Source organism: Flavobacterium sp. RSSA_27 (genome assembly GCF_051547125.1).
GTDB lineage: Bacteria > Bacteroidota > Bacteroidia > Flavobacteriales > Flavobacteriaceae > Flavobacterium.
On sequence record NZ_JBPTTN010000001.1, the window covers coordinates 576,713 to 634,383 of the forward strand.

Sequence of the window (57,671 nt, forward strand, 5' to 3'; positions counted from 1 at the left end):
CCAATTGTAACTGACTAGAAATAAAATAAGCCCCTTTTTCACCTTTGCTGTCCGTTTCTGTATAAGGTTGTTTGAATTTTCTAAATTCCGGGAGTTGTTTTGAAGAAAGCAAATAAACGGGTTGTGTTGTACCTAAGGACCAAACCACATTCGCTTTTAAGGCTTCGCTAGGTTCAGCTTTGTCTACAATAATAGCACTTAAAGCAAAAATCCCTAACCCACTCTCAGAATGCAGTTCACTTCGTTTGTAAGCATCAACCAAATTACTTGTACTATTTTGCAGATCGCTATTCACACCATGTGGCATTACATTTTGGAGTCCGTCTAAAAAAGTAATATCATAACTATCATTGGAATGGCTTATCAAACTTGACTTTTTCACAAATCCAAAACGGTGACTTGAACTCCATTGGTATCGAAATGTAAGTTGAAAATCGTTGTGAATTTCTTCGAATAGGATACTGTTCCCATAAAAACTCTTGTACAGATTTCGCGTTAAGGAATACGTATCATTAAAACGTTCTGTAAAAGGCTCCCATATCCATTTTTGTTGACCCTTACGAATTTGGAAAATTGTTTTACTTCCTGTAATATCAGCCAATTCGGTAATTTTATCGTCGGTATAATAGGGAAAAAGGGCAAAATCAGCATTTTTTCTTCCAGCCGAAAGGCCTCCGTTACTTGATATAAACATCCAATGATCAGAATCACTAACGATGCTCATAAAAAAAGGTCTTAAGGTGTCGCTGTTTTCTATTTTATAATATTTTTCTCCTTCAATTTCTACTAGCGTCATACTATATTATGATTTATTTGTTTTTAAATAATTTCATTGATTGGCAAAAAAGAGTTACTGCTTTCTTATCGGCAAAGAATCCTTGTTGCTTTTTTTATTATTTTCAAGTGCTATCACTTCGATTTTTTGCTGAAGTTTTTCCAATGAGAATTTCTTAGCATAGGGATCAATTTGATGTATTTTTTTTAAAAGATAATAAGCCAATCTAGGTTGTAAAGTATATTCTTCATTATTTAATGTTTTTTCTTTGGCACAAATCCCAAACCATTCCTCATTCATATTGTTTTTGCCTTGTTCAAAATCAAAAACATACCCTCCGTTACTCCAAGAAGCATGGGTATCATGAATGTCTAGGTTCGTAGTTTGGCCATTTTTCCACCAGCCATCACTAAATTGAAAAGTAAAACCTCCAATACAGTTTTGTGTTTTTCCTAATCCAGCAGTGTTTTCATAGATTTCTTTCCAATTACCTTTTAGAATTGTTGCTTGGGCTTTTTGGTCTTCTTTTTTACTAATCGTACTGAAGGCATCCGAACCAAACTCGGTGAACAAAACAGGCTTTCCATATTCGTTTTTTACCCTTTCGAAAAGATCCCCAAACGAAACACCTCTGTACACATTAAGTCCTAAAATATCTACATTAGGACATTCTTTGGCGATGACATTCAAAAACAATACATCACCATTACAAATTGCAACAGGATGATTTCTATCCTTCATTTTTATGGCCAATGCAGCCTCGTTAAAAAGTTGGTATAGGGCTTGGGCTAATTTTGTTGATTTCTTATCTTCAACCGGAATATTTTCGGTTTCTGCACCTTGCCAGAACAATCCAAAGTTGTTTTCGTTACCCAATAAATAGAGTAATAATCCTTTTGTATCTTTATACTCGTTGGCCAATTGCTTTACTTCATTAAGCAGCGTCGTTCGCACATTTTCTTGGGTATAATCTGTATTGGAATTCCAATTCCCATCAATCATAACACCATATCGGCCAAAAGGATGGTTGAGCATGGTGTAAATTCCAAAATTAGTATGAATATATGCTATCCATTTTTTAGGAATTCCGGTATAGACTCGAATTGCATTAATTCCCATGTTCTTTAGGAGTCCCATTTCATAATGAAGAACTTTACGAATGAAGGCTTCGGGTTGTTCCCATAAATTGTATTCGTAATTTTTTCCGATAGGAAAATAATCCCAATTCATTCCCTTAACCATAAAATTTTTACCATTCACTTGAAGTGACAACCCCAACTTACTTTGGTTCACAACTACCACATCGTTTTGAGCATAAAACGATAAGGAACACATCCAAAAAATAACGACTATAACTATTTTGTTCATATACTTCTAAATACTTCTATTGAATGCTTTTTTCAATAACTAGTGGTATTGAAAAAACCATAAAAAATGTGTTACTCTGAAAAAATAAGGTGTGTTTTAAACAAGATAATTCCTGAAATAATTGATAGAAAAAGTATTGAAAATGGAATACTAACTAAAAAAGAAAGGGATTAAAAAAATCAAGTAACGAGTAGGTTAATGTGTCCTACTCGTTATTGATTTGTACTATAATTGACTATTGATACACTTTAATATAATCCACTTCCATAGTAGATTGCGTGAAAGCAGGATCAACTGGTCCGCCTAAAGTTCCTCCCATTGCTACATTCAGGATTAAGAAAAATTCTTTGTTATAAACCGATGCAGGGGTATTATCTAAGGAATGATACAATTTATCATCCACATACATTTTTATTGAAGTTGCTGTCCAAATGGTTTTGTACACATGAAACTCTGTAGTTGGGTTAGAAATGGTAGTTTTCCCTACGATTGCACCACCACCAGAATTACCTGGGAAATGGAAAGCTCCAATAATTTCGTTAGGGTTTTTTCCAACATACTCTAAGAAATCAATTTCACCACAGTTAGGCCATCCTACTGTTTTGAAATCTTGACCTAATGACCAAACAGCTCCCCAAGTTCCAACTCCCGCTGGCATTTTGGCTCGAAACTCGACTTTACCGTATTTGAATTTAAATTTATCTTCGGTTTTAATTCTCGCCGATGAATATCCAGAACCTTCTTTGATAGCGGTTATCTTCAACATTCCACCTTCCACTTTAATATTTTTAGCCTCATTGGTATAGGATTGAAGTTCTCCGTTACCCCAACCACCAGAGCCAGTACCTAAATCATAACTCCAGTTTGTAGTACTCGGTGCACCAGCGGTATCGAAGGTATCTTCCCAAACTAATTTAGTGAAATCATCTGGTGCAGCTTGACTAGGTTTTGTTGTGGTAAAGGTTTGGTACCATGCCAATTCAGCATTATTCGCTTGAACAAAACGAACCGTCATTCTATTTTCAGTAATTGTGAGTATTTCGTACTGGGTAGCACCTGCATAATATCCCATGAATCCACCATCAGAAAAATTCATAACAGTACCGGTTACTTTTGAAGCAACATTTGGATTTTTGGAAACCACCGATGTAGAGGGTGCCAATGATACCAGCTTAGTTCCAGCAGTATTGAATGGCAGACATTGGTCATCTCCTCCATTGGTACCACCTCCAAGACTTTTGTATGAGTTTTGAAAAAAGGTATTCCCTTTATTATCTTGTTTGAACTCAATTTTACCATTTACTAAGGCAAAAGTATATTCACCATCATAAAAACAAGTTGCTGCTTTTTCAAATGCCGCCGCTTGATACCATTTTGGGAAATAATTTTCTTCATTATTACTGCTGTTTGGACCTACACCTAAATGAGCCACTTCATTTGCAGCGATGTACCATTTTTTCCCTGCAGCGGTTCCTCCTGTAAGGAAGTTGGTCGATTCTGGATCGCTGAAGTTGCTAAACACTTTAACTTCAAAAATTGTAGAGGAAGTTACACCGCCTTTACCATTGGCGATAACGGTAACATTATAAGTGTTTACACCTACTACTGCAAAACCATGCTCAGTCATACCTGATGGGGATAATTCAGAGGTTCCATCTCCATACACAAATTTATAAGTAATGGCATTATCTGCTTTTGCAGTAAATTTTACTATACCAGAACCATCACCATTGGGTGTCTGTGGTGTTTTGCCTACGATATCGAAAGATACCACCAAATTAGAAGGAGCCTCTAAGGAGCCAAACTCCACATTATCGTCTTGACAGTTTACCATAACTAGTAAGCTGAAGAGCGCTATTATATTAAAAAATATTTTTTTCATTTTCCTTAATTTAATTGATTTGTTTGATATCATCAAAATAATACTTTGTTCCTGTTCCATCGACTCCAAAATCAGGGAAAAGCACTATTATTCCATAACTATTGGTTGCATTAAATGAGCCTGCTGTAGTCAAATCAAAAGTCAACACTTCCCATTGGTTTGCCACAGTAGTATTCACTTTAACTTCAGCATTCGTACTTGGATCTCCTTTCTTTTCAATTTTAAATAATATAGAAGCGCCTACTTTAGGAGACCAAACTGTAACTTGTACTTTTTTACCTTTAGAAAAATCCAAATTAGTATCTAATTCTAAGCTTGCCCCTGCCCAAACTTGAGCTCCTGCCGTTTTATCAATAGAAAGTACTTTATTGGAAGTATTAGCACCCGATTTATCAGGGTTAGCAATCACTGCTGTTGGTATTGCACCAAAACTTGAAGAGCCAAAACCAATCCAATTGTAGGTTAAACTAGCTTCCATATCTACAGGTAATTGTAGAACTTGTGCTGGCGTTTTATAAAAATAAATATTATCAATAAATACGGAACCTTTGGCCCAAGGTATACCCACAAATTTCAATTGATGAATATCCGAAACTTTCAATCCTTGATCTGTAAATGCCTTGATAGGAATATCAATACTGGTCCATTCATTGGCTACTAAGCTTTTCACTACCGGTTTTTCACCACCAGTCAAGCTAATCAAGGAAGTTTCTATTTTGTCTAAATCGGCAGTCCAAACATCCATGTGAAAAAATTCCATACCCGAAACATCAATGGCGTTTGCAAATTGGTTCCCTTGATAACTCAATTTAATGTAATTCAACATTTTGTCTCCATTCAAATCAAACTCGGCCCAACTAGATCCTTGTCCTGCTTGTCCCCAGTCTGGAAAGAAATTAGATCCTGCTACATTGGTATATTTCGATCCGTATAGAGAAATTACATCACCGGCTTGTCTGTTTGGAGGCGTTGGAGCTGAAGCAAACGGTTTGTTTACAACTGTTACTTCAAAATCGGTAACAAACTCAGTAGTTTTAATGGCAGCACTTTTTGAAACTACTCTAATTTTATAAATTCCTGCCTCTTTATAGGTGTAGGAAACCGATTCTCCGTTATTAACCGAAATGGGATCTGGTTTTCCTGGTTCACCAAAAAACACATCATAAAATAGTGCAAAATCAGCTGTAGCTTTTACGGTAACTTTTTTAGAAACTTGTAAATCGTTTTCGATGGTTACTACTAAATTTTCGGGAGCTCTAAAAGCCACAACTACTTTTTGGGTCACTTCGGTACGTTTACCATTAATAGTAGTACCAACAATTTTAGCATCATAAACCCCTTCTTTGTATTTATGATCTACCGATCCTCCCGGAATAACATAAGCTGGTTCTGAGGTCCCGTCTCCAAAAAAGATTTCGTAACGAGTTACTCCCTCACCACGAGGCAAAAAGGTAACTAACCCTGTATTATCTTGTGTTACAGTGGTCAATGCCGAGATGTCTTTTGGGGCGCTTACCCCCGAAACATCAATCAAACTATTTTCGTTAGTACAACTTACCACTAAGGCAAGAACTAACAAGCTTACTATATATACTATTTTTTTCATAATATTTATTATTTAGTATCCAGGGTTTTGTTCCCAGTTTCCATTTGAGAATTGAATTTCTTCAATTGGAATAGGGAATAATTCATTTTTACTTGCTGTAAATCCAGGGATTTTACCTGCTGCTTTACCAGTTCTCACTAGGTCAAAGAAACGATGTCCTTCGCCTACAAGTTCATACCTTCTCTCAGCTAAAATAAAATCGGTTAAAGCACTACCAGAAGCAGAGATATCATGATTGGTATCTCCAAAAGCACGGCGACGCACTTGATTCAAATACAATCTAGCTTTAGCATCATCTATACCGCCACGGTTGTACGCCTCGGCAGCCATTAACAATACATCGGCATAACGAATGGCTCTGTAGTTGTTTGGATTGGTCAAGTTCAAATCCCCTGCTGCATTGCTACTTCTCTTTCTAGGCAAATACTTTCGGTTAAAGTAACCCGTATGTTCATTCCCTTTTCCAAAAGTTGCGTTGGTACTTGTTGCCCATGCTTCGATATCAAGTATGGCTACATTTTTTCTAAGATCCCCTACTTCAAAGGAATTATAGGTTTCTTTTGTAGGCACATTAAAACTGAATCCTGAGGTAAATAAACTACCCGAGTAATTTCTAATGCCATTAAATCCAACGGCTACATTCCCTTCACTACATTGTAAACATCCAAAACCAGCACCTTCAACATCTGTATATTGTACTTCAAAAACAGATTCTGCATTGTTTTCCCCCTCTTGTTCGAAAATAGAATTGTAATCTGTAACCAAAGAATAACTACCGGAAGTAACGACACTTTCTAGTGTACTTGCTGCTTGGCTAAATTTGTTTTGATACAAATAAGCTTTTCCTAGCAAGGCTAATGCAGCTCCTTTGGTAGCGCGACCTTTTTGTGAAGGAACTGCTGCCAAATTAGCCGAAGCAAAGATTAAATCGGCTTCAATAGAAGCATAGACTTCTTGAGTTGTGGCTCTTTTGATTGTTTTTTCATCTCCAATTTTGAAACGAGCATCTCCTTTCATCGGGATCCCACCAAACCATTTTACCAATTCAAATTGATAGTAAGCGCGCAAGAAACGAGCTTCTGCTATGATTTGATTTTTACCTGAAAAATCCGTTTTGTCTTTGAATTCCAAAATGTAATTGGCTCTTTGAACACCAGCGAACATCCAGTTCCATATGTCACGTAAATTACTATTTACCGGAGTGTGAATCATATCGTCTACTTGTTGGAAGCCAATCACATCTGTTGGACTTTCCCCTCCTGCTAAAGTATTATCTGAGGCAATTTCGCCTAACAAAACATTCACATAACTGGACTGCAATAAATCATAGGCCGCAATCAAAGCTTTATCGTATTCTGCTTTTGAATTAAAATAATTTTCAGAATCGATTGAATATACTGGGTCGCGATCCACAAATTCATCTGTACAAGAAGTAACCGCAAATGAAGTAACAAAAAGGGTTACAATCGCTATATATAAATACTTTTTCATTGTAATTGCAATTAAAAATTAATGTTTAGTCCTAACAAATAAGTTCTTGGTATAGGATAAAACCCATAATCAATTCCTCCTCCAATTGGGGCACCATTAGAAGCACCTGGGTCGTAACCTTTATATTTAGTAAAGGTGTACAAGTTGTTTACGCCAGTGTACAATCTGAATTTTGAGATTCCAATTTTTTCAGAAACACTTGGGTTTAATGTATACCCTAATTGAATATTTTGAATTCTGAAGTAAGAGGCATCTTCAACAAAATAATCCGAAAACACATTGTTAGAAGTAGCTCCTGTAGTTACTCTAGGGGTCGTATTTGTGGAACCTTCTCCTGTCCAACGGTCTAGGACATAATTCAAACGATTGGCATCGGATAAAGTTCTTTCATAATTACGCACCATATCATTTCCTAAAGAAGCAAAAGTATATACTGCAAAATCTAAATTTTTATAATTCAATTGAACATTGAATCCCATAGTAGCAGTAGGTACTGGATCTCCAATATTGGTTCTGTCTTTAGTATCAATAACTCCATCACCATTTGTATCTACAAAACGAATATCACCTGGAGCAGCATTAGCACCTAATCCCAATTGTGAAGGATGGGCATCTACTTCAGCTTGATTTTGAAAAATACCATCGGTTTTGTATCCGTAGAAATAACCAATTGGTTTCCCAACTTCCATTCTAGATGGCGCTGGTTGACCTACACCAAAGGCTCCACCTTCGATAAAACCTGTACCATTATTTACTTCTAACACTTCATTTTTCAAGAAAGTCACATTATAACCAATGCTTAAGGACAAATCGTTTGCAAAAGTATTTTTGTAATCAACTGCAAATTCAACTCCAGAATTACGTACTGTTCCAGCATTTATAGTTGGTGAAGCTGCTCCTGGAGCACTCGTTCCTATAATTCCAGATACTGGAATATTTGGAATTAAAAGATCTTTACGTGTATCTATAAAATAATCGGTGATGATCGATATTTTATTATCAAATAATTTAAAGTCCAAACCAACATCAAACTTACGAGCTTCTTCCCATTTCAATCCTGGATTTGGTGTTTGTCCAACGGCAGTTCCATTAGCTAAAGTGCCATCAAAAACATAGGTTGCTTCACCATTCAAAAACCCTAAATACCCGTTATTAGGAATTTGGTCATTCCCCAAAGTACCATAACTAGCTCTTAATTTCATGAAATTTAGAGTTTTTGACTCTCCAAAAAATCCTTCATCAGAAATTATCCAACCTGCTGTAAAAGAAGGAAAATAACCTACTCTGTTGGTTGGTCCAAACTTAGTAGACGCATCACGTCGTAACATTGCGGACAACAAATAACGTCCTTTGAAATCGTATTGAATTCTACCAAAATAAGACAATCTTCTTTCGTCATACACATAAGAACTATTGGTTTTAGCATCTAAAAAACCCGTAGTCAAAGAAATATCAGCAAAATCCCAAGAATTATTAGGAACGTCAAATCCTGTAGCAAATAATCCACTTCCCCATTGTTTGAAAATGGTGTTACCAACAGTAGCAACCAAATTATGGTCCTCCCCAATTTTTTTGCTATACGTACCAAATAAATCAAAAGAATAATCGTTGTCATTAATCGCACCTTGAGTTACAGAACTTCTAGGCACATCAAAAACTTTTCCTCCATAAAATACTTCTTTAGCAAAAGTTTTAGATTTAGCATTAGCCGTATTAAAACCAATTGTACTGCTGATGACAAATCCGTCAAAAAGAGTATAGTCTAATCCGAAATTACCATTCAACTTTTTGAAGTTATAGTCGTTATAGGTATTATCTATCTGAGCTAAGGGGTTGATGATCTCATTACCTAAACCAGCTGTACTTGGAACTAAGGTAAAATCACCATTAGCATCATAGGGTTTTAGAGTAGATGGTGTATTTAATGCATTGAACAAAACCGACCCTAATCCGTTTTCATTTAATGTTTTTCTATTGAAATAGGTATAAATAACATTGGTTTTCAATTTTATTTTATCCGATAAATCTGCTCCAAGAGAAAGTCTTGCAGTATTTCGTAAAAAGCCTGATTTATCTCCACCAATAATCCCTTCTTGATCTAAATGAGAACCACTCACAGAATATGTGATTTTTTCTGACCCACCTGCTATTGTAAAATCATGATTGATGATTGGCACACCCGTTTTGATGGTTTCTTTTTGCCAATTGGTACCTTTACCTAAACCTGAAACGTTAGGATAAGGAATAGTTTGTCCTCCATTGGCATAACTTTCATTCAACAACAAAGCATACTCAGTAGCATTTAATGTAGGTAAGATTCTAGCAGCTTCCTGAAAACCTACATAACTATTATAATTGATTTTGGTTTTGGCGTTCTTTTTACCCGTTTTGGTGGTGATCAAAATAACTCCATTAGCACCAATGGTACCATAGATGGCTGCTTGAGCATCTTTCAAAACAGTAATGGTTTCAATATCGTTTGGGTTCAATAATCCTAATTCTCCTACATATCCATCGATGATAGTGGTGGGTCTATTTTCACCGTTGGTAGCAATTCCACGAATACGAATATCTAAAGCTGCTCCTGGCGCTCCTGATGTAGAAGTAACATTCACTCCAGAAATGGTACCTTGTAAAGCTTGCTCTACTTTTATGGGTTTAATTACATCCAATGCTTTGGCACTAAGTACAGAAACAGCACCAGTTACCTCACGCTTTTTTTGGCTACCATACCCAATTACTACTACTTCTTTTAGTGCATTCGATTCCTCATCCATTTTCACTAATAGATTCGAAGCATTGGTGACTGTCAATTGGACATCTTTATAGCCAACATAGCTAAAAATCAAAATCGATTTTGGAGCAACCTTACTTAGTTTAAAATTTCCATCAAAGTCACTTGTTGTACTTTGACTTGTGTTACTAACTCTCACATTTACACCTGGGAGCGTGGCACCAGTTTTGGTATCGATAACCCTTCCACTGATTTCATTCGTTTGTGCATACCCTAATGAGGCGAGCAAAATGAATGCAATTAATACTAGTTTTGATTTCATAATATAATTGTTTTATTAATTATTGTTAAAATTAGTATTACTACAACGAAATAGTAGAAAACACACCTCAACAAAAAATATACAAAACAAAAAAATCACCAAAAAGATAAATATATACTAAAAAAACAAGGGTTTTGTTGTGAAAATGATTTATCAAAAAAAATAGTAAAAGCCATAAAAAAACCACAACAGTATAGCATGTTGTGGTAATGTATAGGTAAAAAACCGTGTTTTGTAAAAAACTATACGGTTAATATATATTCAGCTAAGCCTTGTTCGTGAGGTAAATCCATTTTTTTTCGCAAACGATATCGTTTTATTTCTACACTTCTGACTGAAATATTCAATAATGGAGCAATTTCTTTTGAAGATAGATTCATTCGTAAATAAGCACACAATCTTAGATCATTAGAAGTCAATACATTATGCATTTGCTTGATTCTCTTTAAAAAATCTTTATCAACACTATCAAAAGCTTCACTAAACACTTTCCACGAATCTTCTTCAGTTATATTCTTATTTATCGTTGAAATAACTGATTTGATATTAGAAGTATTACCTTGATCCGTTTTTTTCAAATCTTCTTTAATGAAGGCTAACAATTCATTCTTACTATTCAAACTCATTGTAGAGACCGCTAATTCTCGGTTTATGGAATCTACATCTTGAGAAAGTTGTTCGTTGCGCAATCGCATCAATTCTTGTTCATTTTCAAGTTCTTTAATCTCTAACAAGCGATTATTCTCTTCAATCAGTTTGGCCTCTTGTTTTTCATAATAATTTCGGTAAGCCTTATTGATATAAAAAGCCATAACAAAAAACAACACTACATAAAGGAATAGTGCCAAATTTGTAAAATACCAAGGTTTTAAAATTGTAAAAGAATAAACCGCAGTGTTTTCTATAAGTGTGTTTGAAAATTTAGCCCTCACCTTAAACACATAATCTCCTGGAGGAAGGTTTTTATAATTCATAAAGGATTTAGAACTCCATGGACTCCATTGCTCTTGAAATCCTTTTAATACATATTGATATTCTGTATTGATATACTTATTATACTCAGGAACAGTAAAATTGAATGCTATGTTGTTTTGTAAGTATTTGAATTTACCTTTTTCCTTAATAGAATGCTTAAATACACCTTCATTTAAGCTATTTACTGCGATATCGGTTATAGCAACTTTGTAATTTTTGAAGCTCAAATCATTCATATTTAAGGTATAATAGCCATCGGCATTACCAATAAGATAAGTAGTATTTGAAAGCTGTGTACAATTTTCATAACCCAACATTGAATTGGTTAAAGAAGCTGGAATTGGAATCACATTATCTTTGAGTTGATTACTTAACTTACTTAATGTAAAATAATGAATATAATTTTTGGTAAACAGCCATAATTTATTAGACTCAGAAACTATCATCCTTCCTGAAGTATATTCTCCTTTATTAAAAATAGCGCTGAGGGCCGTATCCTTGACAAATTGTTTTGTTTTGGGTTGCAATGTAAAAACACCCTCTTTATAGGCATAATAGATATTACCATGAAATTTAATCAAGCTTGCATTCTTTCCTTTTTGGGGTGAAGCATAAGTCACAAAGGAAGTTGCCTTTGTTAAATCTTGGTTTAACTTCAAACGGAAAATTCCTTTATATTCATGACTAATATACACCTCAAGACCAGTAGTAATTTCAAAACTTTTAGCGGAATAATCAAAACCCGCTACTTTGTTTTTGAATACCCATTGATTGTTTACTTTTTGCAAAACCGAAATCCCGTAGTAATTCCCTTGCAACAAAAGATCTTTTCTATTGGGCACAGGACTAAACTTCCAAGTGCCAGAACTATTAAAAATTGGAATGGCAGTCCCATTTTGAATCAGAAAACTACCCGAATCGTGCCCACAAAACAACTCCCCATTATATTCAAAAAGGGACCATACTTGACCTTTGGTTCCACTTATGAATTTGAAATCCTCATTTGAATAATATTCTTTATAAAAAAGACCTTGATTAGTACCAATAAAAAGTTGTCCATTAAATAACTTGGTCGTGTAAATCGTTCCTAAAATTCCTGAACTATCCGTAAAACTCTTAATAGGGGATTGTAAATTGATACAATTAATACCAAAGTCTAAACCAATCCATAAATTTTTATCTACATCTTCAAACAAAGACAAAGCGGTATTGTTACTCAATCCGTTCTTTTTAGAAATATGATGCTTCAACTTACCATTGCTATCAATAACATACACCCCATCTGAAACGGTACCAATGGCCATGCTACCATCTGATAATTGTTGATTGGTATAGCTGCTTTTTGCCTTTAATTTATCATCAACATCGGTAACAAACCGTGAGATCTTTTGCTGAAACAATTTGTAAAAGCCGTTCCATTGAGTTTGAATAAGAAGCCCTTGATCAATAGCAAAAACATTGATGATTTTATTATTTTTAAGAATGGGATCATCAGATACTAAACTTTCTTTACCACTTACAATTTCATATAATCCGTTGGAAACTGTCTGATAAAAAATTCCATTTGTGTTTTTAAAAGATTTCAAAATTCCGCTTTTAGGGGCAATCACTTTAAACGATTTCTTCTTAGAATCATATATGAAAATCTTATGCAAAGATTGAAAAATAATCCAATGATCATAATGTAGTATATTCCAAAACTGTTCGTCATCCTGAATTTTGTTTTTTATGTCTTTACTCAATGAAGTATATTGAAGTCTTCCGTTTTTTTGACGCAACCAATACCCAAATTCCATATAACATCCCGTATAGACACGATTTCCGATACTTTTAACAGAACGAATAATGGTTTCGTTGGGAGAAGGATAGAGATCCCATTTCGAGCCATCGAAAGTTAGTAATCCTTCGTTATTAGCAAAATACAAATAGTGATTTTGATCTTGAGAAATCATCCAGTTTTGATTACCAGCACCATACATCTTTGGAGAATACTTAATTATCGGTGGTAATTCTTGTGCAAAAAAGGACGTTACCCAAAAAAGAGCCAGTAGTAGAAAAGATTTTTTAATTCGCATAAAACAAATATTTGTGTAAAACTATAACTTAATAGTGCTACTTCTAAATTTTTCATTAGAAACAAGTCTGTCAAACTATAAATGTAAACTAAAAATAGAAAGATTTTGAAGAATACTATAGGATATTCAGGGCAAACGCAGGAGTTAAAAAATAAAAATTAGCCACAACCCTAGCGTTAGTCGAATTGGCGAAGCAATTACACCAACTAACACAAATTAGAATAACATAATTAGCACAAATCTGCCAAAGTAAGATACGATTCGTGTCATTCAAATTTTAATATCACAAATAGTAGTGCGTAGTAGTGCAATTCTATCAAACACTTTTTTTAATTTTTGAAAATCAGCGAATCAGCGGTAAACAAAGTTTGCCAAGCTGCCATCAAAGTTTTTCTACATTCTTTAAATTCGTGGCGAAAAATAAGTGATGCGTTTGCTCTGATAGGATTTTGTGATGGATTCTCCCAATAGTAAAAGGGCAAAATTGCTTACTTTTGTGTAAATTTATTTCCATGACATCGATTGACCTTTCCAAACTAGACCCTAAACAACATATAATTATTAAAGGAGCTCAAGTTCACAATTTAAAAAACGTGGACGTGGTAATTCCTAGAAATAAATTAGTAGTAATTACTGGGCTTTCGGGATCTGGAAAATCTAGCTTGGCTTTTGATACCCTATACGCCGAGGGACAACGACGTTATGTAGAAAGTTTATCATCGTATGCCCGACAATTCTTGGGGCGATTGGACAAACCAAAAGTAGATTATATCAAAGGTATTGCTCCTGCAATTGCCATCGAACAAAAAGTAAACACAACCAATGCTCGCTCAACTGTTGGAACTTCAACAGAAATCTATGACTATATCAAGTTGTTGTATGCCCGAATTGGACGAACCTACTCTCCTATTTCGGGTCAAGAAGTAAAGAAAAATACCGTAACCGATGTGGTCAATTGTGTGAAAACCTTTTCCTCAGATAGCAAGTGGTTATTACTAGCCCCACTTCATGTTGAAGAAGGACGAAAACTACAAGATAAATTAAAAATACTACAACAACAAGGTTTTGCGAGAGTTCTTGTGGATCATGAAATGCTTCGATTAGACGATTTCATTGCATCTATTGTAGACAAAAAAGACAAAGAATTAGAAAAATTGACCATCGAACTCATCATTGATCGCATTGTAGTTAAATCTGAAGAGGAATTTTACAATCGTTTGGCCGATGCCGTTCAAACCGCATTCTATGAAGGAAAAGGAGAATGTTTTCTACAAGAGCTCCACGAAAAAAATAGAGTTAGCTTCTCGAATAACTTTGAGCTAGATGGCATCTCTTTCTTAGAACCCAACGTTCATTTGTTTAGCTTCAATAATCCGTATGGGGCTTGTCCCGCCTGCGAAGGCTACGGCAATATCATTGGTATTGACCCCGAACTTGTAGTACCCAACACCACACTTTCTGTTTTTGAAAATGCCATCTATCCTTGGCGTGGCGAAAGCATGGGTTGGTATAAAGAGGAACTGGTAAAAACGGCTTACAAATTTGATTTTCCAATTCACAAACCTTATTTCCAACTAACCGATGAGCAAAAAGAACTATTATGGACTGGAAATCACTATTTTCAAGGGCTGAATGATTTTTTCAAAGAATTAGAAGAAAAAAATTATAAGATACAAAATCGGGTGATGCTTTCCCGTTACAGAGGCAAAACAAAATGCCCAAATTGCAAAGGAAAACGCCTTCGCCCAGAAGCATCTTATGTTAAAATAAACCACAAGACAGTCTCTGATTTGGTTGATTTACCCATTAAAAATCTAGTCAATTTCTTCAAAGAAATGCAATTGGATGACTATGAAAAACAAATTGCAAAGCGTTTATTGATTGAAATCAACAACAGATTGTCTTTTTTGACCGAAGTAGGGTTGGATTATTTGACCTTAAACAGAAATTCGGCCACTTTATCAGGTGGAGAATCCCAACGCATCAACTTGGCTACCTCACTCGGAAGTAGTTTGGTTGGATCAATGTATATATTGGATGAACCCAGTATTGGATTGCATCCAAAGGATACCAAACGCTTAATTAATGTCTTGCTTTCGTTACGAAATTTGGGCAATACTGTAATTGTAGTAGAGCATGATGAAGATATCATGAAAGCCGCCGATAGGATTATAGATATAGGCCCTGAAGCAGGAACTTTGGGCGGTAACTTGGTGGCACAAGGAACATTTGAGGAAATCCTAAAAGCCGATTCCTTGACCGCGAATTATTTGAGTGGCACTAAAACTATTGCTACTCCTAAAAAAAGACGCTCTTATAAAAATTACATCGAAATCATTGGAGCTAGAGAAAATAATCTACAAAACATCGATGTGGTTATTCCTTTAGACATACTTACTGTTATAACTGGTGTTTCTGGAAGCGGAAAAAGCACTTTAGTAAAAAAAATACTGTTTCCTGCCATGCAAAAAAAGCTGGAAAACATTGGGGAAAAAGCGGGACAGTTTACGGAAATGAAAGGCTCTTTTTCGCATATCAAACATATCGAATATGTGGATCAAAACCCTATAGGGAGAAGCTCTCGTTCAAATCCAGTAACCTATATCAAAGCCTATGATGATATTCGAGACCTATTCGCAAAAGAGAAACTATCCAAAGTAAGAGGGTACCAAGCCAAACATTTCTCATTCAATGTGGATGGTGGTCGATGTGAAACTTGTAAAGGTGAAGGTTCTATCAATGTTGAGATGGTTTTTATGGCTGATGTGCAATTACCTTGTGAAACTTGCAATGGGAAACGATTCAAAAAAGAGATTCTAGAAGTCACCTTTGAGGAAAAAAGCATTCACGATATACTCACGATGACTATTGATGATGCCATTGCTTTTTTTACAAAACACAAACAAAATAAAATCATTCAAAAATTACAGCCTTTACAAGACGTTGGTTTAGGATATGTACAATTAGGCCAATCATCCTCTACACTTTCTGGTGGAGAAGCCCAGCGTATCAAATTGGCTTCGTTTTTAGTAAAAGGAGCGACCAAAGAAAAAGCCTTATTTGTATTTGACGAACCAACAACAGGTCTTCATTTTCATGATATTAAAAAATTATTGGCTTCTTTTGATGCCTTGATCGAAAAAGGCCATTCTATTCTTGTCATAGAACACAATCTAGATTTGATAAAATGTGCCGATTGGATAATTGATTTAGGACCAGAAGGTGGCGAAAATGGCGGTAAATTATTAGCAGTAGGCACTCCCGAATCAATCATTAAAAACAAAGATTCGGTTACTGCAAAGTACCTTAAAGAAAAACTGGACTAAATTCCAAGAAAATAGAGAATAAAAAAGCCACGAATACGGTAAGCAATTACCAAAATTCGTGGCTTTCATTTTATGAAAAAACAGGAGAACTACTACCCCATATAACAATTTTCTTGAAAAACATTTCCATCTTCATCAAGACCTACAACAATTTTTTTTGCTTTAGAAACATAACTCTGATAGAGCCACACAATAGACCAAACTCCTAAGGTAATGCAAGCTAATTTAAAATTTAATTTATGGTTGATTCGCTTTCTTTTTTTGGATAAAACAGCAAATGGTAAAGTATCGTTTTTCTCTTCTATAACAAATCCTTCCTCTAATTTAGAGTTGATGGAATCGGTGAATTTGGCTATTTCTTGAGTACTCATCGGTTGGTTATTTTTTTTAGCTTATAAATAAAAACAGTAGTGTACCGCAAATTTACCCTAATCAAAAAGCGTACACAATACCCACTTTTAGTGATTTTTCATTGACAAAAACACAACTAATTAATATACAACACTTTAAAACAGCATGAAATATCAAAAAATCGATAACTAACGTATAAACACGATAAAAACGTTGAGAAAAGCTTTTCTTGAACATTAAATTATAAGTTATTATTTACATAAATTTATTCCAATACTCTTTTCTAACCATTATAAAATATATAAATTCTTATAGTTTAGGAATCGTGGATTGATTTCCATCTCGAAGGGCTTTGTAATGTGGAGACATAATTTCTATACCTGCTTCCCTAAAAGTATCTTGAATATTTTGATGCAAATTTGAATAAATCAGCGGTTGCTTTGTTGCTTCTTTGGTAAACGCATTGATTTGATACGACACATAAAAATCATCCAAACTGGTTTGCAAAACAAAGGGTAAAGGCTCTTTTTCGATTAAATCTGTTCGATTGGCCGCTTCAATTAAGGCTTTATGCACTTCTCTCCAAGGTACATCATAACCAATGGTAACAGTAGAATGAATCACTAATCCACCAGTATTGGACCTGGTATTGGCAGAAAAATTTATTGATGAACTCGACAAAACTGTAGCGTTGGGAATCGTAATATCTTCCATTTTAGAAGTTCTAATTCGGGTAACCAGAGCCGTTTTTTCAATGACAGAACCACTAACCTCCCCAATTTTGATAAAATCACCAATTTTAAAAGGACGCATATAAGTGATTACTAATCCAGCCACCATATTAGCGATAGCGTTGGAAGAACCAATGGAGAACAAAACACCAACAAATACGGTAACTCCCTTGAAAATGGGCGAATCAGAGCCTGGGAGATACGGAAAAATGATGACTAACATAAAAGCGTACAGCAATACTTTTATAATATTGAATGTTGGTTTTGCCCAATCGCTATAAAACCCATCAATGTTGATGTTCTCCTTTTGAATTTCATCTACAAAATATTTGATAATTTTTAGAGCATAGCGAAACAAGACTACAATAACAATGATCGAAAACAGATTAGGTAGGAAATCAATAAAACTAACCAAAGCAAACTTAGCAGGTTTCATTATCCAATGTATCAGCGTCGTAGTGAAACCCACAGTTGATGGAAAAACACTAAAAAGCAAGGGCAATGAGAGGTAAATAACCAAAATAAAAACTATGGTCCGAATGATACCGATGAGGCGCAAGCTAAAATAGAGTTGATTGGCTGGTGATAAAACATGAAAATTATTGATCAATATGCCTTTGAAAAATTTTTCATCGTTTCGGATTAGAAAATATTTAAGCTTTCGAAAAAGAATGTTTATACCATACAAAAGCAAACAAATACATCCTATAAAAAGAAGTTCAAGCGCGATACGTTTCATCCACTTGACAGGGGCGTTATTCTCTTTCTCATTTAGGATTGCGTTTGCTATAACAGCTACGTTCTGTTGTGCTAAAATTTGGCTGTCTTTTCCCACTGACTTTGCATCAAGTGTAGTTATAGACATAATAATAAAAGCTTCTTTATAAACGATATCGAGGGTTATATCGGCTGGAACAATTTTTAAGGAATCGGCTTCGAACAATGGGTCACTGTAAATTTGCTTGATTCTCTCGGCAATGGCTTTGGCTCTTTTTTCAGGAGAAAAACTTCCTATTTTATTGTGAATAAAAAACAAGGTGTCCTGAAAAGGCACTACAGGGTAACTATCCTTAAAAGTAACCACATTGACCGAATCTTTTACTTTTGGAGTGGTTGCAACTGGCTTTGATTGTTGTTTTTGCGCCCATAAAACGGATGTTACGAACAAGAAAATGATAAGAATCTTAAAAGCTTTCAAATGATTCATAAAAAATGACTGTTTGTATTAAAACTAAGCTATTGATTTCTTTGTAATGAAAGCAAGAAAGCACATTGCCTCCTTATAGCCCTCCCAAATCATTCGGAATTAGCGGCATCCTTTGCTTTTTTTTTAGCAAATATATAGTGGAGGCGGGATGATGTGACCAAAAACTCTTTTGTTCACTGCTACTAAACATTATTTATCTGAAAATCAGCTTAACAAATATAAACACAAAACAGTACACTTTTAACAGAATTCCCTCTATTTAAAACAAGTATGTGTTATTTTTTTATTTTTAATTTAATAAAAAGCGTATCGATCGCTTGGTTGATTTCGGGAGAAATAACCATTTTATAGTTGGCATAAACATACACCACGGTTAGCAAAATCGACTTTAATAGAATACCTATTAAAGGATGAAATGGAAATTGCCAAAAATAAAAAAGAAGAAAAATAACGAAGGTAACTCCAATAGATACAATGGTTTGCTTACTAAAAGGATAGAGATGCATTCTCTTTACTACAAAAAGAAGTTTAGCAACACTATAGGCTGTTATGGATAATAGAGTAGCAAAAGCCGACCCTATTATGCCATATAAAGGAATAAAAATCCAATTGAGTAAAAAGGTTAACACCGCCAACATTACGCCCAAAAACAAGACCATTCGATAATATTTGGAATTGAAAATAATAGCATTGTTATTCCCTAAAATCAAATCGAAATATTTTGAAAGCCCAATCATAAAAACGACCATAATTCCGCCAGCATATTCTTTTGGCAGTAATTCATACAATTGATTGATGTTGACAAAGATGCACAACATTACAAAACCACCTACCATTTGTAAATTGATAGAGGTTTTTTTGTACAAAATATTCAATTCCTCGTATTTGTTTTCGTGCATTAATTTGGCTGTAATTGGATACACAATTTGGTGCATAGCGCGACTTGGCACAGAAATCACCAAAGCAATATAGGTAGCAACAGAATAAAAGGCAATATTACCAATATCCATATATTGATTAAGCATAATTTTATCTCCATCTAACAACAGATTGGCAACACTGCCTGATAGAATAATATAAAATGAATATTCAACAATACCTTTTACATTCTCTGGTATAGCGAATTGAAAAACAGGTTTTTTGATTCGGAAGGCATAAAGCATCGTAACCAAAAGTGCTATAAAATAGATGCCTGCTGTAAGATAGATAAATTGAACCGCAGTAATCCATTTAAAATACATAGCAAAAAGAGCTACTAACGAAAATAGTCGCAAACCCACCTCTTTTATGAAATTACCAAAGACGGAATGCATATGTACTCTTGCCCAAGCATAAAATATTTCGAAATAAGCCATACACAATCCCACAAAAGGAATCAACCAAATGTAATTTTGAACGATAGGATTTTTTTTGGTAACAAAAAATAAAATTTCATCATAAAAAAACAAACCAATCAACAGCAACGGAATACTCAATAATAACGGGAACAAAACGGTAAATGACAAAAACTGATTTCTCTCGTCTTCGGTTTTGCATTGCGAATAAAACTTCACCAAGGTATTTTGCATTCCAATAGCGAATAAGGGCATCAATACATTGGCGCAAGACAAAATGTAATTGGACAATCCATAGAACGTTTTACCCAAAATAGGTGGAAATAAAAATAAGGTACTTATTCCGCCTATTCCAAAACCAATGTAAGTGATTATAGTATTCTTTAGTGATTGATTTAAAACAATGCCCATTATTAGAAGGTAGAAATTAGAAGTTAGAAAGTAGAAGTTAGAAAGTAGAAGTTAGAAATTGGAAGTTAAAAGAGTAGCTAACTCTTTGGTTAGATTCTTTCTGGAATATTTTTGCAAACCTACTGGATTTGACTGTAATTTACCATCCAAAAATTGTTGATAGTAGGCTAAAATCGTAGCTTTCAATTGCTGTTTTTTATCGTATTCGAAAAACACTCCTGTATTTGTACTTGTGATAATCTCGGCAAAATCAGAGTCTTTCGGTCCAATAGCGATGATTGGTCTTCCAGAAACCATATATTCAAAAAGTTTCCCCGGAATAATGCTTTTGGTATCTTCAGAATCAATTTCGATTAACAATAATACTTGCGATTTACGTTGATGTGCTACAGCTTCATCGTGTGACACATAGCCTAAATTATTCAAATAGTCATTGAGTCCAAATTGACTAATCGTATCAAGCACTTCCTGACTCACTGCCCCCATCAATTTAATTTCAAGCTGATTCTTAAAATCAGGTATTTCGGCAAGTAACTCTACTAAACTTTCCCAAAGAATCAAGGGGTTACGTTCTGATAAAAACGAACCAATATGTGCCAAAGTGAATTTGGTATCTAATATTTGTGGCGCAACATTTTCCGTATCATAGCCATTCGTAATAACTTCAATGGGTTTTGAAGTTATGGCTTGAAACTCCGTTTTAGTCGTTTTGCTAGTTACAATTATCGTATCAGCTGCATTAAGAACTTGATGCTCTAATTTCTTATGCTTTTTGACAGCATAACTAGACAAACGCAAGGCTTTGTGATAGCCAATAGTCGTCCAAGGGTCACGAAAATCAGCAAACCATTTGACGTTTACTTTTTTTTGCAACTCCAGTCCAATTAAATGCAAACTGTGCGGTGGACCAGAAGTAACGATAGTATCGATATTATTTTCAGCAATGTATTTTTCTAAATAGGAGACCGAAGGTTTCACCCAATAAACACGGGCATCGGGAATGAATAAATTCCCGCGTATCCACAATAAAAACGCTTCCAAAAAGGATTGCTTTTTTTGATTAGGAATGATTCCAGAGCTTATTTTTTTTGTTTTGTTTTTAGAAAAAAAAGAAGCCAATTGATAGGGTTCAAAAATGCTTTTTCTTAAAACAATAGCTTGTTGCGAGACTTCTTTTTCTAAATGAGCATCGACTATAGGATAGGTTGGATTTTCAGGGATATAAACAATTGGCTGTATATCAAAATCAGGTAAATATTTTACAAACTTAAGCCAACGTTGCACTCCTGGCCCACCAGCTGGCGGCCAATAATAAGTGATGATTAAGAGTTTTTTGATATCTTTCTTCAAGTTATTTGTTATTCAATTTATTTAATTCCTCAATATCTAATTGATCTTTTAATCGATTGGTCGCTTTTTTAGCCAGTATCAAACTATCATAATCAATGAAATACACAGGAACTTCGTTTAAGTAAACAATTGTTGCATTTTGAAGTAGTTCATCAAAATTTGCATTTTCCAATCCCTTAATTGATGTCATTACATCCAAACGCAAATCATACGAAATTGTAAAATCTGTATATCCTGCTACAAATTGCATCGTCTCAATTTGGGGAAAGTCTCCAATTCCAATTTGTTTAAAAGCGGCTCTTAGGTTGATTCTGTTTTCAGTAGTATCTTCTAATAGTATATCAATATCACCAGTGTTTCTTGTATAGCCATAAATATTTACAGCAAGACCTCCAATAGTTAGATAACGAACATTTTTTTCGTTGAATATTGTCCAAATATTTACAATTTCTGGAAGCATTATTTTTTCTGTATCACTCGTGGTGCGTGTTTTAAAACATATGAAAGTTCAACTAATGACATAAATCGTTCCAATCGCTCCAAATATATTTTTTGCAATTCAACCTTTTTTGCATCAATTTTAGCTTTAGATTTCATCTCTTTCTTTACTCTATTTTCTTGATTTTTTTTCGCTCTACATATATTCCACCAACCAATAGCAATACCATTCCAATAGAACTAACCAAGGCAATAGTACTTCCCGTTTGCACCACTTGAGGCTCGAATTTGAATTCCACTTTGTGTTTTCCCGCTGGAATTTCAATAGCTCTCAAAACATAATCTACTCTGTAAATTGGGGTTTCTTTACCTTCAACGTAAGCTTTCCAACCTTTAGCATAGTACATTTCAGAAAACACCGCTAAACCAGTAGTAGTATTAGTTGAAGTATACGTTAGATGATTCGGTTTGTAGGCATCCAAAGTAATTACCGCTGAAGCATCTTTTACAAAGCTTTTATTTTGAATGGCAAACTCTTTTGTATTGACAATTGCCACGTTTTTAGAATCGAATTTATCCAAAGCTTTCATCTCCTCATCGGCAGAAGAAACTGCTTTTACTTGACTTACAAACCAAGCATTGCCATTGGCATTCGGATTAATGGTTGGGAATTCTTTACCTTCTTTATCGGTTTGAATGATGTATTTTACATTTAAAAAATCTAAAACCTCAATATTATTTTTAGCAATTTGGTAATCGAATAATTGCTGAATTCTCCTTGGCTTAGCCGCGTGATAACCTCCCAAAGATTTATGAAAGTATGACGCTCTTGCGCTTGATAGATTTCCGCTTACCTCAAAAACCCTATAATTAGAAGGGTCTCTCAAAATTTGAATATCGGCAGGAGTTTCCTGAAATGGAGCCGCCACTTCTCTACCATTCATAAAATCTTTTCCTGAAACATATTTTTTATCCACGAAGAAAAGATCAAAAACCATCAAAATTCCAACCAAGATTATGGCTGTATTTTGTGCGAAACGCTTTTGGGTATACAACCACAAAATTGCAGCGATAACGATTATAAAAAAGGAAGAGCGCAACAAATCGGCTGTGTATAAACTCATTCGATCTGCTTTTAATGCGTCTACAAATCCAGGACCATAATTTTGCAAATACAATCCGTCGTTACTACCAGCATAGCTCCAAGCCCCTTTGCTTACAAAAAGGATGATCATAACTCCTAAACCAAATAGTAAGGTATGTAAAATTCCTTTCGTTTGTTCTTGTTTTTCTAAGGTAAAAAAAGACTGCAAGCCCATAATAGCCATTACCGGAAAACATAATTCCAAAATTACTTGGATAGAAGAAACCGCTCTAAACTTATCGTACATCGGAATGTAATCGATGAAGAAATCCGTCACTAAAGAAAAGTTTTTTCCCCAAGACAAGACTAACGCAAACATAGCGCCTCCAAAGAATACATATTTGATTTTTCTTTTATCAATGAATAATGCTAAAACCGCCAAAAAGAAAACCACAACTCCAATATACGCTGGTGCAGCCACAATGGGCTGATCGCCCCAATACGTTGGTAATCCATTAGCAAAATCTGCAGCTTGATCTTCAGGAACACCTTGACCCACCATAAATTCAAACATTGCGCTATCCTTACCGAGTGCTTCGCTATTTGAGCCTCCAAACAGTCTTGGAGCAATCAAATTGAAACTCTCCATGATGCCATAGCTATATTCCGTAATATAATCACGAGACAAAGCTATGTCTTCCGTTTTCTTCGAACCATCTGGATTGAACGTCAATTCACTTTTTCCGCGAGTACTAAAAGCGGCATATTCAGAAGTAGCTAATAAATTGGTAGCATTGGCTCCAATGGCTAAAATTCCAGCAATAGCTAATATTCCAAAGCTTTTGCCTAAGTCCTTATATTGTTTTTCTTTGATGGCTTGATACGAATAATACCCAACCAAAATCAACAAAAACAACAACAAATAATAGGTCATTTGAAAGTGATTCGCATTAATTTCTAAGGCAGTGGCAAATAAAGTAACCAAGCCGCCTAGAATATAGTTGCGTTGAAAAACAAGTATAAAACCCGCAATAACCATAGGCATATAGCCGATGGCATGGGCTTTGGCATTGTGCCCCACTCCCAAAATAATAATCAAATAGGTAGAAAAACCAAAGGCAATCGCTCCAAAAAATGCTTTAAGTGGATCGATTTTCAACACCAATAAAAGGCCGTAAAATCCTAGAAAGTATAAGAATAAATAATCGGCTGGTCTCGGTAAAAATCGGATAGCATCATCTAAGTCACCGATGTAATCATGAGGATATTTTGCACCTAACTGATAGGTAGGCATTCCACCAAAGGCAGCATTTGTCCAATAAGGTTCTTGATGTTCGATGGCTCTAAAGTCGTTTTGTTCTTTGGCCATACCAGTAAACTGAGCAATATCAGACTGGAAGATTTGTTTTCCTTGTAAAACAGGATAAAAATAAATTAAAGAAATAACTACAAAACCTAGAATAGCTAAGGCGTGCGGGTAAAATTTATTTATAACTTTCAATGGATTCAAATTTGAATTAGATTAAAATATGGGCTTCAGCGCACAAATTTAATCTATTTCTTCGTAATCCACATATTCTCCAACCTTTTTGGTCTCTTTTGGATTTTTAGAACGAGCAGTATCTACAATAATTTCATCTTGATTATTGTATCTTCTATTGTTTTGGGCATATTGCTGTTGGGCATATTGTTGCTGTTGTTGAAAATTTTCACTGGCTTTCTCTACCGCTTTTTTAACTAAAATCGGCAAAAAAAGTTTGGCCAAAAATTTAAATACATAGTAAAACATAATCATGTAAAACAATGTCTTTAGGATTCCGCTAAATGAAGCTAGTTGCATAGATAATTTTTCACCAAAATTAAGGAATCAAAAGTTGAAAATTAATATCTGAATCTTAAATTAATAATAAAATATAGTACATTTGGTTGCGTTACTATTTTAAATCAAAAGAATATAACTATGCTTCCATTCAAAAAATCTGTTTTAATTACTCTATTTTTAATGCCTTTTGTTCACTATGGGCAATATACTGATCAAATCAATTCCAATCGACCTGGAGAAACCATGTCGGCATATAGCGTTGGAAAAAACGTGATACAAGTAGAAACAGGCATATTTGGCATTACAGCCAATCATAGTTTATTAAATTACGATGTCAATGGTTTTGGATTGGATGCCACCTTAAGATGGGGTGCTTTTATGGACAGACTCGAAGTAATTGCAGATATACAATACCAAAATGATCAATTCGATACAAATATCAGCTCAACCAACAGGGCTAATTTTAGGCAAACCAACCTAGGTGCAAAGTTTTTGATTTACGATCCCTTCAAAAATTACGAAAAAAAAATAAATTTATACAGCTGGAAAGCCAACCAACGTTTTAATTGGAGACAGTTTGTGCCAGCAGTTTCTTTATTTGCAGGAGCTAATTTTGTTTTCGAAGGAAATCCCTATGCCTTTTCCTTAGCATCCAGTATTTCTCCAAAAATTATGTTGATTACACAAAATCATTTTGGAGACGGAAGATGGGTTTTTGTTACTAATATCATAGCCGATTACATAGGTACTGATTATCCAAGTTATGGCTACATAGTAACTTTAACCCGCGGATTCAGTAAAAGATGGTCTGGTTTTATTGAAAACCAAGGTTACAATAGTGATTTTTACAGTGACATGATTGCTCGTGGTGGAGCTGCCTATTTACTCAACGACAACCTACAAATCGATGCGTCAATCAGTACCAATTTCAAAGATACTCCATCAATTTTATATGGAGGACTTGGAGTTTCCTGGCGTTATGATGGTTTTTTCAAAAAATCTGGAGCGAAATAGTCAAACTAACTACGCTACTTAAATTCATTGCAACCGATTTACTTTAGCACATGCAATTAATTTTACCTATTTCTTTGATTTTATAGCTTCTGCATAACCAAGAGCTCATCTTTAGGCAAAAAAATTTCATGGTAAATTCAAAATGCAAAAGCATTCCTACTTACACTATTGAAGGTACTCAAGTTTTATGAAAAATTCAATTTCTTCAGGGAGTTGTAAACAGATTTTAGATCAAAAAAAATCAATTATAGAATGAAAATGAAGAACCATTAAAAGCCGTTTTTGGACTTTTTTATAACAAAAGATAGTTATCTTCGTGCCCATATTTTTACACCACTCACACCATGATTACAGTTTACGAAGCAAAAAGTAAAAAAGAAATAACAGCGTTTATTAAATTTCCATTTACATTATATAAAAACAATAAATACTGGGTTCCACCATTAATTGCTGATGAATTAGCCAGTTTCGATAAAACTAAAAATCCAGTGTTTAAAAACGCGGAAGCTTACTTTTATGTTGCCAAAATCGACAACATTATTGTAGGCAGAATTGCTGCTATAATCAATTGGCAAGAAGTAAATCACCAACATAAAAAGAAAGTACGATTTGGATGGTTTGATGCAATAGACAATTCAGATGTCACCGAAGCTTTATTAGAAAAAGTATACGAATTAGGGCGCAAAAACAATCTCGACCATGTTGAAGGACCAATGGGCTTTTCTAATTTAGACAAAGTAGGATTGTTAACCAAAGGCTACGACCAAATGGGCACCATGATTACTTGGTACAATCATCCTTATTATGTGACTCATTTTGAGAAATTAGGTTTTACCATTGAAAAACAATTCATAGAAAGTGTTTTTCCTTTTTCGAATGTAAAACCTGAACATTTCATGAAAGCAACAGAATTAATAAAAAAAAGATATCATTTGCGATCGCTAACCTTTAAAAAAACAAAAGAGGTTATGCCATATGTAGATAAAATGTTTGACTTATTCAATGAATCCTACGCCAAACTTTCTTCTTTTGTAGCCATTTCTGAAATTCAAAAAGAATATTTCAAGAAAAAATATATCAATTTTATTAATCCAGAGTACATCAAATTTGTAGTAGATAAAGACCACCAATTGATTGCATTCAGTATCGTTATGCCTAGCTTTTCTGAAGCTTTACAAAAAGCAAATGGCAAGCTATTTCCCTTTGGTTTTTGGCATTTGCTACAAGCCAGAAAACACAGCAAAGATGTTGTCTTTTATTTGATTGGCATCGCTCCTGAATACCAAAATAAAGGAGTAACAGCCCTTATTTTCGAAGAATACTACAAGACTTTTTCCGAAAAAGGTATTCAAACCTGTATTAGAACTCCCGAATTATTAGAAAACAACGCCATTCATTTACTTTGGAAAAATTTTGACCCAGTGATTCATTGTGAACGCAAAACGTATCTAAAAGAATTGTAATTATAGTGAATAGTGACTAGTTTTTAGTCCTTAGTAAAGCAAACAAAAAAATCCATTCGCCAAAAACGAATGGATTTTCTATATAAGTGACAACCTAAAAAAATTAAGCTTCCATATCTACTGTAGTGCGTGCTGCAATTTCTTTATACGTACCGTTAACCAATTTCTCACGAATGGCTTCGAAAGCTGCCAAGGTTTCTGCAATATCTTCTAAAGTATGCGAAGCCGTTGGAATCATACGCAATAAAATAATACCTTTCGGAATTACTGGATAGACTACAATCGACAAGAAAATACCGTAGTTTTCTCTCAAGTCGTTTACCATCACCATCGCTTCTGGAATACTTCCTTCTAAGTAAACAGGGGTAATACAAGTGTTGGTATCACCAATATTGAAACCTTTTTCTTTTAATCCGTTTTGTAACGCATTTACGTTTTCCCACAATTTATCTTTAATTGCAGAAGATTCACGTAACAACTGTAAACGTTTTAAAGAACCAATCGTTTGAATCATTGGCAATGCTTTGGCAAACATTTGAGAACGCAAGTTGTATTTCAAATAATCGATAATGTCTTTATCTGCTGCTACGAAAGCACCGATATTCGCCATAGATTTAGCAAACGTAGAAAAATAAACATCAATTCCGTCTTGACACCCTTGCTCCTCACCTGCTCCAGCACCTGTTTTACCAAGCGTTCCAAAACCGTGTGCATCATCAACCAATAAACGGAAATTGTATTTCTCTTTCAAGGCTACAATTTCTTTCAATTTACCTTGTTGTCCACGCATTCCAAAAACACCTTCAGTAATGAACAAAATTCCTCCACCTGTTTCTGTCGCCATTTTAGTAGCACGTTGCAGGTTTTTCTCCATACTCTCTAAATCATTGTGCTTGTAGGTAAAACGTTTACCCATATGCAAACGCACTCCATCAATAATACAAGCGTGTGAATCTACGTCATACACAATGATGTCGTTTTTAGTCACCAAAGCATCGATGATAGACACCATTCCTTGGTAACCAAAATTCAATAAATAAGCCGATTCTTTCATCACGAAAGCAGCCAATTCTTGCTCTAATTGCTCGTGATATTTCGTGTGTCCGCTCATCATACGCGCACCCATTGGGTAAGCTGCACCAAACTGAATGGCCGCATCCGTATCTGCCTGACGCACTTCTGGATGATTGGCCAAACCTAAATAGTCGTTCAAACTCCAGTTCAATATATTTTTTCCTTGAAATTGCATTCTTGGTCCCAATTCTCCTTCTAGTTTTGGAAAAACAAAATACCCTTCTGCCTGAGAAGCCCATTTTCCTAAAGGACCTTTATTGTTTTGGATTCTTTCGAATAAATCTTTTACCATACTATAATGACTTAATACTATACGTTAATTTAGCGGCAAAAATAAATATTTAAAATTGATATTTACTGCCAAAATCCTTTTATTTTACTTAAAAAAAAGCCTTTTAAGAGGATTATTTATAGAAGCTAAATCCTGCTCTTCATTACAAGCTCTCTTGGCTCAACCGAATTTTACTAAAGTACTATCAGGAGCTAAAAGCTCCCCTTTCCTTTAGAGAGGGGCTGTGGGTGAGGTCTTAGCTCTGCTAGCACAAGTAAAATATTCGGTTGAGCCACAAGAGGCTTTTCATTTCGATCAGGGGTAGGCAAAGTACTAACCATAAAGTTTGTATCTTTGAACACCAAAGCTTCAAAAATGTCAAACAACACCAAAGAGTTAAAACTAGCCGTCCTTATTGACGCCGATAACGTACCGTACAGCAACATCAAAGGTATGATGGAAGAAATCACCAAATACGGCACTCCCACCACCAAACGCATCTATGCCGATTGGACAAAACCCAATGCTAATGGATGGAAATCGGTTTTACTAGAACACGCCATTACACCTATCCAACAATACAGTTATACTACGGGAAAAAATTCCTCCGACTCCGCTTTGATTATTGATGCGATGGATTTGTTGTACTCAGGCAAAGTGGATGGTTTTTGTATCGTTTCTAGCGATAGCGATTTCACTCGACTCGCCATTCGGTTACGAGAATCTGGTATGAAAGTCATTGGTATTGGCGAAAAGAAAACCCCAAACGCCTTTATTGTGGCCTGTGATCGTTTCGTGTTTATAGAAGTTTTAGAAGGCGCTACCAAAAAGAAAAAACCAAAAGCCACCATAGCTACTTCAACTGATGCCAAAAAAGTAGTAGAAAAAGAAACGGCTATCAAAATAGACAACCCAACTATTGATCTTATTGAAGATGCCATTGATGCCATAAGCGATGATGATGGCTGGGCATTTTTGGGCGATGTGGGAAATCTAATCGTTAAAAACAAACCCGAATTCGACCCTAGAAGTTACGGCTTTAGCAAACTTACCCCAATGCTCAAATCCCTAACCGACATTCTTGAAATAGATGAAAGAGATTCGGATAAAAAAGGTATCAAGCACGTCTATGTAAGACTTCGATATTAAAAGCAAAAAACTGCATCTCTATTGAAATGCAGTTTTTTTATTCAAAACAAATTGTTCAAGGTTAGCTTTTCAAACTACTTAAATAATTTTCAGGAAGAAATTCAACTTTACCCGTTTTTAAATCATACACAGCGCCAACGATAATCGTATCACTATTTTTAGTTGATTTTGATAAAACTGGTTCTAAGTTTTTTAGATGTTCTACCTGCATAGCAACGTTAATCTTTACTGCATTTTCAATCTCTTCACCTTCCTGATGTTTGGCCAATTTTGCCGCAGGTTTTATAGCATTGATTAAGGTTACAATATGTCCTGGAACTTCTGGCAATTTACATGCAGCCGCAACGGCACCACATTGGGTGTGTCCCAAAACCACAATTAATTTAGCCCCCAAAACCGCATTAGCAAACTCAATACTACCATATGAAGCATACGAAGACACTTGTCCAGCCGTTCTAACAATAAACAAATCCCCTAATCCCTGATCAAAAATAATTTCGCTAGGTACCCTTGAATCGGAACACCCCACAATAACCGCAAAAGGCTTTTGTCCAGAGGCTAATTCTTTAATTCTATTGACATCCTGATGAGGCTTTATACTCTTTCCTGCAACAAACCTGCCATTTCCCTCCTTCAAGGCAATCAATGCACTTTCGGGTGTAACTTGTGCACGAATAGAAGAAAAAGAAAGCATCAAAAAAAATCCTAAATAAACACTAAATTGTCTCATCTCTTTTGGTTTTAAAATTTGATGTAAAACTAGAAGATATAAAAACATAAACATAGTTAATGTTTTTGATTTTAATCATTAAAATATTTAATGTATAAATTTCAATAAAGAAGAAATTCATTAATTACCTCTAGAAAATAATATCTTTGAAACTAAAAAATAAAGAGATGAAAATAGTATTCGCCACCAATAACAAAAACAAGATAAAAGAAATCCAAAGTATGCTTCCCAACAACATTACCATAGTAAGTCTTGAAAGCATTGGCTGTTTTGAAGAAATTCCAGAAACGGCGTCTACTATTGAAGGAAATGCTATTATGAAGGCGAATTACATAACCGAAAAGTATGGTTATGATTGCTTTGCAGACGACACTGGATTGGAAATTGATGCATTAAACAACGAGCCTGGCGTTTTTTCTGCTCGTTATGCCGGAGAACAACGATCAGCTGAGGACAATATGAACAAAGTATTACATCTTTTAAATGATAAGAATAACAGAAACGCTCAATTCAAAACGGTGATTTGTTTGAATCTTAAAGGCGAACAATACTTATTCACTGGCATAGCAAAAGGAACTATTACTTCAGAAAAAAAAGGCGAGGGTGGTTTTGGATACGACCCTATTTTTCAGCCTGAAAATTACAAAGAGACTTTTGCAGAACTTTCACTTGAAACCAAAAACAAAATCAGTCACCGTGGTATCGCCACACAATCATTACTTGCATTTCTGAATACAACTCATTAACAATCAAAAATGTATCATTTTTTACAACATTATTTGTGATTTCTCGCTCAAATTTCACATCAAAAAGACTATTAAAAGATAAAAATCAAAAATAAAAAAGCTAACAATCTGACAATCAATTCACAATAATTCACTAAAACTTAAAATAGCATTAGTTAATCTGAGAAATTAACAGTAATTTTGCACCCTATTTTAAAAATACATAATGAACAAATTTGAACAATTAGGATTGAACGAATCGTTACTGAAGGCGATTTTAGATCTAGGATTTGAAAATCCGTCAGAGGTACAGGAAAAGGCGATTCCCCTATTATTGGAAAAAGACACAGATATGGTTGCGTTGGCTCAAACAGGGACAGGGAAAACGGCAGCTTTCGGTTTTCCGCTAATCCAAAAAATTGATGCCGACAACAGAAATACACAAGCATTAGTTTTATCGCCAACACGCGAACTTTGCCTACAGATTACTAACGAACTAAAAAACTACGCAAAATACGAAAAAGGTATTAATGTAGTTGCGATTTACGGCGGTGCTAGTATTACAGAGCAAGCTAGAGAAATCAAAAGAGGAGCTCAAATTATTGTAGCTACTCCAGGAAGAATGCAAGACATGATCAATAGAGGTCTTGTAAACATCAAAAACATTGATTACTGTGTACTTGATGAAGCAGATGAGATGTTGAACATGGGATTCTATGAAGACATTTGCTCTATCTTATCAGACACTCCAGACGAAAAAAGCACTTGGTTGTTCTCTGCAACTATGCCAGCAGAGGTAGCAAGAATTGCTAAACAATTCATGAGCAGTCCAGTAGAAATTACAGTTGGAACTAAAAACTCAGGATCTGCAACAGTTTCACACGAATTCTATTTGGTAAATGCTAGAGATCGTTACGAAGCCTTAAAACGTTTAGCTGATGCTAATCCAGATATTTTCTCAGTTGTATTTTGTCGTACCAAAAGAGATACGCAACAAGTAGCTGAAAAATTAATTGAAGACGGATACAATGCGGCTGCCTTACACGGAGATTTATCGCAAGCACAACGTGATGGCGTAATGAAATCTTTTAGAGGAAGACAAATCCAAATGCTAGTTGCTACCGACGTTGCAGCACGTGGAATTGACGTAGACAACGTAACTCACGTTGTAAACTACCAACTTCCTGACGAAATCGAAACCTACAACCACCGTTCTGGCCGTACTGGTCGTGCTGGCAAATTAGGAACTTCGATTGTAATCGTTACTAAAAGTGAATTGCGTAAAATTTCTTCTATCGAAAGAATCATCAAGCAAAAATTTGAAGAAAAAACAATCCCTTCTGGAATTGAAATCTGCGAAATTCAATTATTGCACTTAGCCAACAAAATCAAAGAAACGGAAGTAGATCACGAAATTGACAACTACCTTCCAGCAATCAATGATGTATTAGAAGGTTTAAGCAAAGAAGAATTAATCAAGAAAATGGTATCGGTAGAATTTAACCGTTTTATCAACTATTATAAAAAGAACAGAGATTTATCTAGCCAATCATCAGGTTCAGACCGACGTGAACGCGACGATAGAGACGGTGCATCTAGAGGAAACAATAGCGGTGCTACTCGTTACTTCGTAAACATCGGTTCTAGAGATAACTTTGACTGGATGACTTTGAAAGATTTCTTAAAAGAAACTTTAGACTTAGGTCGTGACGACGTATTCAAAGTAGATGTAAAAGAAGGATTCTCTTTCTTTAATACTGATGCTGAACATACAGATAAAGTAATGGACATCTTAAACAATGTTCAATTAGAAGGACGTCGTATCAATGTAGAGATTTCTAAAAATGATGGTGGCGGAAGACGCGATCACAACGGAAGAAGCTCTGGAGGTTTTGGCGGTAGAAGCTCTGCTCCAAGAAGAGAAGGTAACTTTGCTCCAAGAAGAGAAGGGGGATTCAGAAGTGAAAGAAACTCAGCTCCAAGAGAGGGAGGATTCAGAAGCGAAAGAGGAAGTGCTCCAAGAAGAGAAGGAGGTTCATCAGAAAGAGCCCCAAGGCGTTCTGAAAGTTTTGGCGACAGCCCAAGACCAAGAAGACCAAGAAGAGACTAACATTCCTTTGTTAATTTTCTTATAATAATAGTAAGAAACTACAAAATATTTAATTGCGATTTACTACTTTTAAAGCTTTAAATTCGTTTATGAGATATTTTGTAGTTTTCTTTTTTATTCTACTTCCTTTTACTGCATTTTCGCAAGAAAATAATACTGCAACCTTAAAAGTTTCAGGAACCATCGTTAATGACAATAATGATCAACCTCTAGCTTATGCTAATATCATCAATGTCAACAAAGTAAAAGGTACTACCACAGACACAAAAGGTAATTTTGAAATTGAAGTATCCCAAAGCGACACCTTACACGTCTCATTATTAGGCTTTCAATCCATCAAAGTCCGAGTTACAAACGACTGGTTAAAAAATAAAACGACTGTAATTAAACTGACTGAAAAAGCAATTGCCCTTGAAGAGGTTATTATTCGACCTTTTTTGCTGACAGGCTATTTGGAAGTTGATTCTAAATTAATCCCCATAAAAGAAAATTTCAGGTACAGTATTTCAGGATTAACCGCAGGATATGAAGGAGGACAATATTCGCCAGATGCCTTTGGTAAAGTACTCGGATCCATTTTTAATCCAGCAGACATGCTTTATAATTTTTTTGGTAAAAAACCAAAAGAATTAAAACGCCTTAAAGAACTAAAGAAAGACGATACCGTCCGCAAAGCTTTAGAATCCAAGTATGATCGCGAAATGATTGCTACTTTATTAGGCATTGATAAAAACGAAATTCCAGAAATTCTTAAACGATGTAGCTATTCGGATTCATTCATTCAAACTGCCAATGATCTTCAGATTATGGATGCCATTAGTGGCTGTTATGAGGAATATAAGATTCTAAAAAAGAAGTAATAAAACTTTAATATCATAAAAAAAGAAAGCCTAACTTTCTTTTTTAGTTGTCCTCCACAATGTCATAATTACTCTTTCTCTTTTCTTAATTTCTTAATTCGTTTGGTTGCTTTTTTTACTGCATCTTTTACTGCAGCCTCACTAAATGGTTTGATGACAAAATCGGCTGGTTTATATTCTTCAGCTTTGAAAAAATAACCTGGAAAAGCAGTTGCAAAAATGATTTGAAAATCAATGGTTTCTAATTGATCCAAAATATCAAATATTTGTCTTTCCCCCATATTTATATCCAAAAAAACTATATTGGGTTTTTTAGAAACAATTTCAGACAATGCTGTTTCCATGGTTTTGGCAACGCCAATTATCTCCAATTTTAAACAGTGAGTGGTAATTATTTTTTTTAAAATCTCTATGTTGATCGCTTCATCATCAACAAGAACAACGGTATATGTACTCATAAAATCGTCTGGAATAAATGGTGGTATTTTTCATTCTAATTTGATTTTAAATATACTTAAAAACTGTAACAAAAAAACAAGCATAAAATACACTTATTAAGAACTTGTTGTTAATATACAAAACATCATCTCCCTCATCTGAAAAAACATTAAAGCCAGATTCCGCATTAGAAATCTACTACAACTAAATTACTTCACCATTTTTATATTTTTTAGCGGAGTTCAGTGAATGAATTTCTTCTTCAAAACCAAGAACTTTTTTCACGAGTTTATATTTTTTGAGAGGAGTTCAAGATACGCTACGCTTGATTCTCCTATTTTTAAATTCAAAATACAAAAGTAGTAACTCATTGGTATATATCTAACATAGGTATTCGCTGAATGTTGTTTCCTTCTTCAAAAATAGTCCGTGAGCTCTTGCTTTTATTGAATAATTCAGTTTCGCTACGAAGTCTAATGCGGATTCTGGGTTAAAATATAGGTATGACATATATTTGACTAACAAAAAAATAGAACAATTTGAAGTTGAACAGTACTAATCTATACTCTACCAAAACTATTATGATTCGTTATTTATTAAAACTCAGATTTACGGCACTAAATTAACCTACCTTTACTTGATTCACTAAAGAAAGTAATTATGGCAAAAAGTCTAAATGCTAAAAAAACAGCAAAAAAAGAACCGCTAAAAACGGCTAAGGAAAAGAAAGAAGAAAAACGAGATAAAAAAAATAGTCCCAAAAGGGACTAAAATTAGTGTTCAGTTATCAGTTTATAGTGTTCAGCAATTCACTGAACACTATACAACTGAGTAATTATTATGTAACTATTTCACAGGAATACTTGCTAAAATCTCTAAGAAGAATTTCCAGAATTTTTGAGAAGAACTAATACTTGCTCTTTCGTCTGGAGAATGAGCTCCGTGAATCGTTGGTCCAAAAGAAATCATATCCATATCTGGATAATTGGTGCCTAAAATTCCACACTCTAATCCTGCGTGGCAAGCCACTACATTAGGTTTAGCATTATTTTGTTTTTCATAAATACCAACCAACACATCCAAAATTTCAGATTTTGGATTAGGCGTCCATCCTGGATATGCTCCAGAAAACTCCACTTCGCACCCCATCAATTCAAAGGCAGAACGCAACGCATTGGCCAAATCCATTTTGGAAGACTCTACCGAAGAACGGGTTAAACATTGTACGCTTAGCTGTCCTTCGCCTACAATTACTTTGGCAATATTGTTAGAGGTCTCTACTAAATTATCAAAATCAGCACTCATACGATACACGCCGTTGTGAGCCGTATACATCGAACGCACAAAATAAAATTGCGCTATAGAAGGCATTACTTTTTTAGGAGTAGTTTTTAATTTTTCAAAAACAATTTCAAGGTTTGGCTCAGTCGTTTTGAACTCCGCTTTAATCTCGTTTACGATTTGTTGCATATCAAATACAAAAGCTTCATCGTAAACTGTAGCAATAATCACTTTGGCCACACTCTCTCTTGGAATGGCATTACGCAAACTTCCTCCAGTTATCGACGCAATTTGTAATCCGAAGTTATCAAAGCCATCAAACAACAAACGGTTCATTATTTTGTTGGCATTCCCCAACCCTTTATGAATATCCATACCCGAATGTCCGCCTTGTAAACCTTTTACCGTAATACTGTAGCCAACAGAACCTTCTGGCGTATCCTCTTCGTCGTACTCGGCTGTTGCGGTTACATCGATACCACCTGCGCATCCAATGTCGATTTCGTCATCTTCCTCGGTATCTAAATTCAATAATATTTGACCTTGCAAAATACCGCCTTGTAGGTTCAAAGCACCTGTCATTCCTGTTTCTTCATCAATAGTAAACAAGGCTTCAATGGCAGGATGTGGAATATCAGTACTTTCTAAAACAGCCATAATTGCCGCTACGCCCAAGCCGTTGTCAGCTCCCAATGTCGTTCCCTTAGCACGTACCCAGTCGCCATCGACATACATATCGATTCCTTGAGTTTCGAAATCAAAAACAGTATCGTTGTTTTTTTGGTGTACCATATCCAAATGGCCTTGCAACACGATGGGTTTGCGGTTTTCCATTCCTGGAGTAGCCGGTTTGCGAATGATTACGTTTCGAATGTCGTCTTCAAAGGTTTCTAACCCCAAACGATTCCCGAAATCTTTCATAAATTGAATCACTTGCTCTTCTTTTTTGGAAGGACGTGGAACGGCATTCAAATCAGCAAATTGATTCCAAAGTGCTTTAGGCTCTAAATTTCTTATTTCTTGACTCATTATTTTGTAGTGTTACTTATTCGATTCCCTCTATCCTATCTTTAAAAACATTGACTAATTTGTGGGTAGCATTCATTTCTAAAACACTATCCCAAACTTTGCAAATGTTCTCGTGAAAATCTTTCATCTTCATATTCCCAAATCGGATATGAATTACTTTTGGAGGAGGATTGTTTAACATCATTTTATTGGAAAAATCAACATCTTTGGTAATTATAGTAAGGTTGTTTTCCTTTGCATATACCCAAATTTGTTCATCAAACCACTCATCGTTTATATTCTTTTGATGAATAAAAGTATCCGAATTCCAAATGGAAAGGTGGTACGGCAGATTGACGTCTATTAAAAATTTTGGCATTTAGGCAACCTCTTTAATAGTGAAATTTCTATTCATCAATTCGGATGCAAATTTAAGGCAGGCATCAATATCTTCGTTCTCGAGGCTTGGATATTGCAACAAAATTTCTTCTCTAGAATCTCCGGAGCTCAAAAACCCAAGAATAGTATTAACGGTAATTCTCTTGTTTCTGATGGTAGGTTTTCCGTTGCAAATTCTATCGTCAATTGTAATTCTATCAGCAATAGTTTCCATAGTGAAGTATTTTAAGGTTCAAATTTACAAAAAAAGAAAGTGCACGACGGATTTAATCCTTATTTTTATGCCAAAAGTCAAGCCTTGAAAAGAAAATACCTTTTACCGCTATTCCTCGTATTTCAAATTGTAGCATTGAAAATCATTCGATTTTTTCCAGCATTCATCGAACGATGGTACAGCAATGGTCTTTACCTCTTTATCTCGAATAGTTTGAGAATCAGTTTAGGGAAAGTTCCTTTTTCGTTAGGCGATGTGTTGTATGCTTTGCTAATTATTTGGGCGATTCGTTGGTTTTGGTTACTCAAAAAAAATAAAACAATCCAAAGTGTAGCACCCAAACAAAAATGGGAAGCAATATCGCTTTCTATTTTAAGTTTTTTATCTGTAGTTTATTTTCTTTTTCATTTGCTTTGGGGACTCAATTACTATCGAGAACCGCTGTACGAAAAAATGAAAATTGAAAAAGAATATTCTGATGCCGATTTAGCTTTTTTTACTCAAAAGCTAATTGCCAAAACCAACGCCATTCAGTTGGGACTAATGAAAGACAAAAATCGTAAAGTAGTTGTTCCCTATTCCAAATCTCAATTGTTTGAAATGAATAGAAATGGCTACCAAAACTTGGCTCTTGAATATTCGATGTTTCGATATAGCCATTTGAGTATTAAGAAATCTCTTTTTAGTATTCCGCTGACGTATATGGGATTTGGCGGCTATTTGAATCCGTTTACCAACGAAGCACAAGTGAATAGTTTAGGACCTTTGTATAGTTTTCCGATGACTGCCAATCACGAAATGGCGCATCAAATAGGTTTTGCTAGTGAAAGTGAGTGCAATTTCATTGGTTTTTTGGCTTCTATAAAAAATAAAGATGCTTACATACAATATTCTGGATACAGTTTGGCTTTGCGCTATTGTTTGCGAAATTGGCAAGCACGAGATGAAAGAAAAGTGGCGCTCTTTTTAAAATCAATTCATCCTGGAGTACTAGCCAACTTCAAGGAAAGTGAAACCTTTTGGAAACAATACGACACTTTTATTGACAAAGGATTTCATGTTTTTTACGACAACTTCCTAAAAATGAACCAACAAAAAGACGGTATGGAAGGCTATAGTAAATATGTGGATTTGATGGTGAATTATTTTAAGCAGCATACGTTGTAACTCGTATTGCTTATGAAAACAAAACGCGTTAAATAGCCCCGATAGAAGTGAAAATCCTCTAGTGCCAGGGTTTGGCACTAGAGATTGTAACGGATAGCGGGACGACTCGTTTTTGTACTCCTAAAAGTTGTGCTCCTTAAAAAAAACAATTTTATTTGTAACAAAAATCAGTTTTGAACCACTAATGACTATATGTCCGATACTTTAGAACAATCCTTTGTCTCGCAATTGCAAGCAAACCAGAATATCATCCACAAGATTTGTAGGCTGTATACTTCTGGTGAGGACGCGCATAAGGATTTGTTTCAAGAAATCACCATTCAGTTATGGAAAGCTTTTCCCAAGTTTAGAGGCGACAGTAAGTTCTCTACGTGGGCCTATCGAGTCGCGCTAAATACGGCTATAACCTTGTATCGCAAAGACAAACGCTCGGTGGCCACAACTGAATTTGAAGGCAGACAACATTATACTCCTGAGGTCGAATATGATTATGAAGAGGAAGAACAATTAAAATTAATGTACCAAGCAGTTTACCAATTGAACGATATCGAAAAAGCTTTAATCTTTATGTATCTAGAAGACAAAGATTACACTGAAATATCCGAAACATTGGGAATTAGCGAAGTCAATGCGAGAGTTAAAATGAACAGAATTAAGGGGAAATTAAAAAAAATACTAAATCCACTAGCCTAATGAAAGAACTGGATTTGTTAAAAAAAGATTGGCAAAAGAATGAAGCTTCTTTTGAACAAGTGACTGAAAATGATATTTACAAGATGATTCATAAAAGATCCTCTTCTATAGTGAAGTGGATACTGATATTGAGTGTTTTGGAATTAATTTTGTGGTCTGTTTTATCTATTGGTGTCAATATAGATGATTATTTCAAAAAAATGAAACACGAAGAATTTTCAATATATTTTGACACCTATAATTATGCTAGTTACCTTATAATATTTACATTCATTTATCTTTTTTACAAAAATTATAAGATAATTTCGACGACGGCCTCAACCAAACAACTGATGCGTGACATTATTAAAACGAGAAAGACTGTCAACTACTATGTTTATTACAACCTTGGACAATTGGTACTATCGCTCTTTATTGGTTTTTATATTGCCTTCAAATACAATCCAGAAACAGTTGTACTTACGGACAAAATAGGTAGCAATTTTACAGTAATGTTTATTACTTTCTCGATCCTAATTGTTTTTATCGTATTGATATTGGGGATTTTTTGGTTATTCTATCGTTTGATTTATGGTAGATTGCTTAAACGTTTATTGGACAATTACAAAGAATTAAAGAAAATAGATTTATAAAAAAAGCGGTCAAAATTTGACCGCTTTTTTATATTAATATTCCCATTTTCGCATTTTGTCAAGTTCTTTTTGAGCTTCCAATTCTTCGGCAGGAATAACTTTTAAAAAGGAAGGATGTTGCTCGATGGCGTATTCTACTTTTTCTACGATCTCTTCAATGGTTTCGTTTTCATAGTCAATCGCTAAAGGTTCTTTGATGATGAACGATTGCAAGATTCCTTTCTTTTTTAATCGCAAACCTTTTCTGTCAAAAGAGCGTCTAAAACCATCAATTACAATCGGAACCACAATAGGTTTGTGTTCTTTGATGATATGCGCAGTTCCTTTACGAACGGGTTTAAATGATTTTGTAGTCCCTTGAGGAAAGGTAATCACCCAGCCATCTCTCAAAGCAATTTTGATATTCTCGGTATCATTCGGATTTACTTCTTTTTTTTCGGTAACGTCTTTTCCTTTGGAACGCCAAGTTCTTTCTACCGTTATCGCACCAACATAAGCCATAATTCTGGGGAGTAATCCCGCTTGCATGGTTTCTTTGGCAGCGACATAATAAATATTCATTTTGGGTTGCCACAAATAACCCACATTTTTAATACTATCGTCTCTTCCACTCAAACTCGCATTAAACACGTGAAACATGGCTACTACATCGGCAAAATAGGTTTGATGATTGGAAATAAACAACACATTAGAATCCGGTAAATTTCGAATAATTTCTGAACCTTCTATTTGCAATTCATTGAAACCACGATATCGCTTGTGGGTAATAAGACCAAAAATTCGGATTAACCATTTCTTTATAAAAAGGATATGACCAAAAGGATTCCTTTTAAATAATCCCATAATAATTCTTTTTTGAAATTGGAATGCAAAGATACGACATATTTTCTTAACGTTTAGAAAACGCTAAACTTGCAATAATTTTACAATAAATCAAGAAAAAAAGCGCTTATTTATGATTTTTTAAGTACAAAACACAATACCTCTTTTAACTCGCTCAACATCATAGCTGTAGCGCCCCAAACGATATGCTGGTTTATTTTGAAGGCAGGAATAGCAATATTCGTAGCATAAGAAGTCGTCAGTTTAGTCTCGTATAAAAGTGCATCGCTCAAAAAATCAGACAATGGTAATTCGATAATACTGGCTACCTCTTTCGGGTCCAAAACAAAATGAAGCTTCTCATTTGCAACCCCTAAAAAAGGATGTACCAAAAAATTACTAGGCGGAATATACAAAGGTGAAAAAGGTCTGATTACTTTTATTTGCTCACGCGAAATTCCAATTTCTTCTTCGGATTCTCTCAAAGCTGTAGTTTCGTATTCCACATCTTCATTTTCAAACTTACCTCCGGGAAAAGCAATTTGAGCGGAATGTACACCTTTATAAGAATTTCTTTCAATCAATACCAAATGCGTTTGCTCTTGTTTTGGATACAACAACATCAAAACCGCAGCTTTTCGTGGATTTTTATCGGCATAACTAAATGCTTTCAACGATTCGATTCGTTCTTTTGGTGCCATTTTTACATGTGAAGCAAAAGCAGGAAGCGGAGCCTCAAGTAGTTGAGGGATATAGTGTTGAAAATCTTGAAAATTCATAGGTAAAACTTATTTTTGCAAGCATTCCAATAAATATACTATAGTTTTGTTTGGAATACAAACCAATCTTACTAAATTCAATTCAAATGTACAGTAAAGCAGAAAATCAACGGTTAAAACACGATTTTTGGGTGGCCTTCGCCGAGAAATACCCAAGAAAATGGGTATTGTATGATACAAAAATTAAAGATTTCTCTTTTAAATTTTTTGCAGATAATAAAAAAGCCCAAGTACTCATTGCTATCGAGCACCGAAATGATGACTTACGTTCTCAATATTTCGAAAAAATCGAAGCTTTGAAAGCTATTTTGGAGGATGAATTCATTAAAGATTTGGTCTTTGAAAAAAACTATACTTTAGAAAATGGCAAAACCATCAGTCGCATTTGGGTTGAAAAAAATGGGTACAGTATGAGTAATCGCAACCACTGGGAGTACATTTTTGACTTTTTCTTCGAAAAAATGAATGCTTTAGAACTTTTCTATCTCGAATATGATGAGTTTATAAAAGATATTGAAAAAGACTAAAGACATAAGATTAAAGACTAAAGACTAAAGACTAAAGACTAAAGATATAAGTACTATGAAATATGGACTATGAACTAAGGACTAATCACTAAGAACTAATCACTAAGAACTAAATATTATACAAATAAATCCTATTTTCATAGTTGATATACAACTGCTTGCGATTGCCTTGTTGTTTTCGAGTAATAATCATCAACGTACAAGCATCACTATTTTCGTCTTTGCATTCAAAAGAATAAATAATATCGGTTTTATTTTCTTTAATTTCTATATACTCAAGAATAGCATAAACCTGAAGGACAGGAGTATACACCACGATTCGATGTTTAGAAGTATCCAAAATAATTGGGATATTGATCAAATCCAATTCGGACCAGTCTCCCCATTTTCCTTTCTCGTTTTTCTCTAATACGCTGTAACCCGAAGTTTGAAACTTATAAGTTTGAGCAGTGGAGAACTGAAAACAAAAAAAAAGGACAAAAGACAAGCATAAAATAGTAGGTTTTGACATGGGATGGGGTTTTGGATTGGGGTTAAAATTGTAGTTGTCCGATTTCAATTTGGGCTTGTTTGAACTCGGCTATCATAGTATCTATTATTTCTTGTACAGGTTGAATTTTGGTAATTAATCCAGCTATCTGACCAATTTCTAATTCGCCTTCGACCAAATCCCCTTCAAACATCCCACGTTTGGCGCGGGCTCTACCAAGCAAAGCCACTAATTCTTCTTTGGTAGGACATTTTGCATACAATTCCTGAACGTCATTGTAAAACTTATTTTTCACCAAGCGAACAGGTGCCAATTCTTTTAATGTTAATTGCGTATCCCCTTCTTTTACATTCACGATTACTTCTTTAAAATTATCGTGAGCTGATGATTCTTCCGAAGCAGCAAAACGACTTCCCACCTGAACACCATCAGCGCCCAAAGCCATTGCCGCAAGCATTCCTCTTCCTGTGGCAATTCCACCAGCAGCAATCAACGGAATGTTTATCTTTTGCTTCACCATCGGAATCAAAGTCAATGTAGTAGTTTCTTCTCGCCCATTATGTCCTCCAGCTTCAAAACCTTCGGCTACAACAGCATCTACTCCTGCTTCTTGGGCTTTCAAAGCAAAGACCGAACTACTCACAACATGTACAACTATAATTCCTTTTTCTTTCAAAAAAGCGGTCCAAGTTTTTGGATTTCCTGCTGAAGTAAAAACAATTGTAACGCCTTCTTCCACTATGATATTCATAATTTCTTCCACATTAGGATACAACATGGGTACATTTACTCCAAAAGGCTTATTAGTCGCCTTCTTGCATTTTTGTATGTGTTCTCTGAGCACCTCAGGATACATAGAACCTGCACCAATGATACCTAATCCTCCAGCATTGCTAACGGCACTTGCCAATTTATAACCACTGTTCCAAATCATTCCTCCTTGAATAATTGGATATTGAATGCCAAAAAGCTTTATAATTGAATTCATTGCATTGTAAATTAATGTTTGATAATTTTTCCTTGAGCATAAAAGCTTTTCCCCTGAATAGTGTACAAGTATACGCCATTCCATAAGGTTTCTACAGAAAAAGATGGTGTTGATTTTGTAAAAGGAACCTCCATTATTTTTTGTCCCAGTATAGAATAAATAGTAAGCTGCACTTCTTCAATTCCTGAAGGTAACGTCATAGTAATTGTACCCTTGGCAGGATTAGGATACAACGAAAATGAGGTACTCTGATTGTCTATTGTGGTTAGAAGTCCTTTATTTACAGCCGCACTAAAATCCGGAATTCCATAGCCTAGTTGTGGCGTTGGCGTCAAATATTTATCGGCAGATTGAACAATCAAATCTCTAATTTCTTTATTGGTTTTATCTGGTAAAGCTTGCCACAAACACGCCACCATTCCTGCTAGAATCGGGCTAGAAAAAGAGGTTCCGTTGGCCGTTCCAATGTTACCCAATTCATCCGAAACTACAGATGCTTGACCTTGCGCCATCACATCAGGTTTTACTCTACCGTCAGACGAGGGACCAATCGAGCTAAAGGAAGCTTTTGTCTTGCTAGCTGTTACCGCACCAATTGTAAGCACAGAAACGGCATCTGCTGGAGCAGCAATATTGGGATTGGTTGTGTTCCCTGAATTTCCTGCAGAAGCCACCACAAGCATTCCTCTACTAAAAGCAATTTCGGCTCCTCGGCTAATAAATGTTGTGGTGCCATTCATATCGGCATAGGTATAGTTGTATTTTTGATTATCAAAATCAAAATACCCCAATGAACTATTAATGATATCCACACCCAAGCTATCCGCTTTTTCGGCTGCTTCTACCCACAACGTTTCCTCCACAGGATTTTCGGACGCATCATTTTCGGTAACAAAAAGATAATATGACGCATCAGGAGCTGTTCCCACCAAAGCTTGGTCTTGATTCCCGCCCATAGTCGATAGCACCAAAGTACCATGATTATATCCAGTATAGTAATTTGAACTTCTGTTTACATAATTATAACCGCCCAAAATCTGATTATTATCTCTTAATTTTTTAAATGGCAATTGGGTATCCACCCCAGGAAATCCAGCATCTAAAACCGCTATAATTTTACCACTCCCTGTATAATTTTGTTGATGTAATAAATGACCATTCAACATCTGAATTTGATTAGCTGAAGTGCCATAATTATAGGTAATTGCGGTGTTGTATTTTTTTTGAACCTGTTGTAATTTTGAAATAGCAATTGTTTTTCCTGTCGCATTTAAGGACTTATCTGCGAAGCTGATTTTAGTAACAAAAGTTAAATTTTTAAGGGAAGTAATGTCCGCTTGAGTGCCGCGAACATGCAACGCATTTAGCCATTTTGAATGCCCCATGACGGTGATTCCAACAGACTCTTTTACCGCTTTTATATACGAAGCTGGAATCGGAACATCCTTACTATCAAAGGCAATTTTTTGTCGTGTTCTTCTATCAATTGCGCGCTGCGAGAGCATCAATTGAGGATTGTCCAAATAGTTTTGAACATTGATTTTATCACCAAAATACACCCAAGCATCTTGTTGTGAAAAGCCCCAAAAAGAGTGGAATAAGAAAAATAAAAAAACTATTTTTTTCATGCCGAAATGTACTCAAAAAAATCATTATAAATTAAAATTTTAAGTGTTTTTAGGAGCACAAAATTTGGGATTTCATCACGTTTGGTCCCGCTGTCCTTCCTATCTTTTTATCCAGAAAAAGGATAAATAGGATTTTCCTACCCATCGGGGTAATAACAAATCTTTTTTTGATTTTTTTTTGAATAGTATTTATATAACTAAGGACTAAGGACTAATCACTAATCACTAAAACTAGGCTATAACCCCAGAACCCAACAACTCATCATCATGGTACCAAGCCACAAACTGACCTTCAGTAATTGCGGATTGTGGTTCGTCAAAAATCACATACATACCATTAGCCTCTTGATACAGAGTGGCTTTCTGCAAAGGTTGTCGATACCTAATTCTTGCCATTACTTCTTTGGTTTCACCTACAGATAAAGCTAAATCGGTACGAATCCAATGCGTTTCAGAAGCATCAATAAACAATCCTCTTCTAAACAACCCCCGATGATTACTAGATAAACCCGTATAAATTGTATTGGTCACCACATCGGTTGCAATAACAAACAAAGGGTCTGTTGTACCCCCAACGTTAAGCCCTTTTCGTTGCCCAACCGTAAAATAATGAGCACCCTGGTGTTTTCCAACGACCTTGCCCATTTCTGGAGTATACCTAATTTTATGAGACAATGAAGCTAAAGTTTCAGCTTCATCTGTTGAAGAATAAATCGGATGATTTTTATCTATTTGAATAATTTGACCTTCTTTTGGTTGTAATTTTTGCTGTAAAAACTCTGGTAAACGTACTTTACCAATAAAACATAAACCTTGAGAGTCCTTTTTCTCTGCGGTTACCAATTCCATTTCAGCCGCTATTTCACGAACTTGAGGTTTCGTTAATGCACCAATTGGAAACAAGGATTTAGCCAACTGTTCTTGTGACAATTGACATAAAAAATAAGATTGGTCTTTGTTATGATCAGCTCCTGCGATAAGGTGATGCAAGGGTTTTCCGTCTATTTCGGTAGTTCGTTTTTGACAATAATGTCCAGTAGCTACATAATCAGCTCCTAAACTCAAAGCTATTTCTAAAAAAACAGCAAATTTAATCTCGCGATTACACAATACATCAGGGTTTGGAGTTCGTCCTTTTTCATACTCGCTGAACATGTAATCCACAATTTTTTCTTGGTATTGTTCACTTAGGTCAACCGTTTGGAAAGGGATTCCTAATTTTTCGGCCACCAATAAAGCATCGTTGCTATCTTCTAACCAAGGACATTCATTGGATATCGTTACTGAGTCGTCGTGCCAATTTTTCATAAATAGCCCAATAACTTCATATCCTTCTTGTTGCAACAAATAAGCAGCAACACTTGAATCTACGCCTCCAGAAAGACCAACAACCACTCTCTTTTTCATCAAAACCCTTTTTTAAAATAGGGTGCAAAGTTACAAAAGATTTAGCACAGTAATTCTCTAAGCAAAAGTTAATTCTTTTTACGCTTGGTAAGTCCTTCAGGATAACTCATATTTTGTTTTTTTACTAATTTATCTTTTTCATAAAACTCCCAAACTCCTTCTTTTTTACCCAACACAAAATTTCCTTTGGAAGCAATAAAACCATTGGTATCTCTAAAAATGGCCGGTCCGTTGTATTGGCCTTTTTGATAAAATGTCTCCTCTAAAATAATACCCTTATCTGAGTAAATCTTACTACTTCCCTCTTTTAGTCCATCAACATAATGGGTCTCCTCAGCTACTTTTCCATCTGTAAAATAAACCGTTCTCAATCCCGACAGTTTCCCGTTTTTATAAAATTCTTTGGTCATTATCGTTGTCGAGTTGAAATGGTAATACAACCATTCTCCATCAAAAACTTTATTAACCACCTTGCCTTCACTTACCTTAAACTTTTTTTGATTGTAAAAAATAGTATATGCCGAATTATCTTTTTCATTGAACTCTCGAGTAGCAATCACATCGGCAGCTTTCGTATCATCAAAATACTTAAAAACACCTACTTCTTTTCCGTGTACAAAAGTTCCCTCATAGCGCAATCGTTTAGATTCTTCATAATAACCTCTCCATAGACCATTTTTCTTTCCAGCACTATCAACTTGATTAATATTCGCGGTTTGAGCTAACATAGCTGAAACTTGTATAAAGAAAACCAAAATCAATCCCTTCTTAATCATACTAGTATAAATTTATTATAATATCAAAAAATTAGATATTCCAAACATCAAAAATACAAATTCATTTTTTTCAACATGGACTCAAAGGTACAACTACTTTCCTGCTTAAAAATTGTTCATGTAACACGATAAAAATAAAACCATTCATATTATAAGATTTGTTTAATACCAACACTATTAAATTAAACAAACAAAACCATACTTATCAACATATCAAAGATTTACACTAATTAAACAACTATTAATCTATCTATAAAATAAATTTTGTTTAACCTTTATTAAATAACTTTGAACAAGAAATAAAATTAATTCTAACTCCATAAAAAAAAAAGATTATGAAAATTGCATCAAAATTAAAAATGGCTTTGGCTTGTATTGCATTTTTATCATTCGCTGTATCCTGCGACAATGATGATGACAACCCTAAAACAGTAGACAATACAATTACAGGTATTGCTGTAAAAAATTCAAACTTAAAAATTTTAGTTCAAGCCTTAACAAGAGCTGAATTAGCAGCTACACTTCAAGGTACAGGTCCTTTTACTGTATTCGCTCCAACAGATGCTGCATTTACAAAATTCTTAAGTGATAATAAATTTGCGTCAGTTAATGACGTCCCAAAAGATGTATTAACTCAAATTCTATTAAATCATGTGGTAAGCGGTACAGCAAAATCAACCGATTTAAAAACTGGTTACATTAAAACACTAGCCAAAGGTAGTGCATCTGCCACAAATACTTTAAGTATGTATGTGGACTTAACTTCTGGAGTAAAATTAAATGGTGGTGCAAAAGTTACAACAGCTGACATAATGGCTTCTAACGGAGTTATTCATGTTGTGGATGCCGTAATAGGTTTGCCAACAATTGTTACACATGCAACAGCTAATCCAAATTTCTCTACCTTGGCATCATTATTAACTGCACAAAATTTAATTACAACATTAAGTAGTAGCGCAACACCAGCACCTTTCACAGTTTTTGCACCTTTAAATACTGCATTTGACTCAGCAACTTTAAGTCTTTACGGTGGTTTAACAACTGCTCAAAAAACTGCAGTATTAACGTATCATGTTATTGGTGGAGCAAATGTACTATCCACAGGAATTCCTGCATCCTCACCTACTTTAGAAACAGGAATTTTAAGGTTTTCTGGTACAACAATTACGGATGAGCAATCTAGAGTAACGAATATTGTTCTAACTGATGTACAATGTTCAAACGGAATTATACACGCAGTAAACAAAGTTTTACTACCAAGTTTGTAAAAGTGACTATTTCTAAAAACAAAAAACTTCCGCTTTTGGCGGAAGTTTTTTGTTATAAATACAATTTGAAAATACTTATTTTTTCTTTTGTTGAGCAGCTTTTTGAGCTTCAGCTTGTTCCATTGCTTCTTGTAATTTTCTTTGGAACTTACTTTGTTTTTTAGGCTCTTTCAATTTATTTTCTTGAATTTGAGCGTGAATTTTATCTCCATCGATAAAGTATTTTTTGATTACCAACATAATTAAAATAGTAACCAAGTTAGAAATAAAGTTATACAAACTCAAACCAGCTCCATAACTATTGAAGAAAAATAACATCATCAATGGCGAAACATAAATCATAATCTTCATCATTTTGGCCATATCTGGCATACCTTCTTGTTGTGGTGCAGCCATTTGTTGATCCCCTGAAGTCATTTTCATATAAAAGAAAATGGCAATTGCTGCCAAAATTGGAAACAAACTGATATGATCTCCATACAATGGAATATGAAATGGTAATTTTACAATTTCGTCAAAAGAAGACAAATCATCTGCCCACAAAAACTTTTGTTGTCTTAACTCAAAAGCTGAAGGGAAAAACTGAAACGAAGCCATCAAGAAAGGCATTTGTATCAATGCAGGAATACAACCCGCCATAGGATTTACTCCAGCTTTGTTGTACAACTTCATGGTTTCTTGTTGCTTTTTCATTGGGTCTTTTTTGAATTTCTCTCCCAATTCAGCAATTTCTGGACGCAATACTTTCATTTTTGCTTGTGACAAGAAAGACTTGAAAGTAATAGGTGACATTGCCAATTTGATTAAAATCGTAAAAAGAATAATCGCAATACCATAAGCAATATAAGAACCTAAGAAACCAAATAAAGGCACGAAGATAAAACGATTGATCCAACCGATGATTCCCCAACCTAAAGTAATGATTTTTTCTAGATTTTGATCGTAACTAGCTAAAGTCTTGTAATCAGATGGTCCTAAATACCAGTTTAATTTATAATCTAATTCACCATTGGTAAAAGCCAAAGGTAAATTTGCTTTAAATGATTTTGTAAAAGTAGTATCAACTTTCTCATCATTCATAAGATTGGTAGAAACCAGTTGTGCTTTCTCAAAAGGAGTTTTAGAAACCAATATCGAAGTAAAGAAATGTTGCTTAAAAGCAATAAATGTAGGCTTTTCAAGAGTTTCTTCTTCTTTAGCTCCTAAGCCAGCGTAATCAACTTTACCTTCTTTATGTTCAAAATAAATCTCAGTGTATTTATTTTCGTAAGATATGCTTTTTTCATTTCTGAAAGCTTTCAAATCCCATTCTAAATCCAAAGGCTTAGCTGTATTCAATACTTGGTTCAAACCTTGAGAACGCACATCAAAACCAATCATATAATCGTTTGGCTTCACTACGTATTTATATTCTAAAAATGAATTTGGACCTGATTTCAACTTCATAGACAACACTTGATCTGCTCCTATTTTGGTTAAAGTAGGTTCAAAAAACAAGTCTTTGGTATTTAAAGTTCGGTTGTCATTGGTTTGTAAAACAATATTCAAATTAGCATTATTGTTTTTTATCAATTCTACCAACTGACCAGAACCTTTTTTGAATTTTTCAAAGTTTTTCAACGTTGCTTCAGCGATATAACCACCTTTATTAGCAATTTTTAATTGTATCACTTCATTTTCAATCGTAGTAAAATCATTTTTTGCAGAAGGTAATGTCGCAGAATAAGCAAAATTTCCTAATGTTTTTTGCAAAGCTACTAATTGAGTAGAATCGCCAGTGGCCACCGCAACAGTTGCTTTTTCAACTGCTTTATTTGCCAATTCTTTTGCTTTTTGAGCTTTCAAAACCAATTCTTTTTGGGCTTTTTCAGCCGCAACAACTTTAGGATCGGGTTGGTTTTGGTACATAATCCAAACCAAAATTCCAAAAATCAATATAAAACCGATAATTGAATTAATGTCAATCTTTTTTTCTTCCATTATTATCTCTATTCAAAATTCAAAACTGAAGCAGTTTACTCCAGTTTAGTGTTAGTATTCAATACAAATGCTTAGTTTCTAACTATTGTATTATTTCTTTTTGGCTTTTACAGCTGCTGCTACGAAACTCACAAAAATTGGGTGAGGATTCGCAACGGTACTCTTATATTCTGGATGGTACTGAACACCTATAAAGAAAGGATGATTTTCAATCTCAACGATTTCAACCAAACCAGTATCAGGATTCACACCAGAAGCTATTAAACCAGCTTTTTGTAATTCCTCTACGTAAGTACTATTGTACTCGTAACGATGACGGTGACGCTCCGAAATTTGAGTTTTACCATATATTTTGTGTGCCAATGAGTCTGGTTTTATGTCACACTTCCAAGCCCCTAAACGCATTGTACCTCCTTTATCAGTTACCGTTTTTTGATCTTCCATCAAATTCACTACTGGGTGAGTCGTATTCTCATTCATTTCGGTAGAATTGGCGTCTTTGTAACCCAAAATAGTTCTTGAATATTCTATAATTGACATTTGCATTCCTAAACAAATACCAAAAAATGGAATGTTGTTTTCGCGAACATAACGAACCGCTTCTATTTTTCCTTCGATTCCTCTTTCACCAAAACCTGGCGCCACTAAAACCCCATCCAAACCAGCTAATTTCTCAGCTATATTTGAAGGGTCCAAATGCTCTGAATGAATCGAAATTACATTTACTTTTGTTTCATTTGCCGCTCCTGCGTGAATGAACGCTTCCAAAATAGATTTGTAGCAATCTTGCATTTCGACATATTTCCCAACCAAACCAATATTTACAGTATGCTTAGGATTTTTTAAACGTTTCAAGAACGTGTTCCAATTTTTTAAATCTGGAGCAGCTTTTTTAGGTAAGTCTAATTTCTTCAAGGCTACTACATCTAGACCTTCTTCCAACATTAAATTAGGCACTTCATAAATCGTAGAAGCATCAATAGATTGAATAACAGCTTCTCTTTTTACATTACAAAACAAAGCCAATTTATTGCGAATTTCGTCCGAAATTTCATGCTCCGTTCTACACACTAAAATATCAGCTTTAATTCCGCTCTCCATTAATGTTTTAACAGAGTGTTGAGTAGGTTTAGTTTTCAATTCCCCAGCTGCTGCTAAGTAAGGAACTAACGTCAAATGAATAACAATAGCATTGTTTTCTCCTAAATCCCAAACCAACTGACGAACAGACTCAATGTATGGTAAAGATTCGATATCCCCTACAGTTCCACCAATTTCAGTAATCACAATATCATAATCGCCTGACTTACCAAGCAATTGCATTCTATCTTTAATTTCGTTTGTAATATGAGGAACTACTTGAACCGTTTTTCCTAAAAACTCTCCTCTTCTTTCTTTTTCGATAACCGAAAGATAAATTCTACCAGTAGTAACATTATTTGCCTGTGAAGTAGGAACGTTTAAGAAACGTTCGTAGTGACCTAAATCTAAATCTGTTTCGGCTCCATCATCGGTTACGTAACATTCTCCATGCTCGTAAGGATTCAGTGTTCCTGGGTCCACATTAATATACGGATCGAATTTTTGAATAGTCGTTCTGTAGCCTCTTGCTTGTAATAATTTTGCTAAGGATGCAGCTATAATTCCTTTTCCTAATGAAGAAGTCACACCGCCAGTAACAAAAATATATTTCGTTTGATTCATGCTGTTGTTGTTTGTAATGTAGTTGTGTAAAAAACGTGGCAAAAGTACAAATTAAATTGGAATACTTATCGTCTCAGAGCATTCGCTTTTAAAAAATAAATCGACACGGATTTCACAAATTTACACTGATTGACCTTTTTGAATAATTTACTTTTTTAAATGTCATCAAAGGGAAGAAAATTAATTTTAAAAGCAACTAAACCCTGTGATTGGCTTTTGTTTTAAAACTTCAACCCTTTAGAACTTTCGTAAAAAAAATCATTATGGTTTCGGGTATTTCTTTTTTATATTCCGAAGTATATCTTCTAATCCGTTGGCTTTTAATTCATAAATTAATTGCAGTTGTTCGCCCAAAACACCTTTAGGAAACCCTTTATTTCTATACCAAACGATATAATATTCTGGGATATCAATAAGATACCAACCTTCATATTTCCCAAAAGGCATTTTAGTGTGTGCCAATTGAATCAAGTGTTTTTGATTTTCATCCAAAATAAAAACTAATTGGCTTGTTTTATCGTCATATCCGAATCGTAATACAAGATATAAACGCCTTTATTTGTATAGCCGCCATCTTCTTTTTTGTAGTATTCAAAACGGTTTTCTACTTGTTCTGTAGCAGCACTTTCTATGGTTTCTTGAAACGTTTTGTCCTGAGCCATTCGCATTAGTGTATCAAACGTAAGGTCAAAACCTCTTGTAGCAAATGAGCTTGGATACACTTTGTTTTCCTTGCGGTATTTTTGTTCAAAAATGCGAGCTTCATCTGTTTCATTTTCACGAATAGCCGATGGATACATCAACTTTAATTTTACCAAATTAGCAAATGAAATTTCATCTGTATCCAAAGTAGGATTAGGCTCTAAAGTTACCAATTGCACTTTGTGTGTTTTCATTACAGACAACAAAGTAGCTATAGTTGATTTAATCATCATAGTGCTACCTGTTTCTAAAATGACATAATTTATTTTTTCTTTATCCAACAAACCTTTCAAGGCTTCACTATTCAAACCACCTGCAGGGGTTAGCGGTGCAATTTTTACCTCTTTTTGGAATTGGTTAAAATAGTTTCTTGCAGATTCTTTTTTCTTATCCACAACCGCAATTATATTACCCTCCTTGCTTTTCATAAAATCAAAAGCCGTATTTTTAATTACATCTACTGAAACAATAGATTGATATAAATTTGGAAATGCTTTGCCTGTCTCTTTTGACAATGGCGAAATCACCGCTACATCAGTACCGCTAAGCAATTCAGCTGTTTTTTCAACATTATTTTGATAAAATGGTCCAATGACTACTTGTGCACTTTCTATATTGTTATTTTTGATTAATGACGGAACCTGAGAACTCATTTTGGTCTCTTGAGAATCAAAAACCTGAACATCCACATCAATTCCTAATTGCTTGGCTGAATCTATAGCAATCAAAGCACCTGAGTAGAAATCCAAAGTCATATTCAAAAACTTGTCTTTCTTTAAACGTTCAACGGTTGAGTTAACGGTATCACTTTCAATTTTTGCGATATTGAAAGGCAACAACATAACCAGCTTTTTTTGGTCAGCGGCATTTTGTTTACTCAATTGAGTAATGCCTTTTTTAGCTTCTGGTTGCGGCATTAGTTTTACTGCTGCTGGTAACTTAATCAGCATTCCTTCATGAACGCCATTTTTTAATTCAGGATTTAAAGCAATCAACTCTTCTTGAGACAAACCTGAAGTTTTGGTCAAACTATACAAAGTTTCTTTTGGTTTCACTGTATAATTTTGAAAATCCGAAACAATAGCCTTTGAAACAACTGTTGGCGAAAGCTCTTTTTTATCAGTAGCTACCTGAATTTCTTTTCCTTCTTTAGGACGATTTCCTTTAATTATTAAATTAAAACCAACTGGAAGATTGGCTACCACTTCTGGATTTTTTTTCTCCAATTCTTCAATGGTGATATTGTATTTCTTAGCAATCGAGAACTTGGTTTCTTGAGGTTGTACCAAATGAAAAACGGGAGTTACCGTTTTTGGAGCAGCAGTTGCTGTAGTAGTTTTGGTCACAACTCCATTTGGAATAACGAGTGTTTGCCCAATTTGCAAACCGTCTTTTTCTAAAAAAGGGTTTGCTTTGAATAATGCCGCTTCGGTAACATTATACTTTTTTTGGATTCCGAATAAAGTCTCTTTTGGCGCTACCTCGTGCGTTACTTTTTTTGAAACAACCGTTGAACTAGTTACTGTTTTAAACTGAACTTTAGCTCCTGCTTTAGGGATTAACAAAACCGTATTTTGGCTAATTCCTGCTTGAGCATCTGGATTTAATTGATAGATATCGTAGGGACTTACTTTGTACTTTTGAGCGATTTGCGCTATGGTTTCACCTTTAGCAACTTTATGAGTGGTTGCTTTGTCTTGAGCAAACAAACTTCCTATAAAAAACAACCCACAAAACCAAATCTTACTATAATATTGCATCCGAATAAATTATAAATTAGTACCGTTCAAAGATAGCAAAACGGCATCAAATTTTATTCCAAAATCTGATACCGTTTTCGTAGTAATTATTGTAATTTCTCTTGAAAAAGAAACTTGACAACTTATTTTATTCCCACTCGATTGTGGCTGGCGGTTTCGAACTAATATCGTAAACCACACGATTTACACCTTTTACTTTATTGATGATATCGTTAGACACTTTCATCAAAAATTCATAAGGCAAATGTACCCAATCCGCAGTCATACCATCGGTAGATTCAACCGCTCTAAGCGCTACCACTTTTTCGTAAGTACGCTCATCACCCATCACACCAACACTATTTACAGGCAACAAAATAGCACCTGCTTGCCAAACTTTGTCATACAATCCCCAAGATTTTAAACCATCGATAAAAACTTTATCAACATCTTGCAAAATTTGTACTTTCTCTGGAGTAATATCTCCAAGAATACGAATAGACAAACCTGGTCCTGGGAAAGGATGTCTTCCCAATAACTCTGGGTCGATTCCTAAAGTAGCTCCTACTCGACGTACTTCGTCTTTGAAAAGCATACGCAGAGGCTCTACAATTTTCAGTTTCATATAATCTGGTAAACCACCCACATTATGATGCGATTTGATAGTTGCAGAAGGACCTTTTACAGAAACTGACTCAATTACATCAGGATAAATTGTTCCTTGCGCTAACCAAGTAACATCTTCTATTTTGTGTGACTCATCATCAAAAACTTCAATAAAAGCATTTCCGATGGCTTTTCTTTTTAATTCTGGGTCTGTAATTCCAGCTAGTGCATCATAAAAACGTTGCGAAGCATCCACTCCTTTTACATTTAGTCCCATACCTTCGTATTGGTCTAGAACGCTTTGGAACTCGTTTTTACGAAGCAAGCCGTTATTTACAAAAATACAATATAGGTTTTTACCAATTGCTTTATTCAATAATACCGCAGCTACTGTTGAATCGACTCCACCAGAAAGACCAAGAACTACTTTGTCATTTCCGATTTTCTCTTTCATTTCGGCTACAATTTCTTCTACGAAAGCGTTTGGTGTAAAGTTTTGAGGCACTTCGGCAATTTTTACCAAGAAATTCTCCAACATTTTGGAACCATCTGTCGAGTGAAAAACCTCTGGGTGGTATTGAATAGCATAAGTAGTTTCGCCTTCAATTTTGTAAGCTGCAAATTCTACATCGTGAGTACTCGCTAATTTAACACCGTTGGTTGGTAATGCTTTGATACTATCACTATGGCTCATCCAAACTTGGCTATTCTCAGAAACACCTTCGAAGAAGATTTCATTTTCTTTGATGAAAGACAAATTGGCTCTACCATATTCTCTAGTATTAGAAGCTGCTACTTCTCCACCGCTAAAATGCGCTAAATATTGTGCTCCGTAACATACGGCCAGCATAGGCAATTTTCCTCTAATTTGAGATAAATCTGGATGTGGTGCATCTTCTGAACGAACAGAAAATGGGCTTCCGCCAAGAATTACTGCTTTGTAAGATGATAAATCACTAGGAAAGTGATTGTAAGGGAAGATTTCGCAGAATATGTTTAATTCTCGAACTCTTCGCGCAATAAGCTGAGTGTATTGCGATCCGAAATCTAAAATAAGTACGTTGTGTTGCATGCGCAAAAATACTTTTAAATTTCGGATTTGAAAAATGGATTTTTGAAAAATTTTTATTTTGTAGCAAAGACAGAAATCTTACTCTTTCACTAAGAGTATAGTTCCCTTAAAACCAGTGGCTAAGTTGTCCCAATAATTTTTGGAAAGTACTTTTTTCTGGTCATCTATGATGATGATTTCGGCGGTGTTACCTCCACTAGTTCCCGTATTGAGCGCCTCGAAATCCAGTTTATTAAAGCCTTCACCCAATAAAATTTTGATATCGGTAAATTCTCCACCTAGAAAAATCTGCTCTTTTAGTATCGTTGCATTTTGATACAATCGAAGTAAATCGCCATCTACATAAATAAAATCTCGAACTCGTACAATTACGTATTTGGATTTGGTATTGATTTGTCCAAAATCGAAATTACGACGAAGCAAAGGCATATTATTTTCGTTCAACGTTTTATCGACGTCTTTTTGCATCTTTTTTAAGTATTCCTCGCCCACGTTGATAAACTTCTCTTTCGGAAACATATCTACATCATTCGATTTTGTTATGGTTGTGGATGCTTTATTGGGATTTTCTGGCGAATTAAAGACGTTGGGTTGTTCTATTTTGGGCAGCTCGGCGGGAGGAATTACTTTTTTCTTTGGCGCTGCAGGAAACTTAGCGGGCGGAATTGGTTTG

Annotated in this window: 45 protein-coding genes (2 of these 45 running past the window's edge); 12 read left to right on the plus strand and 33 right to left on the minus strand. The window is 34.9% G+C overall.

Annotated features, from left to right (window positions below):
* The 7 genes from ACSVH5_RS02580 to ACSVH5_RS02610 all read right to left on the minus strand — a co-directional run.
* Positions 1-796, minus strand: partial view of a hypothetical protein gene (locus ACSVH5_RS02580; protein WP_438059902.1) — the beginning only. 2,606 nt of this gene lie to the left of the window's left edge; only the first 796 of its 3,402 coding nucleotides appear in the window; its start codon is at positions 794-796; the stop codon falls past the left edge of the window.
* Positions 797-850: 54 nt separating this feature from the next.
* On the minus strand, positions 851-2,143 hold the full coding sequence (locus ACSVH5_RS02585) for a hypothetical protein (protein ID WP_438059903.1): 1,293 nt from the start codon (positions 2,141-2,143) through the stop codon (positions 851-853).
* 235 nt (positions 2,144-2,378) lie between these two features.
* Positions 2,379-4,025 carry a glycoside hydrolase family 16 protein gene (locus ACSVH5_RS02590; protein ID WP_438059904.1) on the minus strand — a complete coding sequence of 549 codons (1,647 nt, stop codon included), beginning with the start codon at positions 4,023-4,025 and terminating at the stop codon, positions 2,379-2,381.
* 10 nt (positions 4,026-4,035) lie between these two features.
* Positions 4,036-5,631, minus strand: coding sequence for a hypothetical protein (locus ACSVH5_RS02595; protein ID WP_438059905.1), 1,596 nt, complete (start codon positions 5,629-5,631; stop codon positions 4,036-4,038).
* 12 nt (positions 5,632-5,643) lie between these two features.
* Entirely contained in the window at positions 5,644-7,122 is a 1,479-nt protein-coding gene (locus ACSVH5_RS02600) for a RagB/SusD family nutrient uptake outer membrane protein (RefSeq protein ID WP_438059906.1), read from the minus strand.
* Between the two features lie 11 nt (positions 7,123-7,133).
* Positions 7,134-10,178, minus strand: coding sequence for a SusC/RagA family TonB-linked outer membrane protein (locus ACSVH5_RS02605; RefSeq protein WP_438059907.1), 3,045 nt, complete (start codon positions 10,176-10,178; stop codon positions 7,134-7,136).
* A gap of 242 nt (positions 10,179-10,420) precedes the next feature.
* The gene (locus tag ACSVH5_RS02610; RefSeq protein WP_438059908.1) at positions 10,421-13,228 is read right to left on the minus strand and encodes a triple tyrosine motif-containing protein; all 2,808 of its coding nucleotides are present in this window, start codon (positions 13,226-13,228) and stop codon (positions 10,421-10,423) included.
* A gap of 512 nt (positions 13,229-13,740) precedes the next feature.
* Between ACSVH5_RS02610 and uvrA the strand changes: the two genes are divergently transcribed.
* Positions 13,741-16,554: an excinuclease ABC subunit UvrA gene (uvrA, locus tag ACSVH5_RS02615; protein ID WP_438059909.1), complete on the plus strand. Its 2,814-nt coding sequence runs from the start codon at positions 13,741-13,743 to the stop codon at positions 16,552-16,554.
* A gap of 92 nt (positions 16,555-16,646) precedes the next feature.
* Here the strand turns inward: uvrA and ACSVH5_RS02620 are convergent, their stop codons facing one another.
* From ACSVH5_RS02620 to ACSVH5_RS02650, 7 genes are all read right to left on the minus strand, one after another.
* Entirely contained in the window at positions 16,647-16,925 is a 279-nt protein-coding gene (locus tag ACSVH5_RS02620) for a hypothetical protein (protein ID WP_438059910.1), read from the minus strand.
* Positions 16,926-17,214: 289 nt separating this feature from the next.
* The gene (locus ACSVH5_RS02625) at positions 17,215-18,843 is read right to left on the minus strand and encodes a mechanosensitive ion channel family protein (protein WP_438059911.1); all 1,629 of its coding nucleotides are present in this window, start codon (positions 18,841-18,843) and stop codon (positions 17,215-17,217) included.
* 275 nt (positions 18,844-19,118) lie between these two features.
* Positions 19,119-20,588, minus strand: coding sequence for an oligosaccharide flippase family protein (locus tag ACSVH5_RS02630; RefSeq protein WP_438059912.1), 1,470 nt, complete (start codon positions 20,586-20,588; stop codon positions 19,119-19,121).
* Between the two features lie 51 nt (positions 20,589-20,639).
* Positions 20,640-21,938, minus strand: coding sequence for a glycosyltransferase family 4 protein (locus tag ACSVH5_RS02635; protein ID WP_438059913.1), 1,299 nt, complete (start codon positions 21,936-21,938; stop codon positions 20,640-20,642).
* A 1-nt stretch (position 21,939) separates the two neighbouring features.
* Positions 21,940-22,398: a hypothetical protein gene (locus tag ACSVH5_RS02640; protein ID WP_064715115.1), complete on the minus strand. Its 459-nt coding sequence runs from the start codon at positions 22,396-22,398 to the stop codon at positions 21,940-21,942.
* Positions 22,399-22,543: 145 nt separating this feature from the next.
* Complete coding sequence (locus ACSVH5_RS02645) at positions 22,544-24,961, minus strand: YfhO family protein (protein WP_438059914.1); 2,418 nt, start codon at positions 24,959-24,961, stop codon at positions 22,544-22,546.
* A gap of 48 nt (positions 24,962-25,009) precedes the next feature.
* Positions 25,010-25,300, minus strand: a complete 291-nt coding sequence (locus tag ACSVH5_RS02650) for a DUF4834 family protein (RefSeq protein ID WP_438059915.1) — start codon at positions 25,298-25,300, stop codon at positions 25,010-25,012.
* Positions 25,301-25,420: 120 nt separating this feature from the next.
* On the opposite strand from ACSVH5_RS02650, the gene ACSVH5_RS02655 reads away from it, so the two are divergent.
* Entirely contained in the window at positions 25,421-26,296 is an 876-nt protein-coding gene (locus tag ACSVH5_RS02655) for a transporter (protein WP_438059916.1), read from the plus strand.
* 344 nt (positions 26,297-26,640) lie between these two features.
* The gene (locus ACSVH5_RS02660) at positions 26,641-27,759 is read left to right on the plus strand and encodes a GTP cyclohydrolase (RefSeq protein WP_438059917.1); all 1,119 of its coding nucleotides are present in this window, start codon (positions 26,641-26,643) and stop codon (positions 27,757-27,759) included.
* A 103-nt stretch (positions 27,760-27,862) separates the two neighbouring features.
* On the opposite strand, the gene ACSVH5_RS02665 is transcribed toward ACSVH5_RS02660, so the two are convergent.
* Positions 27,863-29,125, minus strand: coding sequence for an aminotransferase class I/II-fold pyridoxal phosphate-dependent enzyme (locus ACSVH5_RS02665; RefSeq protein WP_438059918.1), 1,263 nt, complete (start codon positions 29,123-29,125; stop codon positions 27,863-27,865).
* 354 nt (positions 29,126-29,479) lie between these two features.
* Here ACSVH5_RS02665 and ACSVH5_RS02670 point away from each other — a divergent pair, with 354 nt between their 5' ends.
* Positions 29,480-30,253 carry an NYN domain-containing protein gene (locus ACSVH5_RS02670; protein ID WP_438059919.1) on the plus strand — a complete coding sequence of 258 codons (774 nt, stop codon included), beginning with the start codon at positions 29,480-29,482 and terminating at the stop codon, positions 30,251-30,253.
* A 61-nt stretch (positions 30,254-30,314) separates the two neighbouring features.
* On the opposite strand, the gene ACSVH5_RS02675 is transcribed toward ACSVH5_RS02670, so the two are convergent.
* Positions 30,315-30,983: a carbonic anhydrase gene (locus tag ACSVH5_RS02675; protein ID WP_438059920.1), complete on the minus strand. Its 669-nt coding sequence runs from the start codon at positions 30,981-30,983 to the stop codon at positions 30,315-30,317.
* A gap of 167 nt (positions 30,984-31,150) precedes the next feature.
* Between ACSVH5_RS02675 and ACSVH5_RS02680 the strand changes: the two genes are divergently transcribed.
* The 3 genes from ACSVH5_RS02680 (at position 31,151) to ACSVH5_RS02690 (ending at position 34,678) form a co-directional block, all read left to right on the plus strand.
* Positions 31,151-31,729 carry a non-canonical purine NTP diphosphatase gene (locus ACSVH5_RS02680; RefSeq protein WP_438059921.1) on the plus strand — a complete coding sequence of 193 codons (579 nt, stop codon included), beginning with the start codon at positions 31,151-31,153 and terminating at the stop codon, positions 31,727-31,729.
* Positions 31,730-31,934: 205 nt separating this feature from the next.
* A complete protein-coding gene (locus ACSVH5_RS02685; protein ID WP_438059922.1) occupies positions 31,935-33,818 on the plus strand; it encodes a DEAD/DEAH box helicase in 1,884 nt (627 codons plus the stop codon).
* A gap of 89 nt (positions 33,819-33,907) precedes the next feature.
* Positions 33,908-34,678 carry a carboxypeptidase-like regulatory domain-containing protein gene (locus tag ACSVH5_RS02690; RefSeq protein WP_438059923.1) on the plus strand — a complete coding sequence of 257 codons (771 nt, stop codon included), beginning with the start codon at positions 33,908-33,910 and terminating at the stop codon, positions 34,676-34,678.
* Between the two features lie 68 nt (positions 34,679-34,746).
* Here ACSVH5_RS02690 and ACSVH5_RS02695 read toward each other — a convergent pair whose 3' ends face one another.
* From ACSVH5_RS02695 to ACSVH5_RS02710, 4 genes are all read right to left on the minus strand, one after another.
* Complete coding sequence (locus tag ACSVH5_RS02695) at positions 34,747-35,136, minus strand: LytR/AlgR family response regulator transcription factor (protein WP_438059924.1); 390 nt, start codon at positions 35,134-35,136, stop codon at positions 34,747-34,749.
* Positions 35,137-35,962: 826 nt separating this feature from the next.
* Positions 35,963-37,426, minus strand: a complete 1,464-nt coding sequence (locus ACSVH5_RS02700) for an aminoacyl-histidine dipeptidase (RefSeq protein ID WP_438059925.1) — start codon at positions 37,424-37,426, stop codon at positions 35,963-35,965.
* A gap of 16 nt (positions 37,427-37,442) precedes the next feature.
* Positions 37,443-37,784 (minus strand): DUF5615 family PIN-like protein, encoded by a 342-nt coding sequence (locus ACSVH5_RS02705; RefSeq protein WP_438059926.1) that lies wholly within the window; start codon positions 37,782-37,784, stop codon positions 37,443-37,445.
* Positions 37,785-38,018, minus strand: coding sequence for a DUF433 domain-containing protein (locus ACSVH5_RS02710; protein WP_024980219.1), 234 nt, complete (start codon positions 38,016-38,018; stop codon positions 37,785-37,787).
* A 39-nt stretch (positions 38,019-38,057) separates the two neighbouring features.
* Here ACSVH5_RS02710 and ACSVH5_RS02715 point away from each other — a divergent pair, with 39 nt between their 5' ends.
* The 3 genes from ACSVH5_RS02715 (at position 38,058) to ACSVH5_RS02725 (ending at position 40,510) form a co-directional block, all read left to right on the plus strand.
* Positions 38,058-39,185: a DUF3810 domain-containing protein gene (locus ACSVH5_RS02715; protein WP_438059927.1), complete on the plus strand. Its 1,128-nt coding sequence runs from the start codon at positions 38,058-38,060 to the stop codon at positions 39,183-39,185.
* Between the two features lie 192 nt (positions 39,186-39,377).
* Positions 39,378-39,878 carry an RNA polymerase sigma factor gene (locus tag ACSVH5_RS02720; RefSeq protein ID WP_064715131.1) on the plus strand — a complete coding sequence of 167 codons (501 nt, stop codon included), beginning with the start codon at positions 39,378-39,380 and terminating at the stop codon, positions 39,876-39,878.
* Positions 39,878-40,510 (plus strand): hypothetical protein, encoded by a 633-nt coding sequence (locus ACSVH5_RS02725; protein WP_438059928.1) that lies wholly within the window; start codon positions 39,878-39,880, stop codon positions 40,508-40,510. Before ACSVH5_RS02720 ends, ACSVH5_RS02725 begins: the two co-directional genes overlap by 1 nt.
* Before the next feature lie 33 nt (positions 40,511-40,543).
* Here the strand turns inward: ACSVH5_RS02725 and ACSVH5_RS02730 are convergent, their stop codons facing one another.
* Both ACSVH5_RS02730 and ACSVH5_RS02735 read right to left on the minus strand, forming a co-directional pair.
* The gene (locus ACSVH5_RS02730) at positions 40,544-41,353 is read right to left on the minus strand and encodes a lysophospholipid acyltransferase family protein (RefSeq protein ID WP_438059929.1); all 810 of its coding nucleotides are present in this window, start codon (positions 41,351-41,353) and stop codon (positions 40,544-40,546) included.
* Positions 41,354-41,463: 110 nt separating this feature from the next.
* Positions 41,464-42,111 carry an NUDIX hydrolase gene (locus ACSVH5_RS02735; RefSeq protein WP_438059930.1) on the minus strand — a complete coding sequence of 216 codons (648 nt, stop codon included), beginning with the start codon at positions 42,109-42,111 and terminating at the stop codon, positions 41,464-41,466.
* Between the two features lie 86 nt (positions 42,112-42,197).
* Between ACSVH5_RS02735 and ACSVH5_RS02740 the strand changes: the two genes are divergently transcribed.
* Positions 42,198-42,638, plus strand: a complete 441-nt coding sequence (locus ACSVH5_RS02740) for a DUF4268 domain-containing protein (protein WP_438059931.1) — start codon at positions 42,198-42,200, stop codon at positions 42,636-42,638.
* A 109-nt stretch (positions 42,639-42,747) separates the two neighbouring features.
* Here the strand turns inward: ACSVH5_RS02740 and ACSVH5_RS02745 are convergent, their stop codons facing one another.
* From ACSVH5_RS02745 to ACSVH5_RS02765, 5 genes are all read right to left on the minus strand, one after another.
* Positions 42,748-43,149: a hypothetical protein gene (locus ACSVH5_RS02745; protein ID WP_438059932.1), complete on the minus strand. Its 402-nt coding sequence runs from the start codon at positions 43,147-43,149 to the stop codon at positions 42,748-42,750.
* A gap of 22 nt (positions 43,150-43,171) precedes the next feature.
* Positions 43,172-44,116, minus strand: coding sequence for an NAD(P)H-dependent flavin oxidoreductase (locus ACSVH5_RS02750; protein ID WP_438059933.1), 945 nt, complete (start codon positions 44,114-44,116; stop codon positions 43,172-43,174).
* A gap of 11 nt (positions 44,117-44,127) precedes the next feature.
* Positions 44,128-45,744: a S8 family serine peptidase gene (locus ACSVH5_RS02755; RefSeq protein WP_438059934.1), complete on the minus strand. Its 1,617-nt coding sequence runs from the start codon at positions 45,742-45,744 to the stop codon at positions 44,128-44,130.
* A gap of 231 nt (positions 45,745-45,975) precedes the next feature.
* Positions 45,976-47,151: a tRNA 2-thiouridine(34) synthase MnmA gene (mnmA, locus tag ACSVH5_RS02760; RefSeq protein WP_438059935.1), complete on the minus strand. Its 1,176-nt coding sequence runs from the start codon at positions 47,149-47,151 to the stop codon at positions 45,976-45,978.
* 68 nt (positions 47,152-47,219) lie between these two features.
* Positions 47,220-47,927 (minus strand): toxin-antitoxin system YwqK family antitoxin, encoded by a 708-nt coding sequence (locus ACSVH5_RS02765; RefSeq protein WP_438059936.1) that lies wholly within the window; start codon positions 47,925-47,927, stop codon positions 47,220-47,222.
* A 335-nt stretch (positions 47,928-48,262) separates the two neighbouring features.
* Here ACSVH5_RS02765 and ACSVH5_RS02770 point away from each other — a divergent pair, with 335 nt between their 5' ends.
* Positions 48,263-49,195 (plus strand): fasciclin domain-containing protein, encoded by a 933-nt coding sequence (locus tag ACSVH5_RS02770; RefSeq protein WP_438059937.1) that lies wholly within the window; start codon positions 48,263-48,265, stop codon positions 49,193-49,195.
* Positions 49,196-49,270: 75 nt separating this feature from the next.
* Here the strand turns inward: ACSVH5_RS02770 and yidC are convergent, their stop codons facing one another.
* From yidC to ACSVH5_RS02800, 6 genes are all read right to left on the minus strand, one after another.
* Positions 49,271-51,175, minus strand: a complete 1,905-nt coding sequence (gene yidC / locus ACSVH5_RS02775) for a membrane protein insertase YidC (RefSeq protein ID WP_438059938.1) — start codon at positions 51,173-51,175, stop codon at positions 49,271-49,273.
* A 90-nt stretch (positions 51,176-51,265) separates the two neighbouring features.
* Positions 51,266-52,879: a CTP synthase gene (locus tag ACSVH5_RS02780; RefSeq protein ID WP_438059939.1), complete on the minus strand. Its 1,614-nt coding sequence runs from the start codon at positions 52,877-52,879 to the stop codon at positions 51,266-51,268.
* A 261-nt stretch (positions 52,880-53,140) separates the two neighbouring features.
* Positions 53,141-53,371 carry a DUF3820 family protein gene (locus ACSVH5_RS02785; RefSeq protein WP_438059940.1) on the minus strand — a complete coding sequence of 77 codons (231 nt, stop codon included), beginning with the start codon at positions 53,369-53,371 and terminating at the stop codon, positions 53,141-53,143.
* A gap of 8 nt (positions 53,372-53,379) precedes the next feature.
* The gene (locus tag ACSVH5_RS02790; RefSeq protein ID WP_438059941.1) at positions 53,380-55,341 is read right to left on the minus strand and encodes a PBP1 and LysM peptidoglycan-binding domain-containing protein; all 1,962 of its coding nucleotides are present in this window, start codon (positions 55,339-55,341) and stop codon (positions 53,380-53,382) included.
* A gap of 127 nt (positions 55,342-55,468) precedes the next feature.
* Positions 55,469-56,998, minus strand: a complete 1,530-nt coding sequence (gene guaA / locus ACSVH5_RS02795; protein ID WP_159683289.1) for a glutamine-hydrolyzing GMP synthase — start codon at positions 56,996-56,998, stop codon at positions 55,469-55,471.
* Positions 56,999-57,076: 78 nt separating this feature from the next.
* Positions 57,077-57,671, minus strand: partial view of a hypothetical protein gene (locus ACSVH5_RS02800; RefSeq protein WP_438059942.1) — the 3' portion only. Its footprint extends 80 nt past the window's final position; only the last 595 of its 675 coding nucleotides appear in the window; its start codon lies off the right edge, out of view — the gene reads right to left on this strand; the stop codon is at positions 57,077-57,079.

Coding starts and splice junctions, on each gene's coding strand:
- ACSVH5_RS02585 (WP_438059903.1), bottom strand. CDS start 2,143: ATGAACAAAATAGTTATAGTCGTTATTTTTTGGATGTGTTCCTTATCG.
- ACSVH5_RS02590 (WP_438059904.1), bottom strand. CDS start 4,025: ATGAAAAAAATATTTTTTAATATAATAGCGCTCTTCAGCTTACTAGTT.
- ACSVH5_RS02595 (WP_438059905.1), bottom strand. CDS start 5,631: ATGAAAAAAATAGTATATATAGTAAGCTTGTTAGTTCTTGCCTTAGTG.
- ACSVH5_RS02600 (WP_438059906.1), bottom strand. CDS start 7,122: ATGAAAAAGTATTTATATATAGCGATTGTAACCCTTTTTGTTACTTCA.
- ACSVH5_RS02605 (WP_438059907.1), bottom strand. CDS start 10,178: ATGAAATCAAAACTAGTATTAATTGCATTCATTTTGCTCGCCTCATTA.
- ACSVH5_RS02610 (WP_438059908.1), bottom strand. CDS start 13,228: ATGCGAATTAAAAAATCTTTTCTACTACTGGCTCTTTTTTGGGTAACG.
- uvrA (WP_438059909.1), top strand. CDS start 13,741: ATGACATCGATTGACCTTTCCAAACTAGACCCTAAACAACATATAATT.
- ACSVH5_RS02620 (WP_438059910.1), bottom strand. CDS start 16,925: ATGAGTACTCAAGAAATAGCCAAATTCACCGATTCCATCAACTCTAAA.
- ACSVH5_RS02625 (WP_438059911.1), bottom strand. CDS start 18,843: ATGAATCATTTGAAAGCTTTTAAGATTCTTATCATTTTCTTGTTCGTA.
- ACSVH5_RS02630 (WP_438059912.1), bottom strand. CDS start 20,588: ATGGGCATTGTTTTAAATCAATCACTAAAGAATACTATAATCACTTAC.
- ACSVH5_RS02640 (WP_064715115.1), bottom strand. CDS start 22,398: ATGCTTCCAGAAATTGTAAATATTTGGACAATATTCAACGAAAAAAAT.
- ACSVH5_RS02650 (WP_438059915.1), bottom strand. CDS start 25,300: ATGCAACTAGCTTCATTTAGCGGAATCCTAAAGACATTGTTTTACATG.
- ACSVH5_RS02655 (WP_438059916.1), top strand. CDS start 25,421: ATGCTTCCATTCAAAAAATCTGTTTTAATTACTCTATTTTTAATGCCT.
- ACSVH5_RS02660 (WP_438059917.1), top strand. CDS start 26,641: ATGATTACAGTTTACGAAGCAAAAAGTAAAAAAGAAATAACAGCGTTT.
- ACSVH5_RS02665 (WP_438059918.1), bottom strand. CDS start 29,125: ATGGTAAAAGATTTATTCGAAAGAATCCAAAACAATAAAGGTCCTTTA.
- ACSVH5_RS02670 (WP_438059919.1), top strand. CDS start 29,480: ATGTCAAACAACACCAAAGAGTTAAAACTAGCCGTCCTTATTGACGCC.
- ACSVH5_RS02675 (WP_438059920.1), bottom strand. CDS start 30,983: ATGAGACAATTTAGTGTTTATTTAGGATTTTTTTTGATGCTTTCTTTT.
- ACSVH5_RS02680 (WP_438059921.1), top strand. CDS start 31,151: ATGAAAATAGTATTCGCCACCAATAACAAAAACAAGATAAAAGAAATC.
- ACSVH5_RS02685 (WP_438059922.1), top strand. CDS start 31,935: ATGAACAAATTTGAACAATTAGGATTGAACGAATCGTTACTGAAGGCG.
- ACSVH5_RS02690 (WP_438059923.1), top strand. CDS start 33,908: ATGAGATATTTTGTAGTTTTCTTTTTTATTCTACTTCCTTTTACTGCA.
- ACSVH5_RS02695 (WP_438059924.1), bottom strand. CDS start 35,136: ATGAGTACATATACCGTTGTTCTTGTTGATGATGAAGCGATCAACATA.
- ACSVH5_RS02700 (WP_438059925.1), bottom strand. CDS start 37,426: ATGAGTCAAGAAATAAGAAATTTAGAGCCTAAAGCACTTTGGAATCAA.
- ACSVH5_RS02705 (WP_438059926.1), bottom strand. CDS start 37,784: ATGCCAAAATTTTTAATAGACGTCAATCTGCCGTACCACCTTTCCATT.
- ACSVH5_RS02710 (WP_024980219.1), bottom strand. CDS start 38,018: ATGGAAACTATTGCTGATAGAATTACAATTGACGATAGAATTTGCAAC.
- ACSVH5_RS02720 (WP_064715131.1), top strand. CDS start 39,378: ATGTCCGATACTTTAGAACAATCCTTTGTCTCGCAATTGCAAGCAAAC.
- ACSVH5_RS02725 (WP_438059928.1), top strand. CDS start 39,878: ATGAAAGAACTGGATTTGTTAAAAAAAGATTGGCAAAAGAATGAAGCT.
- ACSVH5_RS02730 (WP_438059929.1), bottom strand. CDS start 41,353: ATGGGATTATTTAAAAGGAATCCTTTTGGTCATATCCTTTTTATAAAG.
- ACSVH5_RS02735 (WP_438059930.1), bottom strand. CDS start 42,111: ATGAATTTTCAAGATTTTCAACACTATATCCCTCAACTACTTGAGGCT.
- ACSVH5_RS02740 (WP_438059931.1), top strand. CDS start 42,198: ATGTACAGTAAAGCAGAAAATCAACGGTTAAAACACGATTTTTGGGTG.
- ACSVH5_RS02745 (WP_438059932.1), bottom strand. CDS start 43,149: ATGTCAAAACCTACTATTTTATGCTTGTCTTTTGTCCTTTTTTTTTGT.
- ACSVH5_RS02750 (WP_438059933.1), bottom strand. CDS start 44,116: ATGAATTCAATTATAAAGCTTTTTGGCATTCAATATCCAATTATTCAA.
- ACSVH5_RS02755 (WP_438059934.1), bottom strand. CDS start 45,744: ATGAAAAAAATAGTTTTTTTATTTTTCTTATTCCACTCTTTTTGGGGC.
- mnmA (WP_438059935.1), bottom strand. CDS start 47,151: ATGAAAAAGAGAGTGGTTGTTGGTCTTTCTGGAGGCGTAGATTCAAGT.
- ACSVH5_RS02765 (WP_438059936.1), bottom strand. CDS start 47,927: ATGATTAAGAAGGGATTGATTTTGGTTTTCTTTATACAAGTTTCAGCT.
- ACSVH5_RS02770 (WP_438059937.1), top strand. CDS start 48,263: ATGAAAATTGCATCAAAATTAAAAATGGCTTTGGCTTGTATTGCATTT.
- yidC (WP_438059938.1), bottom strand. CDS start 51,175: ATGGAAGAAAAAAAGATTGACATTAATTCAATTATCGGTTTTATATTG.
- ACSVH5_RS02780 (WP_438059939.1), bottom strand. CDS start 52,879: ATGAATCAAACGAAATATATTTTTGTTACTGGCGGTGTGACTTCTTCA.
- ACSVH5_RS02790 (WP_438059941.1), bottom strand. CDS start 55,341: ATGCAATATTATAGTAAGATTTGGTTTTGTGGGTTGTTTTTTATAGGA.
- guaA (WP_159683289.1), bottom strand. CDS start 56,998: ATGCAACACAACGTACTTATTTTAGATTTCGGATCGCAATACACTCAG.